At 58.8% G+C, this 55460-nt stretch carries 61 protein-coding genes (2 of these 61 only partly in view); 26 read left to right on the forward strand and 35 right to left on the reverse strand.

What is annotated here, in order from left to right; translation table 11 throughout:
- Positions 1–219, reverse strand: the 5' portion of a protein-coding gene (locus DHN55_RS15765; RefSeq protein ID WP_108882414.1) for a TetR family transcriptional regulator. 360 nt of this gene lie to the left of the window's left edge; 219 of the gene's 579 nt are visible here — the first part of the coding sequence; the start codon lies at positions 217–219; its stop codon lies beyond the left edge, outside the window.
- A 166-nt stretch (positions 220–385) separates the two neighbouring features.
- Between DHN55_RS15765 and DHN55_RS15770 the strand changes: the two genes are divergently transcribed.
- The gene (locus tag DHN55_RS15770; protein ID WP_108882415.1) at positions 386–754 is read left to right on the forward strand and encodes an SPW repeat domain-containing protein; all 369 of its coding nucleotides are present in this window, start codon (positions 386–388) and stop codon (positions 752–754) included.
- A gap of 90 nt (positions 755–844) precedes the next feature.
- Here the strand turns inward: DHN55_RS15770 and DHN55_RS15775 are convergent, their stop codons facing one another.
- A complete protein-coding gene (locus tag DHN55_RS15775; RefSeq protein WP_337660389.1) occupies positions 845–1738 on the reverse strand; it encodes a LysR family transcriptional regulator in 894 nt (297 codons plus the stop codon).
- A 104-nt stretch (positions 1739–1842) separates the two neighbouring features.
- On the opposite strand from DHN55_RS15775, the gene DHN55_RS15780 reads away from it, so the two are divergent.
- Positions 1843–2763 carry a DMT family transporter gene (locus DHN55_RS15780; protein WP_337660390.1) on the forward strand — a complete coding sequence of 307 codons (921 nt, stop codon included), beginning with the start codon at positions 1843–1845 and terminating at the stop codon, positions 2761–2763.
- Here DHN55_RS15780 and DHN55_RS15785 read toward each other — a convergent pair.
- Positions 2760–3383: an FCD domain-containing protein gene (locus tag DHN55_RS15785; RefSeq protein ID WP_108882418.1), complete on the reverse strand. Its 624-nt coding sequence runs from the start codon at positions 3381–3383 to the stop codon at positions 2760–2762. The two genes, DHN55_RS15780 and DHN55_RS15785, sit on opposite strands and share 4 nt — an antisense overlap.
- Positions 3384–3454: 71 nt before the next feature.
- On the opposite strand from DHN55_RS15785, the gene DHN55_RS15790 reads away from it, so the two are divergent.
- A complete protein-coding gene (locus DHN55_RS15790) occupies positions 3455–3949 on the forward strand; it encodes an OsmC family protein (protein WP_108882559.1) in 495 nt (164 codons plus the stop codon).
- Here DHN55_RS15790 and DHN55_RS15795 read toward each other — a convergent pair.
- From DHN55_RS15795 to DHN55_RS15825, 7 genes are all read right to left on the reverse strand, one after another.
- Entirely contained in the window at positions 3942–4856 is a 915-nt protein-coding gene (locus tag DHN55_RS15795; RefSeq protein ID WP_337660391.1) for an HAD-IIA family hydrolase, read from the reverse strand. The two genes, DHN55_RS15790 and DHN55_RS15795, sit on opposite strands and share 8 nt — an antisense overlap.
- A gap of 18 nt (positions 4857–4874) precedes the next feature.
- Positions 4875–5738, reverse strand: coding sequence for an endonuclease/exonuclease/phosphatase family protein (locus DHN55_RS15800; RefSeq protein WP_108882420.1), 864 nt, complete (start codon positions 5736–5738; stop codon positions 4875–4877).
- The gene (locus tag DHN55_RS15805; RefSeq protein WP_337660392.1) at positions 5735–6565 is read right to left on the reverse strand and encodes a carbohydrate ABC transporter permease; all 831 of its coding nucleotides are present in this window, start codon (positions 6563–6565) and stop codon (positions 5735–5737) included. The genes DHN55_RS15800 and DHN55_RS15805 overlap by 4 nt, the downstream gene beginning before the upstream one ends.
- Positions 6562–7425 (reverse strand): ABC transporter permease subunit, encoded by an 864-nt coding sequence (locus DHN55_RS15810; protein WP_108882422.1) that lies wholly within the window; start codon positions 7423–7425, stop codon positions 6562–6564. The genes DHN55_RS15805 and DHN55_RS15810 overlap by 4 nt, the downstream gene beginning before the upstream one ends.
- A 99-nt stretch (positions 7426–7524) precedes the next feature.
- Positions 7525–8817, reverse strand: a complete 1293-nt coding sequence (locus DHN55_RS15815) for an extracellular solute-binding protein (protein ID WP_108882423.1) — start codon at positions 8815–8817, stop codon at positions 7525–7527.
- A gap of 102 nt (positions 8818–8919) precedes the next feature.
- Positions 8920–9957, reverse strand: a complete 1038-nt coding sequence (locus DHN55_RS15820) for an ATP-binding cassette domain-containing protein (protein WP_108882424.1) — start codon at positions 9955–9957, stop codon at positions 8920–8922.
- Positions 9954–10739 (reverse strand): DeoR/GlpR family DNA-binding transcription regulator, encoded by a 786-nt coding sequence (locus DHN55_RS15825; protein WP_337660393.1) that lies wholly within the window; start codon positions 10737–10739, stop codon positions 9954–9956. The genes DHN55_RS15820 and DHN55_RS15825 overlap by 4 nt, the downstream gene beginning before the upstream one ends.
- 343 nt (positions 10740–11082) lie before the next feature.
- Here DHN55_RS15825 and DHN55_RS15830 point away from each other — a divergent pair, with 343 nt between their 5' ends.
- The 4 genes from DHN55_RS15830 to DHN55_RS15845 all read left to right on the forward strand — a co-directional run bounded on the left by DHN55_RS15830 (position 11083) and on the right by DHN55_RS15845 (position 15219).
- The gene (locus DHN55_RS15830) at positions 11083–12375 is read left to right on the forward strand and encodes an acyclic terpene utilization AtuA family protein (RefSeq protein WP_108882425.1); all 1293 of its coding nucleotides are present in this window, start codon (positions 11083–11085) and stop codon (positions 12373–12375) included.
- Positions 12372–12743, forward strand: coding sequence for an AtuA-related protein (locus DHN55_RS15835; protein ID WP_337660394.1), 372 nt, complete (start codon positions 12372–12374; stop codon positions 12741–12743). Before DHN55_RS15830 ends, DHN55_RS15835 begins: the two co-directional genes overlap by 4 nt.
- 222 nt (positions 12744–12965) lie before the next feature.
- Complete coding sequence (locus tag DHN55_RS15840; protein ID WP_337660420.1) at positions 12966–13259, forward strand: DUF4915 domain-containing protein; 294 nt, start codon at positions 12966–12968, stop codon at positions 13257–13259.
- A 127-nt stretch (positions 13260–13386) separates the two neighbouring features.
- The gene (locus DHN55_RS15845) at positions 13387–15219 is read left to right on the forward strand and encodes an adenylate/guanylate cyclase domain-containing protein (RefSeq protein WP_337660395.1); all 1833 of its coding nucleotides are present in this window, start codon (positions 13387–13389) and stop codon (positions 15217–15219) included.
- Positions 15220–15492: 273 nt separating this feature from the next.
- Here the strand turns inward: DHN55_RS15845 and DHN55_RS15850 are convergent, their stop codons facing one another.
- Positions 15493–16137, reverse strand: coding sequence for a hypothetical protein (locus tag DHN55_RS15850; RefSeq protein WP_108882428.1), 645 nt, complete (start codon positions 16135–16137; stop codon positions 15493–15495).
- Between the two features lie 229 nt (positions 16138–16366).
- Between DHN55_RS15850 and DHN55_RS15855 the strand changes: the two genes are divergently transcribed.
- Both DHN55_RS15855 and DHN55_RS15860 read left to right on the forward strand, forming a co-directional pair.
- The gene (locus tag DHN55_RS15855) at positions 16367–17194 is read left to right on the forward strand and encodes a LytTR family transcriptional regulator DNA-binding domain-containing protein (RefSeq protein WP_108882429.1); all 828 of its coding nucleotides are present in this window, start codon (positions 16367–16369) and stop codon (positions 17192–17194) included.
- Between the two features lie 94 nt (positions 17195–17288).
- On the forward strand, positions 17289–17663 hold the full coding sequence (locus tag DHN55_RS15860) for a hypothetical protein (RefSeq protein WP_108882430.1): 375 nt from the start codon (positions 17289–17291) through the stop codon (positions 17661–17663).
- Between the two features lie 262 nt (positions 17664–17925).
- Here the strand turns inward: DHN55_RS15860 and DHN55_RS15865 are convergent, their stop codons facing one another.
- From DHN55_RS15865 to DHN55_RS15895, 7 genes are all read right to left on the reverse strand, one after another.
- The gene (locus DHN55_RS15865; RefSeq protein ID WP_108882431.1) at positions 17926–18711 is read right to left on the reverse strand and encodes a MerR family transcriptional regulator; all 786 of its coding nucleotides are present in this window, start codon (positions 18709–18711) and stop codon (positions 17926–17928) included.
- 168 nt (positions 18712–18879) lie between these two features.
- On the reverse strand, positions 18880–20082 hold the full coding sequence (locus tag DHN55_RS15870; RefSeq protein WP_108882432.1) for a hypothetical protein: 1203 nt from the start codon (positions 20080–20082) through the stop codon (positions 18880–18882).
- 50 nt (positions 20083–20132) lie between these two features.
- The gene (locus DHN55_RS15875) at positions 20133–21137 is read right to left on the reverse strand and encodes an NAD-dependent epimerase/dehydratase family protein (RefSeq protein WP_337660396.1); all 1005 of its coding nucleotides are present in this window, start codon (positions 21135–21137) and stop codon (positions 20133–20135) included.
- Positions 21138–21366: 229 nt separating this feature from the next.
- Positions 21367–21894, reverse strand: coding sequence for a peptide-methionine (R)-S-oxide reductase MsrB (msrB, locus tag DHN55_RS15880; protein ID WP_443111129.1), 528 nt, complete (start codon positions 21892–21894; stop codon positions 21367–21369).
- A 91-nt stretch (positions 21895–21985) separates the two neighbouring features.
- Positions 21986–22546, reverse strand: coding sequence for a fasciclin domain-containing protein (locus DHN55_RS15885; protein WP_108882434.1), 561 nt, complete (start codon positions 22544–22546; stop codon positions 21986–21988).
- 110 nt (positions 22547–22656) lie between these two features.
- The gene (locus DHN55_RS15890; protein ID WP_337660397.1) at positions 22657–23370 is read right to left on the reverse strand and encodes an anti-sigma factor; all 714 of its coding nucleotides are present in this window, start codon (positions 23368–23370) and stop codon (positions 22657–22659) included.
- Positions 23367–23909: a sigma-70 family RNA polymerase sigma factor gene (locus DHN55_RS15895; RefSeq protein WP_108882563.1), complete on the reverse strand. Its 543-nt coding sequence runs from the start codon at positions 23907–23909 to the stop codon at positions 23367–23369. The genes DHN55_RS15890 and DHN55_RS15895 overlap by 4 nt, the downstream gene beginning before the upstream one ends.
- Positions 23910–24160: 251 nt before the next feature.
- On the opposite strand from DHN55_RS15895, the gene DHN55_RS15900 reads away from it, so the two are divergent.
- Genes DHN55_RS15900 through DHN55_RS15915 form a run of 4 tightly spaced genes read left to right on the forward strand, consistent with a single transcriptional unit; the run spans position 24161 to position 26855 of the window.
- Positions 24161–24610, forward strand: a complete 450-nt coding sequence (locus tag DHN55_RS15900) for a GNAT family N-acetyltransferase (RefSeq protein WP_108882436.1) — start codon at positions 24161–24163, stop codon at positions 24608–24610.
- A 10-nt stretch (positions 24611–24620) separates the two neighbouring features.
- Positions 24621–25970 (forward strand): selenium-binding protein SBP56-related protein, encoded by a 1350-nt coding sequence (locus tag DHN55_RS15905; protein ID WP_108882437.1) that lies wholly within the window; start codon positions 24621–24623, stop codon positions 25968–25970.
- 28 nt (positions 25971–25998) lie between these two features.
- A complete protein-coding gene (locus DHN55_RS15910) occupies positions 25999–26382 on the forward strand; it encodes a 2Fe-2S iron-sulfur cluster-binding protein (RefSeq protein WP_337660398.1) in 384 nt (127 codons plus the stop codon).
- Positions 26379–26855 carry a CoA-binding protein gene (locus DHN55_RS15915; RefSeq protein ID WP_108882439.1) on the forward strand — a complete coding sequence of 159 codons (477 nt, stop codon included), beginning with the start codon at positions 26379–26381 and terminating at the stop codon, positions 26853–26855. The genes DHN55_RS15910 and DHN55_RS15915 overlap by 4 nt, the downstream gene beginning before the upstream one ends.
- A gap of 37 nt (positions 26856–26892) precedes the next feature.
- Here DHN55_RS15915 and DHN55_RS15920 read toward each other — a convergent pair whose 3' ends face one another.
- From DHN55_RS15920 to DHN55_RS15955, 8 genes are all read right to left on the reverse strand, one after another.
- Positions 26893–27837, reverse strand: coding sequence for a 3-hydroxyacyl-CoA dehydrogenase NAD-binding domain-containing protein (locus tag DHN55_RS15920; RefSeq protein WP_108882440.1), 945 nt, complete (start codon positions 27835–27837; stop codon positions 26893–26895).
- A gap of 2 nt (positions 27838–27839) precedes the next feature.
- A complete protein-coding gene (locus DHN55_RS15925) occupies positions 27840–28598 on the reverse strand; it encodes a glucose 1-dehydrogenase (protein ID WP_108882441.1) in 759 nt (252 codons plus the stop codon).
- Positions 28595–30016, reverse strand: coding sequence for an aminobutyraldehyde dehydrogenase (locus DHN55_RS15930; protein WP_108882442.1), 1422 nt, complete (start codon positions 30014–30016; stop codon positions 28595–28597). Before DHN55_RS15930 ends, DHN55_RS15925 begins: the two co-directional genes overlap by 4 nt.
- A gap of 11 nt (positions 30017–30027) precedes the next feature.
- Entirely contained in the window at positions 30028–30957 is a 930-nt protein-coding gene (locus DHN55_RS15935; protein WP_108882443.1) for a 3-keto-5-aminohexanoate cleavage protein, read from the reverse strand.
- Between the two features lie 4 nt (positions 30958–30961).
- Positions 30962–31756 carry an SDR family oxidoreductase gene (locus tag DHN55_RS15940; RefSeq protein ID WP_108882444.1) on the reverse strand — a complete coding sequence of 265 codons (795 nt, stop codon included), beginning with the start codon at positions 31754–31756 and terminating at the stop codon, positions 30962–30964.
- 1 nt (position 31757) lies between these two features.
- Positions 31758–33293 (reverse strand): choline-sulfatase, encoded by a 1536-nt coding sequence (betC, locus tag DHN55_RS15945; protein ID WP_337660399.1) that lies wholly within the window; start codon positions 33291–33293, stop codon positions 31758–31760.
- The gene (locus tag DHN55_RS15950; RefSeq protein ID WP_108882445.1) at positions 33290–34429 is read right to left on the reverse strand and encodes an SRPBCC family protein; all 1140 of its coding nucleotides are present in this window, start codon (positions 34427–34429) and stop codon (positions 33290–33292) included. Before DHN55_RS15950 ends, betC begins: the two co-directional genes overlap by 4 nt.
- A 158-nt stretch (positions 34430–34587) precedes the next feature.
- Positions 34588–35577, reverse strand: coding sequence for a helix-turn-helix domain-containing protein (locus DHN55_RS15955; RefSeq protein WP_108882446.1), 990 nt, complete (start codon positions 35575–35577; stop codon positions 34588–34590).
- Positions 35578–35706: 129 nt separating this feature from the next.
- Between DHN55_RS15955 and DHN55_RS15960 the strand changes: the two genes are divergently transcribed.
- The 4 genes from DHN55_RS15960 (at position 35707) to DHN55_RS15975 (ending at position 39091) form a co-directional block, all read left to right on the forward strand.
- A complete protein-coding gene (locus DHN55_RS15960) occupies positions 35707–35913 on the forward strand; it encodes a hypothetical protein (protein ID WP_108882447.1) in 207 nt (68 codons plus the stop codon).
- A 194-nt stretch (positions 35914–36107) separates the two neighbouring features.
- On the forward strand, positions 36108–37958 hold the full coding sequence (locus DHN55_RS15965; RefSeq protein ID WP_108882448.1) for a dihydroxy-acid dehydratase domain-containing protein: 1851 nt from the start codon (positions 36108–36110) through the stop codon (positions 37956–37958).
- A gap of 18 nt (positions 37959–37976) precedes the next feature.
- Complete coding sequence (locus DHN55_RS22420) at positions 37977–38456, forward strand: hypothetical protein (protein ID WP_337660400.1); 480 nt, start codon at positions 37977–37979, stop codon at positions 38454–38456.
- A 122-nt stretch (positions 38457–38578) separates the two neighbouring features.
- Positions 38579–39091, forward strand: coding sequence for a nuclear transport factor 2 family protein (locus DHN55_RS15975; RefSeq protein ID WP_108882449.1), 513 nt, complete (start codon positions 38579–38581; stop codon positions 39089–39091).
- A 68-nt stretch (positions 39092–39159) separates the two neighbouring features.
- Here DHN55_RS15975 and DHN55_RS15980 read toward each other — a convergent pair whose 3' ends face one another.
- The 4 genes from DHN55_RS15980 to DHN55_RS15995 all read right to left on the reverse strand — a co-directional run bounded on the left by DHN55_RS15980 (position 39160) and on the right by DHN55_RS15995 (position 42570).
- A complete protein-coding gene (locus tag DHN55_RS15980) occupies positions 39160–39378 on the reverse strand; it encodes a hypothetical protein (RefSeq protein WP_337660401.1) in 219 nt (72 codons plus the stop codon).
- Positions 39379–39572: 194 nt separating this feature from the next.
- Positions 39573–40715 (reverse strand): FAD-dependent oxidoreductase, encoded by a 1143-nt coding sequence (locus tag DHN55_RS15985; RefSeq protein ID WP_108882451.1) that lies wholly within the window; start codon positions 40713–40715, stop codon positions 39573–39575.
- 127 nt (positions 40716–40842) lie between these two features.
- Positions 40843–41454: a LysE family transporter gene (locus DHN55_RS15990; protein WP_108882452.1), complete on the reverse strand. Its 612-nt coding sequence runs from the start codon at positions 41452–41454 to the stop codon at positions 40843–40845.
- Between the two features lie 177 nt (positions 41455–41631).
- Positions 41632–42570, reverse strand: coding sequence for a hypothetical protein (locus DHN55_RS15995; protein ID WP_337660402.1), 939 nt, complete (start codon positions 42568–42570; stop codon positions 41632–41634).
- A 296-nt stretch (positions 42571–42866) separates the two neighbouring features.
- Between DHN55_RS15995 and DHN55_RS16000 the strand changes: the two genes are divergently transcribed.
- From DHN55_RS16000 to DHN55_RS16010, 3 genes are all read left to right on the forward strand, one after another.
- Positions 42867–43697, forward strand: a complete 831-nt coding sequence (locus DHN55_RS16000; RefSeq protein ID WP_108882454.1) for a methyltransferase domain-containing protein — start codon at positions 42867–42869, stop codon at positions 43695–43697.
- Positions 43698–43831: 134 nt separating this feature from the next.
- Complete coding sequence (locus tag DHN55_RS16005; protein ID WP_108882455.1) at positions 43832–44806, forward strand: hypothetical protein; 975 nt, start codon at positions 43832–43834, stop codon at positions 44804–44806.
- 163 nt (positions 44807–44969) lie between these two features.
- A complete protein-coding gene (locus DHN55_RS16010) occupies positions 44970–45584 on the forward strand; it encodes a pyridoxamine 5'-phosphate oxidase family protein (RefSeq protein ID WP_108882456.1) in 615 nt (204 codons plus the stop codon).
- A gap of 12 nt (positions 45585–45596) precedes the next feature.
- Here DHN55_RS16010 and DHN55_RS16015 read toward each other — a convergent pair whose 3' ends face one another.
- Positions 45597–46304, reverse strand: coding sequence for an SDR family oxidoreductase (locus DHN55_RS16015; protein WP_108882457.1), 708 nt, complete (start codon positions 46302–46304; stop codon positions 45597–45599).
- Positions 46305–46426: 122 nt separating this feature from the next.
- Here DHN55_RS16015 and DHN55_RS16020 point away from each other — a divergent pair, with 122 nt between their 5' ends.
- Positions 46427–47335, forward strand: a complete 909-nt coding sequence (locus DHN55_RS16020; RefSeq protein ID WP_108882458.1) for a LysR substrate-binding domain-containing protein — start codon at positions 46427–46429, stop codon at positions 47333–47335.
- A gap of 29 nt (positions 47336–47364) precedes the next feature.
- Here DHN55_RS16020 and DHN55_RS16025 read toward each other — a convergent pair whose 3' ends face one another.
- Both DHN55_RS16025 and DHN55_RS16030 read right to left on the reverse strand, forming a co-directional pair.
- A complete protein-coding gene (locus tag DHN55_RS16025) occupies positions 47365–49542 on the reverse strand; it encodes a hemopexin repeat-containing protein (RefSeq protein ID WP_108882459.1) in 2178 nt (725 codons plus the stop codon).
- A 39-nt stretch (positions 49543–49581) separates the two neighbouring features.
- A complete protein-coding gene (locus DHN55_RS16030; protein WP_337660403.1) occupies positions 49582–50295 on the reverse strand; it encodes a hypothetical protein in 714 nt (237 codons plus the stop codon).
- Between the two features lie 164 nt (positions 50296–50459).
- On the opposite strand from DHN55_RS16030, the gene DHN55_RS16035 reads away from it, so the two are divergent.
- Positions 50460–51197, forward strand: a complete 738-nt coding sequence (locus DHN55_RS16035) for a helix-turn-helix transcriptional regulator (protein ID WP_337660404.1) — start codon at positions 50460–50462, stop codon at positions 51195–51197.
- Between the two features lie 39 nt (positions 51198–51236).
- Positions 51237–51644, forward strand: coding sequence for a DUF3592 domain-containing protein (locus DHN55_RS16040; protein ID WP_108882462.1), 408 nt, complete (start codon positions 51237–51239; stop codon positions 51642–51644).
- 52 nt (positions 51645–51696) lie between these two features.
- Here DHN55_RS16040 and DHN55_RS16045 read toward each other — a convergent pair whose 3' ends face one another.
- Positions 51697–52656, reverse strand: coding sequence for a catalase family peroxidase (locus DHN55_RS16045; protein WP_337660405.1), 960 nt, complete (start codon positions 52654–52656; stop codon positions 51697–51699).
- 241 nt (positions 52657–52897) lie between these two features.
- On the opposite strand from DHN55_RS16045, the gene DHN55_RS16050 reads away from it, so the two are divergent.
- A complete protein-coding gene (locus DHN55_RS16050) occupies positions 52898–53497 on the forward strand; it encodes an ArsR family transcriptional regulator (RefSeq protein ID WP_108882464.1) in 600 nt (199 codons plus the stop codon).
- Positions 53498–53553: 56 nt separating this feature from the next.
- On the opposite strand, the gene DHN55_RS16055 is transcribed toward DHN55_RS16050, so the two are convergent.
- Entirely contained in the window at positions 53554–53892 is a 339-nt protein-coding gene (locus DHN55_RS16055) for a winged helix-turn-helix transcriptional regulator (RefSeq protein ID WP_108882465.1), read from the reverse strand.
- A 33-nt stretch (positions 53893–53925) separates the two neighbouring features.
- Between DHN55_RS16055 and DHN55_RS16060 the strand changes: the two genes are divergently transcribed.
- A complete protein-coding gene (locus tag DHN55_RS16060) occupies positions 53926–54885 on the forward strand; it encodes an SMP-30/gluconolactonase/LRE family protein (protein ID WP_108882466.1) in 960 nt (319 codons plus the stop codon).
- A gap of 120 nt (positions 54886–55005) precedes the next feature.
- A protein-coding gene (locus DHN55_RS16065) for a transglutaminase domain-containing protein (RefSeq protein WP_108882467.1) crosses the window boundary here: on the forward strand, positions 55006–55460 show its 5' portion. The gene runs 418 nt beyond the window's last position; only the first 455 of its 873 coding nucleotides appear in the window; its start codon is at positions 55006–55008; its stop codon lies beyond the right edge, outside the window.

Below are 55460 nucleotides of genomic sequence, written 5' to 3' on the forward strand. Positions count from 1 at the left end.
CAGTCCCACGGCGGGAATGACATAGTCCTTTTCATAGCGCTCCAGCACCACCAGGTAGAGCGACTTCTTGTCGGTAAAAGCCTTGTACAGGCTGCCGCGGCTCAACCCCATGCCGGACAACAGGTCAGGCAGCGAAGCGCCCTCATAGCCGTGCTCCCAGAACACGTCCATGGCACCGCCAACGGCGTCTTCAACTTTAAATTCACGTGGCCGTGCCATCAGGTCGCCTTTTGTCTTTCAGTGCTTATCATCTAGTTATAAACCAAATGGTACACAATTCACGCATTCGTGTTTCAGTGTGTTTTGTACCAATTGGTTCCAAACTATAAAACTATCTCCAGATCACCGGGCAAAGCCGGTGCAACCCAACACAGGAGAGCCAACCATGTTACCCCGATTCATCACAAAGACCATTCATGCCTATCTCGATTATCCCGTCGCCATCAGCCTTGTCGCCATGCCGTTCATTCTCGGCCTCGGCAGCGTAAATCCGCTTGCCTTCTGGCTGTCGGTGGCAACCGGTATCGCCGCCTTCGTGCTGACCGTCCTGACCGACCATCACCTGGGCATCATCCGCGTCCTGCCCTACAAACTGCACCTGACCGTGGATTTCCTCGTCGGCCTGGTGTTTGTCGCCGCCCCGTTTGCGCTCGGACTTGCCGGGCTGGAAGCTGCCTATTACTGGGTTCTCGGCGGCACCGTGCTGGCCGTTGTCAGCCTGCACAAGCAAGAAGACACCCTGCAGACTGCCTGAGGCAGCCTGTTCGGGAAATACAACACCTGCCTCCAGGATGCCGCCGGCCTTGCGCCGGCGGCATTATCTATGGCGCTTCCCGCAATACATTCAGCGCTTCCGCCGTGCGTCCAGGAAATCGATGAACAGGCGCAACAGGTCGAGGTGGCGGTTGTGCTCGGGGTAATACAGGAAGAACGGCGGGTGCTCGAGGGCGAAGGCGTCCAGCACCGTCTGCAGCGTGCCTGCAGCCAGGTCAGGCTCGATAACCGCGCGCAGCGACCAGCCTATACCGTGGCCTTCGCGGGCTGCCTGCACAACCGACTGGAAACTGTCGAACACCAGGTTGGCGGCGGGATCGACGGTGAACACCTGACCGTCTTCGCGGAATTGCCAGTCGGCAACCTGGTTGGCGCTGATGAACCGGTAGCGAATACACTTGTGGACCAAAAGCTCGCGCGGACGCTCCGGGCGGCCATGACGGTCCAGATAGGCTGGCGAGGCTGACAGCGCTGCCATCAGCGGCGGTGTCAATCGTGTCGCCACCATGCCGTCGGCCAGCCGGTCGCCCAGCCGGATACCGGCATGAAATCCATTGCCGACAATATCGACCAGGGCCTCATCAAACGACAGCTCCAGCCGGACATCCGGGTGTTGGGCCTGAAATTCGGCCAGTACCGGCTCGATGGCAATACGGTAGGCGCTCCACGGCAGCGTCAGCCGCAATGTGCCGGTCTTCGCCCTGCCCGCCTCGCGGGCTTCGGCGATCGCCTCGTCGATCTGGGCAAAGGCCGGACCGGCCCGGTTCAAAAGGGCGCGTCCGGCGTCCGTCAATTCAATGGAGCGCGTGGTGCGGACCAGCAGGTTGACATCCAGTTCGCGTTCCAGCGCCTTGAGCCGGTAACTGACCGCAGGTGCGCCCATGCCCAGCAATTTGGCGGCCGAGCGCAGCGAACCCTGCCGGACGATGGCCAGGAATATTTCGATACCGTTGAAAGGTTTCATGCTCATTGTTCGAAAAATGACAATAGTGAGTTGCAAATGCAATGTCTAATTGAATAGTTATGCCTTACCTATGGTGGCCTCAAAACAACTGTCGAGGACATCTCATGACCACCTCATCTGTCACCTCCCGCCCCGACAATCCGGTCACGGGCGCCTGCCTGATTGTTTTCGCCGTGTTCCTGATGGCGCTGCAGGATGCCGTCATCAAGTATGCCAGCTCCGACCTGACACTCTGGCAACTCTATGTGCTGCGCTCCTTGCTGGCCCTGCCGGTGCTGGCGGTCATTGCCGGGTTGAAACGAACTACACCGGCCGTTCTGGCATCGGCTGCAGCGCGCTGGGTGACGCTGAGATCCTGCCTGCTGGTATTGATGTATGTTTCGCTTTACGCAGCCATTCCGGTGTTGCCGCTATCCACACTGGCGGCGGGGTTTTACACCGGACCACTGTTCATCGCGATACTGTCAGCAGTGCTGATCGGTGAGCCGGTGAGCACGCGGGGCTGGCTGGCGGTGGCCACCGGGTTTTCAGGTGTGCTGCTGATCATCAGGCCGGGTACCGATGAGTTTTCGCTGCTGGTCCTGCTGCCGGTCCTGTCCGGTTTGTTCTATGCCCTGGCCGCCATCCTGACCCGCGACCGTTGCCAGCACGATACACCCGTGGCGCTGGCGATTTCGCTGAACCTGGTTTTGCTCATCACCGGCGCGGCAGTCAGTGTTGTGCTGTTCGCCTGGCAACCGTCGGGCACAGTTCTTCCACCGTTCCTGTCGGGCCCGTGGGCCGCCATGACGCTGCGCGAATGGGGCCTCGTCATGGTGCTGGCGGTGCTGATTGTCGGCATAGGCGTCGGACTTGCTGCGGCCTATCAGGCTGCGCGCCCTGTGATCGTCGCCACGTTCGACTACAGCTACCTGATATTCTCCACGATGTTTGGGTTCTTGCTGTTCGCGGAGACCCCCGACCTGGCAACCGTCACCGGCATGGGCCTGATTGCCGGGGCCGGCCTGATTGTAGTGCGCAGCTAACTGCCGGACATGGCCTGAAGCAGTACATCCCTAGTCGCCGACAAATGCCTGCGCAGTGCCTTTTCACACGCAGTTGCATGCCCGGCGGCAAATTCCGCCGCGATTGCCTCGTGATCTTCCAGCCAGCGCGGCGTATGGGCCTTGAGGCTGTCGTACCCCTTGGCGTGGATCCGGCACAGATTGCGCAGTTCGCCGATCAGGCGGACATGGCGCGGCTTTGCGGCCGGCTGGTAAAGGGCTTCGTGGAAATCCCGGTCCCCTTTGCTCCAACCCGCCCTGCCCGCTTCCAGCGATGAGCGGCGCAACTGGTAGCGCACCTCGTCAACCTGCTCGGGAGACGCGGCTGCCGCAGCAGCCCGTACGCAATTGCATTCCAGCATGAGGCGCAGTTCGAACACTTCGCCGATTTCCGCTGGCGACAGGCTGACCACCCAGGCACCGCGATTGGGCCGGATCGTCACCAGCCGCTCTCCGGCCAGCGAGGCCAGCGCATCCCTGACCGGTATACGGCTGGCGCCGAAGCGCTCCGCGATACCAGCCTGGTGCAGTTCGGCCCCGGGCGGCAGCTCACCGCTCAGGATGTCGGCGCGCAGTGCGTCCACAATGGTGTTGTCAGTCACATTTTTCGCCTTGAAAACAGTCCATCAATCCATTAGCAAATATGTATACATGTATACATATGGAGTCAATCATGGCCAACAACCACACCTATACAAGCCGCGTCGAGTGGACCGGCAATACCGGCGAAGGCACCCGCACCTACAAGGGTTACGAAAGGACGTGGGATATTGCAGTGCCGGGAAAACCGGTCATCCATTGCTCGAACGACCCGCTGCTGGGCGGTGATCCAACGCTGATGAACCCGGAAGACCTGCTGATTTCGGCGCTGTCGGCATGTCACATGCTGTGGTACCTGCACCTGGCCAGCGTCGACAAGATTACCGTCCTGAGCTACCGCGACGATCCGGTGGCGCAAGGTGAAAACATGCCCGACGGATCGGGACGTTTCCTGAATGCAACCTTGCGTCCGCACATCACGGTCGAAGCCGGTTGTGACCTTGTCCGGGCCCACGACATTCACCACGATATCCACAAATACTGTTTCATCGCCCGCTCGGTGAACTTCCCGGTGAGCTGTGAACCGGTCATGACCGCCCAGCAGGGATTGAATGCAGACCCTAGATAGACGGGATGATGAAGTCCGGCACGATGCCCGAAGACTGCATCAGGGCATCGACGTCGAGATCCTTTACAAGACCGTGATCGGTCACCAGCACGGTGCGCCAGCCGGCGGCGGCACCGCCCAGGATGTCGGTGTGAAAACTGTCGCCGATCATGGCGATCCGGTGCGGGTCGACCGCCGGTTCAAAACGGCGCGCCACTTCTGAAAAGGCATTGCCGAACGGCTTGCCGTAAAACACCGGTTCAATCCCCAAAGCATCGGCAATCTCATGTGCGCAGGCACCGGGTTCAAGTGAAAGGCCACCTTCTCGAGGCGCAACTATGTCGGGATTGCCGACCAGTAGCGGACGTGGCCGCATTGCCACTGCTTCAGCAAGCAGGGACTGCAATTCAGGGGTCCAGTCCTGGCTGGAGAGCAGAATGAAACCGTCGCTGTAGTCAAATCCGGCCTTGTCGGTGAGGCGGTGACAACGACCCGGCAGCTCATCGATGTTGGATTGAAGCGGTGCCGCAACACCCCACCTCATTTCGCCGTCGTACGCCTTCAACCCACGTGTGAGCACTTCCCGGCTGCTGACGATTTCCGCCGCCTCGAACTGAAACCCGAGCTGCGAATACTTGTGCACAAGCCGGCCCAGCGGAACCGTCGCAGCATTGGTCAGGATGAGCAGTTGCTTGTTGGCCGCGCGCAACGCGTCAATGCGCGCGCGGGCACCGGCAATGGGTTCGTCGCCAACGTTCAGGACGCCAAACGAGTCGAACACGAATGCATCAAACTCATCCCTGAGATCATCAAGACTGGCGGCGCAGACCGGCTGTTCGGGGCACACTGCTCCGGGCAGCCTGGAGCGGACGTCCTCATAACGCTCAATCGCCCAGGAAGCAGACACGGTGTTTTCGGCAGCAAGCAAGATGGCAGCAATCTCCTGTCAGGGCGTACCGGCAATGCTCAGCATCAGCGGCTGGTGGTCGGAAGCATCGGTTTCGGTATCGACGCAAACGCCCTCAACCGCGCTCGCTGCGGCACCGGCAACAAAGAAGAAGTCACGGCAGTGCGGCCCTTGCGGCCATTGCACGGTGTCATGCACACCGCAGGTCGGGTCATGCGGGCGGTCGGCATGGGCAATCTGCCAGGCGTCGCGGAAGCAGACCGCGGCGCCATCGGCGGGGGACAGCATGGCAGCATATTCCGGTGATCCCGTCTCGATATTGAAGTCCCCGCACAGGACACAACTCTCCGGCCGGTCGAGAAAGCTGTAACTGCCGGCGTCATCATAATCAGGTCGACTGTGCGCAACAGCCGCCGCCTGCAGGTGCAGTTCACGCAGCCTTGCAATCTGTGCCAGCCGCTGTTCAAGCGAATGATACTCCAGATGCGTGTTCATCACCCGCAGCGAAGTGTTGCCGGTTGCAACCGTCACCTCGCTGACCTGGCGCGGCATCTGGCGCACGCCGGCATGGGGCGGCTGCGGCAAGGCGTGGTGAAACACGGAGACAACCGGCAAGCGGCTCAGCGTGGCATTGCCGTACTGCCACCGCGGTGCGCCCGGCGCGCGCCCCGCTTCTATGGCAACGCCGAAGATCACCTCATAGCCTGGAAACAGGTCAGCCAGCTCGGCGATCTGGTCAACGGCAAATCCGGCTCCTGACACCGGCAGATGCCGCGACACTTCCTGCAGGCAGATAACATCAGGCTCGCCCATGCGCGAGATCACCTCGGCGATACGCGGCAGGGACACAACGCCGTCCGCGCCCTTGCCGTTCTGGATGTTCCACGAGGCGACCGTGGTCATTTGATGCCCGCATACATGAACGACTGGACGAACTGGCGCTGGAACAGCAGGAAGGCAATCAGCAACGGTGCCACCGACAACAGGGTGGCGGCCGAAACGATGGACCAGTCGACGCCGGATTCCGGCGCGCCGAAAATACCCAGGCCCACGGTCAAGGGCCGGGTCTCGACCGAGTTGGTGATAACCAGCGGCCACAGGAAATTGTTCCAGTGGTGGCTGATGGACACCAGCCCGAAGGCCAGGTAGGTCGGCCGGGCCAGCGGCACATAGACCCGCATCAGGATGCCGAACAGGCCGCAGCCTTCCAGCCGGGCGGCGTCTTCAAGTTCCTTCGGCGTCGACTTGAATGCCTGGCGGAGCAGGAAGATGCCGAAAGCACTGGCCATGTAAGGCAGGCCGATACCGGTAATGGTGTCAACGAAGCCCAGTTTTGCCAGCGTGGAGTAGTTTTCGACGATCAGGATTTCCGGCGTGATCATCAGCTGAACCAGAACCAGTCCGAACGCGACATTGCTGCCGAAGAACTGGAACCGCGCAAAGGCGTAGGCTGCAAGTGTTCCCACAACCATCTGTGCGGCCAGCAACATGGTCACCAGCAGGAACGTGTTGATGCCGTAGCGCAGGAACGGCGCCTGCGACAGCGCTTCGCGGAAATTGTCCAGCGTCAGCGGCGCCAGCAACTCGAAATTCGTCGAGTATTCGCTGGGATGGAAGGCCGCCCAGAACGCATACAGCAACGGCGATATCCACAACACGGCGAGCACCCAGGCCCCGACAATCTCGAGGATTTCCGTATAATTGCGGCTTTTCATCTGCGATTTGCTCATCGGTAGTGTATCCGCCGGTCGAGCACGAAGAACTGTACCAGCGCCATGACCGCCAGCAGGCCCAGCAACACCACGGTCAGCGTGGCGGCATAGTTGGTGTCGAAATAGGAAAACGCATTTTCGAAAATGTAATAGAGCAGCAGGTTGCTGGCATTGTCCGGACCGCCCTTGGTCAGCACGAACAGATGGTCGACCAGCTTGAACGAGTTGAGCACCGCATTGATCAGCACAAACAGCGTGGTCGGCATGAGCAGCGGAAACACCACCCGGCGAAAATAGTACCAGCGCGATGCGCCTTCCAGCTTTGCCGCCTCGCCCAGTTCCGGCGGAATGTGCTGCAGCGCGGCCAGGTAGAAAATCATGAAGAAGCCGGCTTCTTTCCAGACCGTCATGACGATGATGGACGACAGGACCGTGTCGGGATCACCGAGCCAGTTGTGCCCGGAAAACCCGAACCAGCCGGTGATCTGGTCGATCAGGCCGATGTCGGGCGAATAGAAGAACAGCCAGATGTTGGCAACGGCAATCATCGGCAGGATGGTCGGGGTGAAGTACGCCATGCGCACGAATGAACGCCCCGGCATGGCGCGGTTGACCGCCAGCGCCATGATGATGGCGAGCCCGATGGAGGTCGGAATGGTGCCCAGCGCAAACCACATATTGTTGACCAGCACTTTCCAGAAGATCGGGTCCTGGGTCATGGCCTCGTAATTGCCCATCCCGATGAACCGTGACGGGCGCACGGAATTGCCTTTCGAGAAGAAACTGTTGATGAGGGTTGCAATGGTCGGATAGTGGGTGAACGACACCAGCAGGATGGCGGCCGGCGTCAACAGAAGCCAACCGTGCACATGTCTCATTGTGTCTCGCGACAGATGCATTCAACTCTTTCCGGTCCAGGGTCAGTGCGAGGGACACAGGGCGCGGGTGAATGCGCCCTGTGTCCGGTTTGTCAGATATCAGCGGTAAGGCTTGAGCAGGCGATCTGCAGTTGCCTGGGCTTCCTTCAGTGCGTCTTCGGGAGACTTGCTGCCGGTCAGCGCCGCCTGGATGGCATCGTCCAGTGACTTGCGCACACGGCCTGTCTCATAGGTCGACAGTTCGGCGGTTGCATAGTTCAGCTGGTCGCGGGCCACTGCCGCATACGGGAAACCCTTGACGTAGTCCTGCAGTTCGCTGGTGTCGTAGGCTGCCTGGCTGATGCCCATATAGCCGGTCTGCATGGACCAGTTGGCCGACTGGGCCGGACTGGTCATGAACTTGATCAGCTTCATGGACGCTGAGCGTTCTTCAGGAGACGTCTTCTTGAAGATGTAGAAGTTACCACCGCCGGTCGGTGTGCCGCGGCGCTTGTTGGCCGGCAGCATGGCGACACCGAAGTCAAATCCGGCCTTCTTCTTGACCGTGGTCAGATTGCCGGTGGAGTGCCACATGATGGCGGTCTTGCCTTCAAGGAAGTTCTTGCGCAGCGTTCCCCACTCGATGGTGCCTTCCGGCATCACCTTGTGCTTGCCGCCCAGGTCTTTCCAGAACTGCAGGGCTTCCACGGTCGCAGGCGCGGCAAAGTTGGTCTCGTTACCAGCGCCGTTCATCAGCACCTGGTCGTTCTGCATGGCAAGCGCGCCGAACATCCAGTACGGGTAGCCGGTCGACGGGATCATCATGCCCCATTGCGAGCCGTCCGCCTTGGTGAGCTTCTTGCCGGCGGCAACCAGCTCGTCCCAGCTTGCCGGTGCGTTCTCAGGGTCCAGCCCTGCGGCCTTGAAGGCATCCTTGTTGTAATACATCACGATGGTCGAACGCTGGAACGGAATACCCCAGGTCTTGCCGCTGGTGGTGCCGTTTTCCATCAGCGTCGGGTAGAAGGATTTCAGCCAGGCTTTTTCCTCGTCCGTCTGGACCACATCATCAAAGGCGACGATGGCGTCCTGTTCGATGAGTTCGTAAAGATCGATCGAGAACATGACCGACAGCTGGGCCGGCTGGCCGCTCTTGAGCGCGGCCAGCGCCTTGATGCGGGCATCGTTGTAGTTGCCGGCATAGATGGCGTTCACCTCGATGTCCGGGTTCTGCTTCATGAAGTCGGCGACCATGCCGTCGACGATCTTGGTCAGTGGCCCGCCGACTGCGACGGGATAGTACATTGTCAGTTTGGTCTTGGCGTACGCTGCGCCCGACAGGCCTGCTGCCAGTACTGACAGGCAAGCGGCAGCGACGACGCCGGCGATTGTCCTGGTGATGGATTTAAACATTAGTCACGACTCCTCTCCGTTTCTTTTTCTAATCAGCGGACCAGCGGTGCTGGTCCAGTTGCAGTTGCCGGCGCAACATTTCCATTGCGCCGGTGGTGACACCTAAGTGTCCGGGCTTCCCCGCCTGGTCCCCGTTTCGTCAAACACATGAACTTCATCTGCCGCCCAGGCGATGTTCAGCCTGTCGCCGGCGATCACTTGCGGACGGCCATGGATGCGCGCCATCACGACCTCGTCGGCATGACGTAGGCGCAATACCGTTTCGGCCCCCATATAGTCGGTTGACGCGACCTCGACCGGCAGTCCCTTGTCGGCAATCCGGATGTGCTCCGGGCGAATGCCCAGCATGCAGCCCGGTTCGGCCTTTGGCACGGCCCCTTTCGGCATCCCGGCGCCTGAAAGCTGATCCATGCGCAGCACGTTCATCGGCGGCATGCCCAGGAAACCGGCGGCAAATGTGGTGTCCGGCATTTCATAAAGCTCGCTGGGCGTCCCGGTCTGCTCGACCTGCCCGTCTTTTAGCAGCACCACTTGGTCGGCCATCGACATGGCCTCGATCTGGTCGTGGGTCACATACACCATGGTCAGCGCCAGCTTGCGCTGCAGAGCGCAAATCTCGTCGCGCATTTCAGCCCGCAGCTTGGCATCCAGGTTAGACAGCGGTTCGTCCATCAGGCACACCGGCTGGTTGGCCACGATGGTACGCGACAGGGCGACGCGCTGGCGCTGGCCACCGGACAGGTTTGCCGGCTTGCGGTCCAGCAGGTCGCCAAGCCCAACCATGTGGGCGGCTTCGGCCAGCCGCTTTTCCTGTTCAGCGGCGGGAACACGGCGAACCTTCAACCCGAACAGGATGTTTTCCCTGACGCTCAGGTGCGGGAACAGGGCGTAGGACTGGAACACCATCGACACGCCGCGCCTGGACGGGTCCTCGCGGGTCACATCACGCCCATCGATGAGAATTTCGCCGGCGCTGGCGTCCTCCAGCCCGGCAATCATGCGCAGGATGGTCGACTTGCCGCATCCCGACGGACCCAGCAGAACCGTCAGGCGGCCCTGGGGCACGTCGAACGACACGTCATCGACGGCCCGGACGTCGTCCCATTGCTTGACAAGATTGCTGATGCGAATGCCGGTCATGCCACCGCCTCTTCGCCACATACGATCAGCTCGGTGCCGGACGCCGCCAGGATCTTGAGGATGTTTTCCGGCGGGCGGGCATTGCAGAACACCTTGGTGGCCTCGCCGACACTGCCGCCACGGACATGGGCAGCCCGTTCGAACTTGGTATGGTCTAGCACCAGGAAGGTTTCGCGGCTGTTTTCGCGAATGAGATTGCGGGCCCGGACCTCTTCTTCGTAGAAGTCGAGCAGCGTGCCGTCTTCGGCGACGCCTGCGACACCAAAGATGCCGATATCGACCATGTAGGACGACAGGAAGCTTTCCATTCCCTTGCCGAGAATGTCGCGATCGGTATTGCGCAGCCGCCCGCCGGCAATATTGACCTCGAATGACAGGTTGCTGCAACACAGCATGGCAATGTTGAGATTGTTGGTGAACACCCGCAGGCTGTCATGCTTCAGAAGGGCTTCGGCGACAACCTGCGGCGTGGTGCCGATGCTGAACGCCAGCGACGACCCGTTGGCGATATGGCGGGCCACTTCCTGGCCGATGGCCTGCTTGGCGCGCCGTGCCAGTATCTGGCGGGATTCATAGGCGATATTCTCCGACCGGGTCGAACTCTCGATGCCGCCGTGACGCCGGCGGGCCAGGTTGTGGTCACACACCGCATTCAGGTCGCGCCTGATGGTCTGTGTCGTCAGGCCGAAATGCCCGGCCAGCTTCTCCACGGTCAAAAACCCGTGCTCACGCACCAGCTCCGCGATCTCGACCTGCCGCTCGGACAATTGCATGTCATGCATTTGTACGTCTCCCTCGAGCTTGATCGTGACACAGAATTTTCATGCGCGCATCAGAAATTTTCAAATGAACATTTTTTGACGGATTTTGCTTTCACTTGAATTTGACGTTTTTCAAACGACATACGCAATCGTTGGTGTTGAAAACGCTGACATTTCCGGAAAGTTCTGCCCGCCTCGTAAAACCGTACCTGCCGGGGATTTGTTACAGTGATATGACGTGCTTGTGCGTACGTGCATTTTCAATTCCATAACCGATGCAGAATCCCTGTATCATATGAACCTGTCACTGATGGCGAGACGGCGCGGCTGATACGGCCAGGCGCAACCGGGCGGGATTTGAACTGTGGGCGACGTACATATAGCGGCTGGGGCCGGGTTTTCGAACGACCGGCGTGAACTGGGTGAAATCGCCGCCCAGTCGCTGACCCTGTTCGAAGGCCACCGCTACCTGATTTTCGAATGCCTGGCCGAACGCACGCTGGCTCTGGCGCAAAGCGATGACGGCCAGCGCCGTCAAATTGAACGGGCCATCGGCTATCTGGAAGCCTGCATCAACACCTGCATCCTCAACAATATCAAGATCATCAGCAATTTTGGCGGCAGTGCGCCGAAACAGGTGGCCGAAGCCATTGCCGGTTTCCTCAAACAGCACAACCTGCGCCGCCAGGTCGGCTATGTGCTCGGCGATGAACTGCCGGTCAGCGACACCGAACATGACGGCCGCGCCATATCCCGCAATGCCTATATCGGTGCCAACGGCATTGTGGAGGCGCTGGATGCCGGGGCCGACATCGTGGTCACCGGGCGGGTTGCAGACCCGTCGCTGGTGGTCGGGGCGGTGGCGTTTGAGCACGAGCTGAAATGGATCGACTGGAACCGGCTGGCGCAGGCCACCCTGGCCGGCCACCTGATCGAGTGCGGCACCCAGGTCTGCGGAGGGTATTTTGCCGACACCGGCGCCAAGCAGGTGCCCGGCCTGACCCGGCTCGGTGCCCCGGTCGCCAGCGTTGCACGCGGACATGACCGTCTGACAATCAGCAAACCACTGGGCGGCGGCCTGCTTACGACGGCCACGGTGACGGAACAGATGCTGTATGAAATTCACGACCCGGCCCGCTACCTGACGCCGGACGTGGTCATGGATATCTCGGGCGTCGCCATGCAACTGACCGGCAACAACGAGGTGACGCTGACCGGTTGTGTCGGTCATGCCAGGCCGGACTGGCTGAAGACCCTGACCTGTGTCGATGAAGGCTGGATCGGCGAAGGCGAGATTTCCTATATGGGTGACACCTGCCTCGACCGGGCACAGATGGCGCGCACCATTCTCACGCAGCGGCTTGAAACAATCGCGCCTTCGGCAGCGCCGCATTTCGACATTATCGGCGCGATGTATGACGAGGCGAAAAACAACGCCGGACGCCCGCGCGACGTGCGCCTCAGAATGGCCGTCGCATCGCATGACCGGGCGCAGGTGCGCGCCCTGCTCGATGAAGTAGAGGCGCTTTACCTGAACGGCCCGGCCGGCGGCGGCGGCATCCGCCTCAATATCTCCGCCCGCACTGCAACCGTGGCGGGTGCGGTGCGCCAGAACGAGGCTGTCTCGCGCGGCTACCTGCTGGAGGATACGCCATGACGGACCTTGCGAAGGCCGGTGAGATGATCGCGGTCCGGCACCTGGCGCACGGGCGCGCCGGAGACAAGGGCAACCGGCTGAACATTTCAGTGATCGCGTTCGACCCGCAGCATTTCGATCACCTGAAAACCCATGTGACCGAAGAGCTGTGCGGGCGAGCTTTTGCGTTCAGCCCGCCTTCCGGCATCACACGATATGTGCTGCCGAACTTAGGCGCGATGAACTTTGTGCTGGAGGACGTGCTGGACGGCGGCGTCAATGTAAATCTGAGGCTGGACCGGCACGGCAAGACACTGTGCTACGCGCTGCTCGACATGCTGATCCCGGCACCGCCGGGCTGGGGCGACCAGGACCAGGGCAAAATGTGACCTCCACAACCATCACGGCTGGCACACCTACCCGCCAGTAATCAGCATAGTGATCGCGGAAGAACCCACTTTTGCGACGTACACGTCCTGCCAGGATTAGAATGTGGGGATTTCATGAGTCAAATCCTGACCTTAAGGGCGGAATCCAGCACTTTAGCTTAAGGGACAGCTACAACTTTTGGCTTCATCCGCTTTGAAGGACGTGTCGGCGTCGATGCCCACATCAATGTCGGCGTTACCAGCGACAATGAAGTCGTGTTCATCAACACAGCCTACAACTGCATCGCCAGGGTCTCGCCCGTTCACAGTTTCGAAACCGTGTGGAAGCCGGACTTCATCTCGTCAATCGTGGCCGAGGACCGTTGCCACCTGAACGGCATGGCCAGGCAGGGCGGCAAGATCGGCGAACTCTACGACGTCGCCGTCGTGCCGGACATGGCGTGTCCGAGATCCTACGGATTCCTCACCAATGATGTGCTGGGCATAATCACCAGGGACAACGACCAGACAGCCTGACAGGCTTGCGAGCCAGGGAATTTCTGCAGTGTTGAAAACCACTTGCGACCTGCCATATAAGTCAGAATTTCGCGAATAGCCCCGCATGTCCTATCGTGGGCCGCATGAGAATCGAGAGTGGTCGGAAATGTTCGGGATAACGCGGGCACTGCGTAAACGTGGCGGGGTGTCCCTCACGTTCACCCTGGCGACCAGTATAAGCGCCCTGCTGCTGGTCGCCGTGTTGAGCGTGCTGTTCATCGGCCTGTGGAGCGGCGCCAAGAACACCCAGGAGCTGCTGCAGCAGCAGGCCTACATGATCCTGGCCACAACATCGGAAAAGGTTGAGACACATCTCGACCCGGCCAGCAACCAGGTCGCCCTGCTCGGCCAGCTTATTGCATCCGGAGAGCTCGACCCGACCCAGCGCGACAGGCTGATCGATACCTTCAAGGGTGGCCTGTCGGCCGCGCCGCAACTGGATTCAGTGCTGTATTTCGACCATGCCTACCAGGGCACCGGTGTGGCCCGGTCCGATACCGGTTTTATCGAGATCAAACGTGATTATTCATCCGACCAGAAGGTCCTGGATGGTGTTGCCAAAGCGGTTCGTGATGGCAAGGGATCGTGGGGCGATCCGATCTGGCTGCCGCTGCTCAAGAAGACACTGCTGAACTACCGCGCACCGGTGACCTATCCGGACGGCAAACCGGGCCTGCTGGTTGCATCGGTCACGGTCAGCGAGCTGTCTTCCTATCTCGGCAACTTCGACCCGGACATCGGCAGCAATGTCTATATCCTGCACGACAGGGACACGGTCCTGGCCCACCCCAACCTGGCCAGCCTGCGTGGCGGCAACCGCAACGAAGACGCCCCGCTGCCCAGTCTTGCCGAAACCGGCGACCCGGTGCTGGCAGCCTTCTGGCAGACCGAAGGCAGGTTCCCGCTTGAAATTGCCACCGACAGTGACCTTCAGGGCCATGTACTCAGGCTGTTTGACGATGAGTACGTGTTCATCTATCGCGACCTGCCGGGCTTTGCCAGCAAACCCTGGAAAGTAGGCACCTATTTTCGCAGTTCCGAGGTGGACGCCGAGTTTCGGCGGCTGCTGTGGGCCGCACTCGCCGGTCTTGCCACCCTGCTGGTCGCGCTGGCGGGTGCCATATGGCTCGGTCGCAGAATTGCGCAGCCGGTCGTCGACACCGCTTATGCCGCTTCGCGTATCGGTCAGCTTGATATCTCGGACACGCCGAAGCTGAAAGGCAGCGCATTCCGTGAACTCAATGATCAGGCCATTGCCTTCAACACCATGCTGGAGGGCCTGAAATGGTTTGAAACCTACGTGCCGAAAAAACTGGTGCGGCGCCTGATCAGCCAGGATGCGGACAAGTTCCCAACCTCGGTTGAGCGCGATGTCACCGTCATGTTCACTGATATCGTCGGCTATAGCGGACTTTCCGAAGGCATTGCTGCGGAACAGGTTGCCAGGCTGCTCAACCGGCATTTTGAACTGTTGTCGCGATGCATAGAAGCCGAAGACGGAACCGTCGACAAATTCATCGGGGACAGCGTCATGGCGTTCTGGGGCGCGCCCGACCATTATGCCGACCATGCCGACCGGGCGGTGCGCGCCGCACAGGCGATTGAACGCGCCCTGGACGAAGACAACAAGGCCCGCATTGCGGCAGGCGAACCTGAAATCAAGATCCGCATCGGCCTGCACAGCGGGCCGGTCACCGTCGGCAATATCGGTGCACCGGGACGGATCAACTACACCATCATCGGCGATAACGTGAACCTCGCCCAGCGCCTTGAACAGCTCGGCAAGCAGTTCACCGACGATCCGTCACTGAAACGCTCAGTGACAACGCTGCTCACCGTGACAACGGCCGAGCAGCTGACATCGAAACATGACCTGGATGATCTGGGCGAGCAGACAGTGCGCGGCAGAAACAGCAAGATCCGGGTGTACCGGCTTTAATTGGTCCTCGCTGCGCGCGGGTTTTTTGTGGTCGAACAGCTTTCTTCGCTTCGCTCAGGCCGTTCTCCGACCCTGAACAACCGTAGTGATGAATTCCAACCAGGCCCGACAGGCCTCGGGCCGGTCAGGCCCGCCCCCGCGGAGCGCAGCCGCTAGGCTGCTTGCGTGAGCGATATAAACCCCGGCACGAAGTGCCGAGATGAGCAGAATAAGACAAACCGGGCAACCCTTGTAACGGGGTCACCCGGCCGTACGCCTTACAATTGATATTTCCTAGTCAGCGGCAAAGCACATGAACAAGCCGGCACCGCCGGTCTTGGCAAGATCGTCCTGGGAACAGCCGCGCGAATTATGGGCTGCTGTCCACGACGTGTTGCCGCCACCGTGCCGGTCATGGTGGCCGACTGTGGCAGTGCCCTCGCCCGAACTCGTCCAGTTGCTGCAGGTGCGGTCTTCCTTCACGCGCGGAAAATAAGCCGTGCCGTCTGCCATGGTGCCCGTCAGGATATCGTGCTTGTTGGGCTTGTCGCCGCGCCCATTGATCAGGTTGCCGTTTTCATCCAGCCCTGTCGACTTGACCAGGTTTGGCGCCAGATGCAATTGATCCAGATCGGATGCGATCAGCACGCCCTTTGCATTGTGCCAGGGGCCCTTACCGATGCGGTCACGGGCGGAGACGCCGCGCTTGCCTTCTTCCTGGGTGCTCAGATAGGCCTTCCAGGTGCGCCCGGTTGATCCTGCCGCTTCAGCAAGTTTCGCACAGTGCGCATCAGCGCCTGCAAGGCCACCGAGATTACCGCCGTTACCGGAGCCGACGCTGGTGATAAAGAAACCCATGGATTTATCCTGAGCCATGGCTGGAGCAAGGGCGATTGCGAAAAACGGCAAGGCCGCAATGGCAAGTCTGGACAATTTCATGGATGGCACTCCTGATGCTGTTGCAATTCGAACGGCGCAGGTACGGGCCGCACGCTGCCATTAACCGTCGAGCAGCGGCCGTTTGCAATCGGGTGCCGAGCCTCAATTCTCAAATGCCGTCCACGCATCGGAGCTGCCTGGCGAGCACGGCAAAACCACTTTAACTTCCAGCAACATAGGTACATAGTTCCGTTCAAGAAGCACGAATGAATGCATCAACGGAGTGCCAATGCAGAACCGCGAAGAGCTATTCATGGCGCTGACGGCCCTGCTGGCTGCATTGCTGATCGCGTCGAGCCAGGTGGCACAGAGCATTCCGGTATCTTTGCCGGGAACCTATCTGTACTGGATTGTCCGCATCGCCATCGAAGCCCTGCTGTTCTTCACCGCCCGCCAGGTGCTCGAGAGATACCTGACCGAAACAGTTTCCTTTGCCTGGGTGACCGGGATCGCAATCGTGGTCAGCCATGTGCTGTTTGTCCTGTCGGTCACGGCGATGGACATCGTGCTGGGTTATCCGGAACTGGGCATCGGAACCGCCGGCACCGACACGCAATCCAGGGTCCAGGCATTCGCGCTGGAACTGCTTTACCTGTCCGACAACCATATTGCGCTCTGCCTGCTGCTGTCACTGCCAAGGCTGGCGCTGGGAGCTTTTGGAAGTGCTGTAGCACAGTCGGCGGCCCAGCGGTTGCCCGGCGATCATGAGAGCGTGGGTGAATTGGCGCCAACGCTGCTGTCGGCCATCGAGCCACCCCTGGACGGGCAAGTCATCTGGGCCGAGGCCCAGGAGCATTATGTCCGGATTACCACCGGCAACGAGGTGCGCATGGTGTTGTGCCGGTTCTCCGACATCGTACGCGAATTGCCGGACGCGCGCGGCATGCAGGTCCACCGCTCCCACTGGGTCGCTTGCTCCGCAATTGCTGACGCGGTCAGGGACGGACAGAACATGAAACTTGTACTGCTTTCCGGTGACAGTGTTCCAGTCAGCCGATCTTTCAGGAGCGCGGTGGAAACCAGGCTGGCACAACTGCCGGCTTCGATCGGGGCATAAGGCCCCGCGGGCTCTTTACTAAGGCGACACGGCAATGCTTAAATGACCCGGCAAGGATGCGGCCATCTTTGAAGTCAGTTGAAAGGGTTCGCCCATGATATCCCGAACAAGCAAGATCAATCTGCGTGTCGTCATATTGGCTGGTCTGGCCATGTCGCTACCGGTGGCGCAGGCCCATGCTTATTCAGTCAAATATGCGCCGGGATATTCGTCAAAACGCTCGATCGACGTGGACTTCATATATCCTAAATATCCCAAGGGGTATGTGCCGGCTGTTGACACAGCCAGCGATGTTCCGGAAGACAACCGACCTGAAATCATCGAATATCATGTGACGACACACAAGTACGTGCACATAACGATAAACCATGTGCGGCGGTTCTATCGCCCGCACATCAGGGTGCACAGGGCTGCGTCATTCCTGCCTTCCCGTATCAGATTGCACCGGGCCGGCACTTTCGGATTCTGAAAAACCGCTTACTCCCAGTATGACAGGGATGATTTTTGGTTACATCAACCAGAGAGCATAAACCTGAACGATTCCAGAGCGTTAGATCTACTTATCCAGAGATTGAGTCAGCGCCCTGTAAAATGCATCCTGCAGTTCCCACTCGTCCGGCTTGTCCGCACGCGCAGCGCAACTGCCATCAGGCAACAGTCGGCAAAATAGGCTGGCATAGCATGGGATCACACCGGCCTTCGGCAAGGTCGGTGCACGGTGTTGGTTTGCATCAGCCCTGTCCGCGAAGACGAACTGCGTGGGCCCTCATGGCGGCGGGCAGCCAGCCTGAGAATTTCGGACTGAGCCGTTCGTAGCGGGCGACGAAATCGGGATGTGAGGTATACATGTCGGCCAGACCGGCAAATCCGTCGGCAGTGCAATCACGCCCCCACATGTCGGTCATCAGGGCCCTGTGCTGCTCGAGCATCGGATGGTTGTCATCCGCCTCCGGTGCCAGGCCGGCCTCATATGCCGCAACCAGCCGGATCTCGATGTTCTTCAACCTGTTCATCGCACCGGCCATGCCGTCGGGTAATTGCTCAACCGCCGCTTTCGACGTTGCGATGCTTGCCGCCATATCCGGTCCGTATTCATTGGTCAGCCATTCTTCATATTCGGCCTGCCGGTCATCTGAAAACGGTGTGTACAAGTCGTTCAATGCCAAGTCTCTTTCTCCTTTGAGATGAGCGATCGTGGCATTCAGCGTGTCGATGATCCGGGCTGTCCGCAGGCTGTCTTCCTGCAGCCGGTCGCGGTGCCGGATGAGGCGTTCCACAGCATCAGCCGGCCCATCGAGAAGGCGTCCCACCTCGTCGAGCGACAGCCCGACATCCCGATAGAACATGATTTCCTGCAGCCGCAGCATCTCGATGCGACCGTAAAGCCGGTACCCGTTGGCGCCCACATGCGCCGGTTTCAGCAGCCCGATGTCATCATAGTGATGCAGGGTCCTGACCGACACACCGGCGAGCCGGGCCAGCTGACCCACTGAATATTCCTCGATTCGCGTTTTCATGGCCCTCCCATCGGCCCTCACGCCGCGTGAGGGTCAAGACATAACTTCAACCGGCTGCCAGATGGCTGGCCTGGCAGGGGATATGAGACCGGATGAAGTCCGTGAACAGAAGGATGGACATCCCAACCTGCAACCTCAGACCGCATGGCCGTGGCCGGCTTGATCCGATTATGAAGCAGACGCGTTGAGCCGCTTGAACAACGCATTCTGCATCTGCTGTTTCCGAAACACCTTTGCCAGTTCCAGGGCGTTGTCTGCAAACCCGGCATAGTTCATCGCAATATCATGCAGGGCTTCGGCCATCTGCCGGTCGCCATTGGCGGCAATGCCGTTGCCGTTTCTGATGTACTCCTCGAGCGTGCTGTTGCCGGCAACAACCAGCGGTCGCGCATGTGCAACAGCGTCGATTCCTATGCCTGATCCCCGCTCGACATAACGCCGGTGGTCATAGGGCATGATCACGGCATGGCAGCGCTGCAGACAAGTCCAGTGGCCGGCCAGGCCTGTGTCTTCACCTGCAAGCTCAAAGTTGATTCCCGCTTCTCCCAGGTCGTCCAGCATGGTGCGATAGAGTTTCCGGTTTTTTACAGCACCTGTCTGGATAAGAAGCTTCATCGGAGGCCCGCCCTGCCTTTCCACGATGGCACGGTAGGACCTGGCTATGGACACCAGTTGCCCATGGCCCTTTTCGGTGCGCACCGTTCCCAGCATGGCGACCTCAAACTCGGCTTCAGGGTCGGGGCGGCTGTTCAAAGGCCGGGAAATGTCGGAAAACTCAACCAATTCGATTTCGCGGCGATCATATCCCAGTGTTGCCAGTTTCGCCGCAAATGAATTGGTTTCTGCATACATGAACAATTTGCCCAGGCCCTGCATTCTTTGCAGCCTGCGATGCGCCGTGCGCTCATAGGACATGTTTTCGAGAGGCCGAAGTTGCCGGAAATGCAGGTCAGGCCAGTCAGCTTCTGAGACCCCGTCAAGTGCATCCATTATGGCATTGAGAACCACCGCAGACCCGGTGTGGACGATCAGGGCGTCATGTGCCGAAATGTCCATGGACCGGAATACGCGCAACAGTTCGACACCAAATCCTGTCTCATCCGACTGCGGGCCCGGTTTCCGCCTTAGCAGCTTTTGAAATTGTGTTCGGACCTTTCGCGACAACGAAGTTGACCTTTGATGGGCTTCATATGAATTGAACGGCAGAACAGGCCTGACCGTCGCGCCTTCAAGGATGAATTCCTCGGGTAACCCGGACGAACACACAATGTCCAAGGGCGCTTTTGTGTGGGCCGCGATGACTTCGTTGGCTGTGATGTTGTGACCACCAAGTTGTTCAAAATCCGGATCAATGATCACAACTCTCTGCATCAAATTCGTACTGCCCCTCAACAGTCCCTGCCGGTCGGTGTCAACAGATGTTACGCGGATTGCCGTGACTCGATAGAGCTCCGGACCTGATCGGATATCCAGGCGTAGGTTTTTTCGAGGCCGTCCTGCAGGGGTTGTGTCGGGCGCCAGCCCAGTTGCAGCTCGATGAGATCATTGTCGGAACTGCGGGCGCGCACGCCTTGCGGACCGGACACCGTCTTGATGGTCAGGCGTTTGTTTGAAAGGCTGATGACCATTTCGGCAAGTTCACGGATGCTGACCGGAAAATCCGATCCGATATTCAGCGGTCGCTCACAATCTGAACGCATCAGGCGCAATATGCCGTCCAGGCATTCATCAACATACAGGAACGAGCGCACCTGCTTGCCGTCACCCCACACTTCGATTTCACCGCCATCAACGGCTTCGGCGACCTTTCTGCAAATCGCAGCCGGCGCCTTTTCCCGTCCGCAACACCAGGAACCCTGCGGGCCGAAAATATTGTGGAGCCGGCCTATTCTGGTCGGCACATGGTTGTTGCGAGAGACAGCCTGGAACAGCCGTTCAGAAAACAGCTTTTCCCAACCATAATCGCTGTCGGGATTGGCAGGGTATGCAGTGCTCTCCTTGCAGGTGTATTTTTCGGTATCGCTCTGCGTGGCCTGATTGTAGACGCAGGCTGAGGATGTGTAGAACAGCCGCCCGACACTGCCGCGGGATGCCGACCGGGCAACATTCAGATTTATCATTGCAGAACTCGACATGATGTCGAAATCATTCTCGCCGGTGAATATGTAACCCGCACCGCCCATTTCGGCAGCGAGCTGGAAAACTTCATCGACATCCCTGTCGAAACAGGCATCGACCTGCTCTGGCAGCCTGAGATCAGCGATCACAAACTCATCTGCTGTCGTGGGGTTGAACTCGGGGTACTTTCGATCGATGCCGCGAACCCAAAATCCTTCCTCTTTCAGACGGGTTACCAAATGGTGTCCGATGAACCCGCCTGCCCCCATAACCAGTGCCGTCTTCATACTCACAACTTTCTGAGTCACGTCGATCTATCCTGAAACTGAGAATAGGTGACATGACGGATAGAGGCGAGAGGTTTGTTCAGCAAACACACGGCAAACCCGTCCAGATTCCGGCACCCGGGAACAAGGGCAAGACACTAAGTTGCGGCGAACAATTCGCATGGCGGGCAAACGGGGACAGTGGATGTCGATCCACCGTCCCTTCTTGAAATCCGCACGAATATGGCCTGCCGGCGATTCGTGACGATCCCTAACTCGCCGACGGTTCGAATGTCAGGGCAAGGCCATTGAGGCAGTGGCGTTTACCGGTAGGGGCCGGACCATCATCGAAAATATGACCGAAGTGTCCGCCGCAGCGGCGACAGTGCACCTCGGTGCGCGTCGAGAAGAAGGTGTTGTCAGGCCGGGTCCCGACAGCGTTCTCCAGCGCATCCCAGAAACTGGGCCAGCCGGTCTTGCTGTCGTATTTTGTCTCGGCGCTGTACACCGCCAGATTACATCCGGCACAATGATAATTGCCGGCGCGCTTTTCTTTCAGAAGCGGACTGGAATATCGCTTCTCGGTCGCCTCTTCGCGCAGGACGGCAAACTGTTCCTTGGTGAGCAGCTGCTTCCATTCCTGCGGGGTGCGCACGATTTCAAACTGCTGTGCCCCGGTGTTTGCGCGGGCGACCCGCGTCACGCCACTGACCATGACAAGGCCGGCAGTCGCCACCGTCCATGCAAATACACTTTCTTGCAGGAAATGGCGGCGGTTGATGGAGGTTTTGTCTTTCATTTTGTTATACCTTTGAATCAGGAACTGGCCCTTAAGTGCTTGAAATACGGGCCTACCTTGGTCGGCAGGCCCGTACTTCGCTCATCCCGGATTAACGAGGAACCAGAACATGGTCGACCACGTGAATGACGCCGTTTGACTGGTTTACATCCGCAATAGTGATCTTCGACGCGCCGCCGCTTTCATCAAACAGGTACAGGGCCTTGCCCTTGATAACGGCGGTGAGCGCATCACCGCTTACGGCCTGCATGTTGTACCGGCCGCCATTGGCCTTCGCCTTGCGCACCAGGTCCGAGGCAGACATCTTTCCGGCCACCACATGGGCCGTCAGGACCTTGGTCAGCTGGTCCTTGTTTTCCGGCTTGAGCAATGTGTCGACCGTGCCCGCAGGCAGTTTTTCAAAACCCATATTCACCGGCGCGAAAACCGTGAACGGACCGGGGCTGGCCAGGGTTTCCACGAGACCTGCCGCCTTAACAGCGGCCACCAGGGTCGTGTGATCCTTCGAGTTGACCGCGTTCTCGACGATGTTCTTGCTTTCGAACATCGGCGCGCCGCCAACTTCGGGATTGGCAAGCGAGATGCTTGCTGACATGGCCAGCCCGGTTGCAAGGGCAGCGACGGAGGAGAGGATTTTCGTAGGTTTAGACATTGGAGGGTATCCTTGTTGTTAATGCTTGTCCCTTTGGACACGAGCAGTAACGAGGAGGCTCCGGAATAAGTTTCAAACCATAGAAAAAAAGAATCGCACCTGCTGAATTTCTATAGCGGTTGCAGCTTGCCAGTGGCGATAACCGGGCCTGTCGGCGCCCCGGTCGGTGATCCGCCGGCCGGTTCCAGGCTGACGGCAAGGGTGATGCCGTCACCCAGCACAGACCGGTTCTGCTTGCTGACCGCCAGGTTTCCCGATCCGGCCTGTGCCAGCAGGCCAAGCGATCTCGGCACGCCATCGTCGGGTATCAGCCAAAGTTCCGGCACCCGGTTGTCTGCCCCATCACCGGCAGACGTGCGCACAAACAAGGCGCCGGTCTCAGGATCAAACCGTGCAATGAAGGCAGGCGCCTCACCCTTCGCGGTGAGCGTGGCAATGAGCGGCTTGCCTTCCTCCTGCGGGCTGGTGAATATGCCGATGCCCGGCAGGAACAGCAAGGCAGCCAAAGCAGCGGTTGCCAGTCCGGCACTCACGCCGGACAGGCCGCGCCAGAAAGCCAGGCTGTCCCACAAGCTGTTTGTCTGTCCTGCTGTTTCACCGGAAGTCCGGGTTTCAATTTTTTCCCAGACGGCGGCGGGTGGAGCAACAGGCGCCACGTCTTTCAGCATCGGCGTCAGTTGTTGCTGCCAGTCCTCAACCGCCTTGCGGAACACAGGATCACCATCAACACGCTGCTCTGCCAGGCGCAGGTCGTCATGTTCAAGCACGCCGAGCGCATACTCGGCGGCCAGCCATTTGTCTTTGTCGTTCAGTTCCTGTGTCATCGGTTCATACAATCTCTCAAGGACAGCAAGCCGCGCCGGATCCATGTCCTGACCGTGTTGAGCGGCGCCTGAAGTTCATCTGCGGCTTCCTGGTAGGACCAGCCGGACAGATAGGTTCGCCTGATCGCCGCAGCGTGCTTTGCATCCAGTTCATCAAGGCAGTTGTTTATCCGGTGCGTTTCGTCCTTTGCCAGCATGGCGTTTTCCGGAGATGGGGCATCATCTGCAATATCCGGTATTTCATCGGTGTTATCACTTGCCGGCCGGCGGCTGCGATATCGGTCAATTGCCTGATTTCGGGCGATGGATGCCAGCCACGCAATCGCACTGGCCTGCCCGGTTGAAAACCTGTCTGCCTTGTTCCAGATCTTTACATATACCTCCTGCAACACGTCTTCTGCATCTGCTCGATCCTTCAAGATACGAAGACAGATCCCAAAAAGTTTCGCTGAAGTAAGGTCATAGAGCAGTCTGAACGCATCACGATCCTTCAAGACAACGCGAGCGATCAGCTTATCAATGTCTGCAGATGTGCTCATATGGCGATGCTCAAACCACTCGTCCAACCCTGTTCCACCAGCATGTATCGCGCCGCGCCATTGGTCAATCAATGCGAACCAGTCCGACACTCATTGCAAACAATCCTGCGTCCTGCTGTGCCGGCATTAAGGAACAGCTCGCCTTCCGGTGCCAGAAAATCAATCCGCGGACATTGACAGTGTTGCACTGGTGAAAGACGTTTGCTGGAAGAGATCAATTCACCTGACAATCTCCAACCCAGGAGGCGTTAATGACCGTTTCGATACGGCGACTTGAGGAAGCAGACCGCAGCAGATGGCAGGCACTGTTCCAGGGCTATTTTGAATTTTATCAGGTCGACGTGCCGGAAAACGGATTTGACCGGGTCTGGAACTGGATATTCGATCCACACAACGACTTCTGGTGCGACCTGGCGATCAGGGGAGACGGCAGGACCATCGGCTTCGTCCATTATCAGCTCTGGCACAGCACACTGACCGCAGGCATGGCATGTTACATGGCGGACCTGTTCGTCGAGCCGGCGGAGCGAGGCTCCGGTGCAGGGCGCCTGCTGGTTGACAACGTTGTGGCTTTCGCACGAGACAAGGGCCTGTCGTCTGTGGACTGGCTGACACAGGACAGCAATTATGCCGGCCGGCACCTGTACGACACATACCAGCCAAAATCGGACTTCGTCTTCTACACAGTGGCAACCGGATAGGAATTCACCCATGAAATGTTGCGGCCCCGGCTATGCCTCACCAGCCGAAGCGATGCAGGCACCCCGAGAAAACCTGCTCTATACCATCGCAATCTATACTGGCACCGGCATTCAGAAGCCCGACTATCTGTGCACCATTGACGCCGATCCCGACAGCGACACATACAGCCAGGTGATCTCGCGGCTGGAAATGCCGGGCATTGGCGATGAACTGCATCACATGGGCTGGAACGCGTGCTCGTCATGCCATGGCGATGCAGGCATGGAACGCAAGTACATGATTGTGCCGGGCGTGCGCTCCTCCAACCTGCATATCGTCGACTGCGCCACAGACCCGCGCAATCCGGCACTGTTCAAGGTCATCGAGGGATCTGAGATCAAGGCGAAGACCAATCTTTCAGCCCCGCACACGATCCATTGCCTGGGTTCTGAAATCATCATCTCCATGTTGGGCGATGCGCAAGGCAATGCACCGGGCGGCTACCTGCATCTGGACAAGGAGTTCAACATTCTCGGGCGCTGGGAAAACTCCATGGGCGACATCAAGTTCGGCTATGACTTCTGGTATCAACCGCGCCACAATGTGATGGTGTCCTCGGAATGGGCGGCACCCAACACTTTCATGCCGGGTTTCGATCTGGAAGAAGTCGGGCACCTGAAGTACGGGCGCGAGATCCACTTCTGGGATTTCGAGAAAAAGACACCAAAGCAGACCATGTACCTGGGCGAAGACGGGTTGATCCCGCTGGAGGTGCGCTTTCACCACGATCCGGCCTCGTCGCACGGGTTCGTCGGCGCGGCCCTGTCGGCCAACATCATTCACTGGTGGAAAGATACAGCCGGTGAATGGCAGTGGGAAAAAATCATCGACGTGGAAAACGAGCCGCATCCGGAATGGCCGATCCCGGTGCCGGGTGTAATCTCGGTCATCCTGTTGTCCATGGACGACCGCTTTCTGTATTTCTGCAACTGGCTGCACGGCGATATCCGCCAGTACGACATATCCGACCCGCACAACCCGAAGCTCACCGGCCGGGTCTGGATGGGTGGACTGCTGGGGCGTGCACCACAAGTCAACGGCGTGAACGTCACCGGCGGACCGCAGATGATCCAGCTGTCACTGGACGGCAAGCGGCTTTACGTGACCACCTCTTTGTTTTCCACCTGGGACAATCAGTTCTATCCCGACATCCGGACAAATGGCGGCTGCATGCTGATGGTGAATTGCGACACCGAAACCGGCGGCATGGAGATTGACCCCGACTTCGTGGTTGATTTCGGCAAGGAACCCAACGGTCCCAGCCGCTGCCATGAAACCCGCTATCCCGGCGGCGACTGCACCAGCGATATATGGCTTTAAGACCAGGACCCAGGAGCACATTGCAAAAGTGACCACCCACACGATCACCATCGCCAACCGTAACGGCGCGACCTACGAGGTCGATGCGAGGAAGCCCCTGCTCGACAGCCTGCGCGCCCAGGGCGTCGACCTGCCCTATGGCTGCAAGTATGGCGGCTGCATCACCTGTGCCGCCAGACTGATCGAGGGCGAGGTCAGCCAGAGCGCACAGGTCGCCCTCAACAACCGGCAAATCGCCGACGGCTATGTCATCTTGTGCGTGGCGCGCGCCAAAAGCGACTGCACGTTCGACATCGGGGTGGAAAGTCATGACAAGCTCTATCGCAACCCCTTCCTGGACCCGCTCAAGCCGCACGAACTGAAGGCGGATATCGCAACACCGTTAAAACAAGCTCGCAAGGACACCTTATGACCAGCCTTGATGGCTTAAGCCATACCGACCACGACCAGCCTTACAGCGACGACTATCTGCAGACGATCCTGAAGTCGGTGAAGACCATCGCCATGGTCGGTGCCAGTCCCGACAAGACCAAGTTCAGCTATGGGGTGCTGCGCGTGCTGCACGAAACCGGTTATGACATGATTCCGGTCAATCCGCGGCCGGGCCTGACCGAAATCCGCGGCATTAAAGTCTACCCCGACCTGGATTCGATCGACCGGCCGGTGGACATGGTCGAGGTTTTCCGCCGGGCAGAGGACCTGCCGGAGATCGCCAGGCAGGCCGTCGCCATCAATGCCAGGGTGCTGTGGGGCCAGATCGGTGTCACGCACCCTGAAGCCGCAAAAATTGCCGAAGCGGCCGGCATGAAAGTCGTCATGGACCGGTGCCCGAAAATCGAACTGTTCCGGCCGTTCTGGAAACCGAAGCTGCATCTTGGAATTTGAGCGCACCGTCAGCGGCCAACGCTGCATCTTTGCCGGTTCAAGTCTCAGGCGGTTTCCGGCGCAGACCTGTCAGTGCCTTCTGCATGGCAACAATCATGGCATCGCGCTCATTTGACAGCTGGTCGACGCTCGCCTGCCCTGCTTCAGCAGCAACACCGCTTACCAGTTGCCCGGCCAGGTCTTCGTTGAGATGCAGAACACCCAGGTCATCCCACCAGCGGTTGAAGCTGTCGGTATAACGTTCGCAGAACGATGACAGGCCCCCTTCTCCCGCCCCCAGATGGAACAACATGGTCGGCCCCATCGCCGCCCAGCGCAAACCCGGACCCGCCCACATGGCGGTATCCACATCCTCCACGCTGGCAACCCCTTCCTTGATGAGATGAAGCGCCTCGCGCCACACGGCAGCCTGAAGCCGGTTTGCCACATGACCGGGCACTTCCTTGTTGACCCGAATGGTCACCTTGCCGACGCTGGCATAGAAGCGCTCTGCCGCTTCGACAACATCATCAGCGGTTCTGGCATTGCCCATCACCTCCACAAGCGGGATGAGATGCGGTGGATTGAACGGGTGGCCAAGCACAAACCGCGACGGGTCTTTCCAACCCTGCTGCATTTCCGACAGGGTCAGCCCGGATGCGGATGTGGCAACCACCGCCCCGGTCTCCAGCGCGAGCTCGATCTCGCCGTAAAGGTCATGCTTCACCGGCAACCGTTCCGGCACACTTTCCTGCACGAACCCAGCACCGGCAACCGCATCAGCTGCCGAAACATGAAATGTAATGGCGTCCGGATCGCCACCTTTGACGAGACCCAGCCCGTCAAGCATCGGCCACGCCGTATCGATGTATTCCCGGACTGCCTTTTCTGCATCTGCAGACGGGTCATAAACGGCAACGTTTCTGCCTGACGCAAGGAACAACGCGGCCCAGCTTGCACCGATAACGCCCGCGCCAAGAACGGCGGTATGTTTGAATTCCATGGTCAAAACAGTCCCGGTTGGAGTGGTGAGGCGGCCGTCATGCCGCCATCGACGGTAAAGCACTGCCCGGACACATAGGCAGCCTCGTCAGATGCCAGCCAGCTGACCATGTTTGCAATGTCTTCAGGCTGGCCAAACCGGCCGACCGGATGACGGGCAAGCGCGTCGGCCATCGCGGCCTCAGGATCATCGGCGAGCGCAAATCCGTCTTCGGCCATTGCGGTCATGATCCATCCCGGCAGGATGGCGTTGCAGCGAACCGCAGGCCCATGGTCGACGGCAATGGAGCGGGTCAGTGAATGCACAAACGCCTTCGATGCGTTGTAGAGAGCCATTGTCGGATCGGAAACCACGCCGGAAATGGAGCCGATGTTGATGATATTGCCGCCGCCGTCCTGCATCTGTGGCAGAACTGCCCGGCACATGTTGAACACGCCGCGGCAGTTGACACCGATAACCAGGTCCCAGTCGTCATCGCTGCTGTCGGCAGCGGTCTTTTCCACCTGAACACCGGCATTGTTCACCAGCAGTGTGGCAGGCCCAAACCGGCTGATGGTCTCGGTTACTATTCGGGCAACATCATCGGGACACGACACATCGGCCTGCATCCAGCCTGCCGCGTCAGGAAACCCGTCCGGTTCTGCGCCTCGGCCACAGGCCATGACCTTCATGCCATCGTTCAACAACCGGTCGACGATTGCCCTGCCGATACCACGACCGCCGCCGGTTACAATCGCCACCTTGTCCACAAGCTTTGTCATGCGTGCGCAATCATGACATGGCGAACGGACGTATAGGCATCCAGCGCATAAACCGACATGTCGCAACCGGTTCCCGAACCCTTCATCGCCGCCCATGGCATCTCAGGCGTGCCGACACCGTGTGTGTTGACCCATGTAAAGCCGTAGCGAAGCCGGCTGCTGACCGCCATCGACCGGCCTGCATCCCTGGTCCAGACCGAAGAGGCAAGGCCATATCTTCCCCTGTTGGCAATTGCCACGGCTTCGTCCGCATCGGAAAACCGCGATATGGTGACAACCGGGCCAAACACTTCGTTGCAGGCAATTTCAGCATCATTGCCCACATTTGCCACAACGGTAGGCTGGTAGAAGTAGCCGGCTCCGTCCAGGGGCTTGCCGCCGGCAACGATCTCGCAATCGGCATCTGCCTGATCGACGAACGCGGCAACACGGTCGCGCTGAGCGGCTGAAACCAGCGGCCCCATCTCGGTGCCGTCCGCTCTTTGCGCGCCAACCTTGATGGAGGAAACGGCAGTGCCAAGTTCTGCAACCAGTTTGTCGTAAATCCTTGTCTGGGCCATGATCCTGCAGGGCTGGGCACAGTCCTGGCCTGCGTTGAAGTAAGACCCGGCGCGGATAGTGTCGACAACCGCTTCGAGATCGGCGTCGTCAAACACGATCACCGGCGCCTTGCCGCCAAGCTCCAAATGCACATGGCGTATCTGGTTCGACGCTGCTCTCATCGCGGCCATGCCGGTGGCGGGAGATCCCGTGACGGTAATGGCTTCTGTTTCCGGCGCATTGATCAGCCGGTCGCCAATCGTCGGCCCGCGCCCGTGGATGACATTCAACACGCCTTTCGGCAAAATGCCTGCCATCAATTCCGCCGCCCGCAAAGTGGACAGCGGCGTCAGTTCAGACGGCTTCAAGACAATTGTGCATCCAGCAGCAATGGGTGCTGCCAGCTTCCATGCCGCCATCATCAAGGGATAGTTCCACGGCGCTATTGCAGCGACGGGACCAACCGGGTCACGGCGGATCATGCTGGTGTGACCTTCGACATATTCGCCTGCCGCAGAACCTGTCATGGTGCGTGCCGCTCCGGCAAAGAACCTGAACGTGTCTATGGTCAACGGCATCTCGTCTTCAAGCGCCGATGGCCATGGTTTTCCCACATCCATGCTTTCCAGTCCGGCAAGCTCTTCGGCATTTTGCTCAAGAACATCGGCAATCTGCAGCAACAGCGCCGATCTTGCTGCAGGCGTGCTGCGCGAAAAATTTTCAAACGCTTCACAAGATGAGCGCACGGCCGCATCCACCTGCTCGGCACTGGCCTCCGGCACATTTGTGATTTCGTCGCCGGTTGCCGGATCGACAACGGATATGGCGTCGCCGTCGCCAGCCACCATTTCACCATTGATCAGAAGCCTGGTCTGCATGCTCGCCTCCTCTAGAACTTCACCTGATCTCCGCCCTTGAGCGCCAGGCGTTGCCTGGCTTGAGCAGGTGTTGCGACCGTCAAGCCGAGATTTTCGACAATGCCCCTTATCTTGCGAACCTGGTCGGCATTGGATTTAGCCAGTTCACCGGGGCCGATATAGAGGCTGTCTTCAAGTCCAACCCGCAGATTGCCGCCCAGCATGGCCGATTGCGTGCCGAATGCCATTTGATGGCGCCCTGCAGCCAGCACCGACCATTCGTACCTGTCACCGAACAGCTTGTCCGCGATGGTGTGCATGTGCATCAGATTGTCGAGATCAGCCCCCACACCGCCAAGGATGCCAAACACCATCTGAATGAAGAACGGCGGTTTGATAATGCCTTTGTCGACAAACCAGGCCACATTGTACAAATGGCCCAGGTCATAGCACTCGAACTCGAACCGCGTGCCATGACCGTCACCCAGTGTTTTGATGGCGTACTCAATGGTCTTGAATGTATTGGGGAAGATGAAGTCCCTGGTCATTTCCAGGAAAGCCGGCTCCCAGTCATGCTGCCAGTCTGAATATTTCTCCAGCATCGGGAAAATACCGAAATTCATTGACCCCATATTGAGGGACGCCATTTCCGGGCTGGCATGGGTCGCAGCGGCCAGGCGCTCGTCCATGGACATGCCGAGGCCACCACCCGTCGATATATTGATGACCGCATCGGTCGATTGCTTGATGACCGGCAGAAACTGCATGAAGGTCTCGGGCCGCGGATCAGGCTTGCCGGTTTCAGGATCGCGGGCATGCAGATGAATGATCGATGCACCGGCCTCTGCCGCGTCGATGGCGGCAGTCGCGATCTGGGCGGGCGTGATCGGCAGATGCGGCGACATGGTGGGCGTATGAATGCCACCGGTCGGCGCGCAGGTGATGATGACAGGGTTCGCCATGTCTCTAGAGCCTCATCTGCTGGACTTGCGCGGACAGACCGCCATCGAGCACCCAGAGTTGGCCGGATGCGTAACGCGCCTCGTCAGACGCCAGCCAGTTAACCAGATTGGCAATATCTTCAGGCGTGCCGCAGGTCCGTGTCGGGTGCACAGCCTTGACCGCATCCAGCACCGTATCCAGTGACCCCCCGCCTGCGCCGGAGCCTTCACCTGAAAAGAAACTGCGCAGCATTGGCGTGTCCACATAACCGGGACACACGGCATTGACGCGAATGCCCTCAGGTCCGTGATCGCAGGCCATGGCCCTGGTCAGGGCATGCACCGCACCCTTGGAGGCGCAATAGGCGGCAAGACCGGGATCGGCGATGAAACCGTCATAGGATCCGAAATTGATGATCGAGGCTCCAGTTCCCGAAGCTGCCGCCTGCCGCATCAGCGGCAAGGCGTGTTTCGATGTCAGGAAGGTGCCGGTCACGTTGATTGCAAAAATACGGTTCCAGTCATCAAGTGATGTCTGCTCGATCGTGTGCTCGATCTCGATACCGGCCGCGTTGACCAGCACATCAAGCCTGCCGCACTCGGCGTCGACCTTCGCCATGGCCGCCTTGGCATCTGCTTCGGATGTCACATCCAGCTTCACGAAGCGGCTGTCGTCAGTTGCGGCATCTTCCAGTGATCCGTGTTCGCTCAGGTCAGCCGCGAAAACTGTCGCGCCTTCCTTGAGGAAGCGGGCACAGATTGCCCGGCCAATGCCGCCGCGGCCGCCTGTGACGAGCGCCACCTTGTCCTTCAGTTGCATCCTAGTCACCTTTGCCTGCAGGGGGAAAACGATAGCGCGTTGCCGCCTCGGTCCAGTCCATGTGGTTGCGGACATACTGCCGGCTTGCATCCGATGGCGGATTGTAATCCCAGTGTTCACCGGCACCGGCCTGCATGGCCGCATGCAAGGCGTGCCGGGATTTCTGGGTGGCAATCACATTTTTCCGCAACTCCTCGCTGTCCCAGCGTTGCGAGACTTCGGCGGCAAAATCTGCAGCAACGTTTGCGTAGGCGGGATCAGTGGCAAGGTTGACCCTTTCAAGCGGGTCTTTCTCCAGGTCGTAGAGCTGGGCCGGGTCAGGATCACAATGAATGTACTTGTAAGGTCCGCGCCTGATCATGAACACCGGATAAGGTGTCATCTCGGCGCAGTATTCCGCGATGGCTTCGTCCACGGCGTCGGTTTTTCCGCGGGCCAGGGGCATCAGGCTGCGGCCATCTACAGGCTCACCCAGTATGGCGGCATCACCGCCTGCGATCTCAAGTAAAGTCGGCAGGACATCCACCAGGGAACAGGCATTTGGTGCAGTCCCGTGCGCGACACCCGGCCCGGCCATCACCAGCGGCACGCGGGCTGAATGCTCGAAGAAATTCATCTTGTACCAGAGGCCGCGTTCACCGAGCATGTCGCCGTGATCTGCGGTCACAATAACAATTGTATTGTCGAGCTCTCCGATCTCTTCCAGCGTCTTCACCATCTGGCCGATCTTGCTGTCGAAATAGCTGACATTGGCGAGGTAGGCCCGTCGTGCCCGGCGCACTTCTTCACCTGACAACGGTACGTAGCTGGCTTCAATGCCGTCCATCAGGCGGCGTGAAAACGCGTCCTGGTCCTCAAGCGCCGGCAAGTATTCCGGCATGTCAATGTCATCGTCGGAATACAGGTCCCACCATTCCGGGCGTGTGACATAAGGATCATGTGGATGGATGAAACTGGCGACAAGGGCAAATGGCGCGGCATTGCCGTGGGCCTTGTCGCGAGCGAAATCAAACAGCCAGCGCCGGGCGGCGAAGCCCACCTCGTCATCATAATCGATCTGGAATGTGGCCTGTGCAACACCGCTTTCCTTGACGGTCTGCATGTTGTGGTACCATTTGTCGATGCGCTCATCATGCGCTTCCCAATCGGGCGTCCAGGCGAAATCGGCTGGGTAGATGTCCGTCGTCACCCGGTCTTCGAAACCATGTTTCTGATCGGGGCCGACAAAGTGCATTTTTCCGGACAGGCAGGTGCGGTAGCCAAGTGCCTTGAGGTAGTGGGCAAAAGTCGGCACCGACGCCCTGAACTCCGACGCGTTGTCATAGGCCGCGATGCGGCTGATCAACTGGCCGGACATGAAGGAAAAGCGCGATGGCGCACACAAGGGCGAGTTGCAGTAAGCCGCATCAAACCGCATACCGCGTGCCGCAACCGCATCCAGGTGGGGTGTCTTGGCGGCACGGTGACCGTACGCTCCGGTGAAATGCGGCGCCAGCTGGTCGGCCATGATCACGACGATATTTGACTGCGGCTTCACTTCGCGATCCTGGCATAGGCATCCAGCACCAGGCCATGGAAGTGGTGCAATGCATGTTCCGACTTGCCGGAACCTTCCGGGTCATTGACAATCCGCCCCTGGTCGAAGGCGGGCGTGTTCATGCCGCGCTGTACGCTTTCCACTAGGCCAATGTCCTCAACCTGAAGCACCTCGTCCAGATAGCGGATCGCCTCTTTTTCCATGTCATCGGCGTCCGGTGTTTCCAGGAAAAAATCGTAGGTCTCCAGGGTCCGGTCCGGGCCGGCGGGAATGATGTTCAGAACGATCATCGAGCTTCGGCCCGGATAACGCATCAGGCAGGTATTGGGCCACAGCCACCAGACCGCGTGCGTGCGCACCGTGGCATTGGAAACATCATAAGCACTGTTGCTGCCGCTGCCCGCATCGGCCATGTGGCTGGAATAAATGCCGTGCGTGGTCACCTTGTAGGTGTCCATGTCAACCAGCGAACAGAAGTCCTTGTGAGCGGTTGGGCAGTGATAACATTCCAGGAAATTGTCGACGACGTTTTTCCAGTTGGATTTGATGTCGTAGGTCAACCGATGGCCGAACGTGAGCTGGTCGACATCCGGCGCCCAATGGCGAATTTCAGTTTCCAGGTCACCGGACTGAGAAGCCAGAGACGGCGCTTCAGGGTCCAGGTTTACGAAGACAAACCCGCAAAACTCCCCGACCTGAATCTGGTCCAGACAGATCGACTGGGTATCAAAGTCCTTGAGTGCTTCGGTATGCGGTGCCCGCACTAGCTGACCATCCAGCCTGTAGGTCCAGGCATGATAGGGACACATGATCTTGTTGGTGGTACCTTCACCCGACAGCAACGCATGGGCGCGATGCTTGCAGACATTGTAGAAGGCCCGCAATGTGCCGTCACTGTCTCGCACGACCGCCAGCGGAGTGCCTGCAATGTCCGCAGTCACATACGATCCCGGATCGCGAAGCTTTTCGATGTGACAAACCCATTGCCAGGACCTGGAAATGATCGCTTTCAGATCGGCCTGATGCCACTCCGGCCTGGTGTACGCTTCCGCCCGTAATGAAAGTGACCGTGAGGCATCGGCATCATAACCGGCACTGATTGCGGAAAACTCTTCTGTCGACGGTAATTGTGTCATGGCAAGCTTCCCATGCAAGAGCCGGCCGGTAGCCGGAGTGCTTGATTTTCACGGTAAAAGCATCGCCGGAACGCGCGATCAACAATATACATGATTAGACGTTAATTTGTCTTTTTTCGCCCTCGATCTCCACGTCCCGGCATTAGGGCCTCAGGGATTTACGACGTTTTCCGATGCATCGGCCATGCCCGGTATTCAAACGGAACCCTGCCCTCGATCCTGTCACGTCTGGGTGGCAGGCCGAACCTGTCACGGTAGGCCCGGCTGAACTGAGGCTGGCCGGAGAAGCCCGATGCAACCGCAACTTCAACCAGCGGCATATCAGTTTGAGTTACCAGGCCGCGCGCGCGATCGAGCCTGATATCGCGATAGTACAGCACCGGCGTCTTTTTGACATACGCCTTGAACAACCTGTCAAGCTGGCGTTGGGATATCTCTATCGTGCTGCAAATTTCGGGAATTGACACCGGCTCTTCGAGGTTTTTCTCCATCATTTCAATGGCGCTTTTTACAGCGGAAGGAGCCGTGTTCCCGAGCGGCTCCACAGGCTCGGGGTTTTGCGGCGTGGCCAGCGCTCGCAGGCTTTGGTGAAACACATAACGCGCTGCCGCATTGGCCAGCGCATCGCCGTGTGTGCCGCGAATGATATGCAGGGCAAAGTCAACCGACGCGCTGCCCCCGCAGCAGGTAATCGTGTTGCCGTCAAACACAAACAGGTCTTCAGAAATCTCAACGCCCGGATACAGTTCGCTCATTGCATCAATGTGCTCATAGTGCACTGTTGCCCTTTTGCCATCCAGGAGACCGGCTCTCGCCAGAATGAAGGCGCCGGTGTCCAGCGCACCGATCGTGCTGCCCTGCCGGGCCCAACGGCGCAACGCGGTCTGAATGGGTCCATGCCAGTACTTCTCCGGCGACCAACTGGCCGACACAATCACCACGGAGGCTGGGTTATCCTGGACGTCGGCCAATGCTTCGGTATGCAGCAACATGCCGTTGCTGGCACGGCAAAGCCCACCGGTCGCAGATGCGACAGTCCAGTGAAAATGCGATTTACCGTCCAGATAGTTCGCTGCCCGGAACGGATCCAGGAATCCGGTCGTCGCGGACATGTTGAAATCCGGCGTGACAAATACAAGAAGCTCCATAACCCGAGTTCACCCAAAAACAGACAACCAGACCCGCCAAGCATGCGTCCGCCTGCAGCGGAATACAACAACGCGTCACCCGGTCTGCGCCTTAGCGGAGCTTTAACGACCATCTGACATGATTGCGCCATGGCGCATTATCTGAAGTTTTCCATATCGCTGGTTTTCGCCCTGCTGGGCGTGTGGGCGTTTGTTGCCCTGCCGTTGTGGCAAGGTGTAATCAGCTTTTTCGTCATTGGCTGCTTCGGTTCATGGCTGGCCAGCAGGGTGTTCAAGCGCTACGCGACGCTGGATGAGATCAAGGAAGACCTTCAGGCCAGGCTGGACAGCGACTGAACCAGCCCAACTGGTTTGCGGTTGAAAAGGGTCGGACCGATGCCTGTTCGCTGAAATTCAGCCTTCATTGCCATTTGTAAACTTGCACAGGCAGATCTGTTCTGGTCACATGGCCGTCAATCATTTAATGAACTGCTCTGATTACGCATTACGGTTTATTGTGATGCCGACTTACGCTTGAGGAGATTTGTAAATTGCCAAAATCCAGGACCGTCATCATCGACAAACACCCCGGTCGCAGCGCCCAGGCCTTCGGCATCGCGCGGGAACTTGGAACCGACCCTGACCTGATCCACCAGCCATCCGTGGGAGTGATCGGGAACAAGGGCGACAGCCAGTGTTACATCGGGGTCCAGGACAAGGTACAGGCGATCCACGACAACCTGCTCGCCCGCATCGGCAGCGAGGCTGACCAGATGCCCATGCGCCTGGTTCAGCCGGAATACACCGTTGCCACTTCAGACGGCATCCGCAACGGCACCCGCGAAATGCGTTATTCGCTGATCGGGCGCGAGGTCACTCATGACTCGGTGTGCGAACACCTGAGCGCCAGCGGCCTGGCCGGCACCATCGCCGTGGTGGCCTGCGACAAGCCACCGGTCGGCACGCTTGCCGCATTGCTTGAGCACAACCGGCCCGCGATCATGATGTCAGACGGCTCCATCCATCCCGGCGTTGATCCCAAGTCCAACACCCCGGTTGACCTGGTCACCGCCTACCAGGCGGCCGGCAACAAGGACGAAGCTGAGCGCATGCATATTTCGTGTGTCGCCTGCCCAGGGTTTGGCAGTTGCGGCGGCATGTTCACCTACAACACCATGCAGACCTTCATCGGGGTTGCCGGCATGCAGCCACTGCACATGGTGGCGCCGGCGTCTGACGACCCGCGCCGCCTGGAGCAGTTCCCGGCAGAGCTGGTCGGCTATCTCAAGAACCTGATCGAAACAGATACCACGCCGAGGGACATTGTCGGGCGCGACTCCATCCGCAATGCGCTGATCGTTGCCATGGCGGTCGGCGGGTCCACCAATGTCGTGCTGCATGCGCCGGAAATCGCGCGCGCTGCCGGGTTTGCGAATTTCTGGAAGGACATCATCACGCCGGAAGAATTCAACCACATCTCACAGAATGTCGTGCCGGTGCTCACCGATGCGCGGCCCTATGGCCGCTACTCGATGGTGGATATCGACAAAGTCGGCGGCGTTCAGGTGATCGTCAGGGAACTGCTGGAGGCAGGGCTTTTGAACGGCGATGCGCCGACGTGCACAGGGGAAACGCTGGCCGAACAGGTAGCACGGCTCGACACGCCGGCAGCCGACGGCCGGGTTGTCTATCCGGTGGCCAATCCTTACAAGCCGACCGGCGGCCTGCGGGTGCTTGGCGGCAACCTGTCGCCTGAGTTCAGCGCCGTCCTGAAACTGGCCGGCGTCGAGGGCGGCCTTGACGACAACATGTTCCGTGGCACCGCACGCGTATTCGACGGTGAACAGGGCCTGCTCGATGCCCTCGATCATGATCCCGACAGCTTCAAGGATCATGACATGATCATCATGCGTTATGAGGGCCCAAGCGGCGGGCCGGGTATGCCGGAAATGCTGGATTCAACTTCGCGCATTACAACCTTGTGCCGTGAGCGCGGCATTGTCGTGGCCCTGATGACCGACGCACGCTTTTCCGGCGGTTCGGTCGGGTTGGTGATCGGGCATGTCGGGCCGGAAGCAGCGCTCGGCGGACCAATTGCCTTCATCGAGGACGGCGATGAAATCATCGCGGACCTGAACAGCAACGAACTCAACTGTACCCAGTTGAATGACCCGGCCACACTGGCTGCGCGCAAGGCGGCCTGGACCAGAACCGTCGAGGCAAACGGCGGCCTGCATCCGGCCTGCGGCGATGCCGATACCCGCCTGCTCAACCGCATGCGCCGGTCTGCCGTTCCCGCCATTCAGGGCGCAGGCATGCATCCGGACCGGCAATTGTGGGTCAACGAGCCGCGAGATCCTGTCGTGTCATCGTTCACGCCGAGCAACAAGTATCATGCCTGAGCAGGCCGGTTGCACGTCTTGACTTCAAGCCAGACAGCGAGCCCGGGCGTCTACCAGCCGCGCGCTGTGTCCCGTCTCGGTGTCTGGCAAATCGGTCATCTGCGCCTGAAGGTCTATGGGATTACTGCTGACGGGCAAAAACTTACCGACGAAATCGTCAATAAGGCGCATGGCTTTGCGCAGCGCGACCTGCCGGCGCTGGTGGCTGCCGAAGGTGAGGATGACGGGCTCGGATTTGTCGTCATACACCCGGGCGAACTCGGCGTGTCGGTGCTACTGCACTGGTGGATACAAGGCTCCGTGCTGTGCCAGCACATCGAACGTACGTTATGGGGAAACGACAAGCCCATGGATACTGCCGCAAGGCCGGTCATCGCCTGTGTCTGGGAACTGGGCCTGATCGACGCGGAACAGCGCATCTGGCGCGACACCATGATGGCGCCGGCGCCGGACGCCGGCGCCTATCTGAAAACGCACGCGTCCATCACTGAAGTCTAGAGCCAGGCCTCCTCCGCAGGACGCTGATGGTCTCGCGTGTGCCCAGGGCGAACAAAGGCGTGATTGGAGTGCCGGGACATCATGCTGCTAAAATGTTCCTGTAAAAGAGAAGGCCGGACACCATGATCCGGTATTTTCATGCTCTGGTGACGGCTCGAAAAAAACAGGCGGAAACTGTTATGTTGTCGGTCGCGAAAAAGCAGGGTCTTCATCTCCTCGCTCTGTTCATCCTGTTTATGGCTGTTCAAGTGCCTGGCGCTGCGGCGCAGTCCAGCACAGACCGCGAAGCGGTTCTTGCCGTCAACACCGAGTTCTACCGGGCGTTTCGGGAAAGCGACACTGCGGCCATGGCAAATGTATGGAGCGAGCGGGAGCCGGTTGCCGTGCAGCACCCGTCAACCGGGCGGATTGACGGACGCGAGGCAGTGTTGCAGAGCTGGGCGCAGATGATGCGCCGGCCGCCCGACATAAGCTGCGAGGTCGAAGCTGTCCGGTTTTCCACGGGCGGCTGGGCGGTGACCTGCCTGGAGAAACTCAATCCGGGAAGCGTGCGGATGATCAACATCTTTCGCAAGGACGCCGGGGACTGGAAGATGATTTACCACGGCCCGGCGCCGGAGGCCGAAAGCGTGTAGCAAACCGCTGGAGCGGCCCGGACTGGCCTCGCATGAGCGAACGTCAATCCGGGTGCGCACGCTTGATGCTAGTTTTTCATGCTGGCGAATTCATCCGCCGTCAGCGAACCATCCGCGTTGGCATCTGCCGAAATGAAGGCATCTTCAGTCAGGTCCGGCATCATGGACACGGCCTCATCCAGCGAGACGGAACCGTCGGCATCGGTATCCACATCGGCAAAATCCGCAGCCTGTGCAGCACTGACAGCCAGCACCGAAACAGCAAGAACAGCAAAAAGTCTTTTCATCGCACCCTCCAAAGTTAGACACCCCGTCAGCTTGACGGGCAGATTCATGTCAGGTGACATTCGTTGTCTGAACGGCTCACCCGGATACGCATATGATCTTGCCCGCAGGTTTTTTATTGGGCCGAAAACGGTTGAATTGTGAGGTTTTTGCGTCAAAATTCGAGTCTGGCTTAGGTCCAGCCAGTCGCGAGGCGTCAGCGCTGTGTCTGTATCGCATCCGCAATCCGCCCGGCAGTTTCGGCGGCAGCATGAAAGTATCCCTGGAATACCGGCCGGTAGCCGGTGAACCAGAGGCCATTGTTGGCAGGGTCGGTCTCGCCGGCGGGATGCAGCGGAACGCCATGGTCGTCCAGCACTGCCAGATGGCCGAGCAAGGATTCCAGGCCGGTGTGATAGCCGGTTGCGCAGATCACCGTATCCGCGCAGAAAGTCTGCCCATTTTCAAACACAACCTCGCCATGGCGGAATTCAGCTACAGTGCCGGCCACCTTGAAACGGCCATCCTTTACGGCGGCGACAAAGCCGTCATCCATGGCAAATGCAATGCCATCTCTCAACAACCGTGTGCCACCGCCATCCGGATGACTTGTGAGCCCGTAGCGGGCAAGGTTGCCGAAAAACAGCCATTGCATCAGCCGGAATGCCGGGTCGAGCATGGCAACCGGCAGCGCGGCAAACAGGTTTGCCGCGCGGTGCAGCGGAAACCCGAACACCCGGGTCGGCACGATTGCCGGGCCGTGGCGAACGGATATCAACACTTCCGCCGGATCATGTTGCGCCAGATGGTTCAGAACGTCCCCGCCAGAATTTCCCGCACCGATGACCAGCACACGTTTGCCGTCCAGCCGGGCAACGTCACCCAGATCGGCAGCGTGGACCAGTTCTCCCTTGAACCCATCCCGCCCCTTCCAACCGGGTATGTGCGGGATCCGGTCACGCCCGGTAGCAAAAATCACATGGCTGCATTCCAAGGTCCGGTCTTCGGTTGCCAGGCGCCAGACAGACCCTGCCCGCTCAATACCGGTCACCTTGACGCCGAACCGGACCGGCACATCAAGGTCGGTTGCATATCCTTCAAGATAGTCCACGACCGTGTCGCGGCGAAGGAAGGTGCCGTCCTTATCCGGCATCGGCCGCCCCGGCAGGCTGGCAAAATGCCGGTGAATGTTGAGGCGCAATTGCGGATGTCGAGCACGCCAGGGGTCAGCAACCCGGTCGCGAGCCTCCAGAACGGTGACAGGTATGCCTCGTTGCGCGAGTTCGCGCGCTGTGGTGAGGCCGGAAAGCCCTGCACCAATGACAATGACTGATGTGGCTGGTGAATGGTATTTGGTCATGGCTGCTTGATCGCAGGCGGCCCGGCAAGAGGCAAGTGCAGTTCCTCACACTGCAGCACGGTTTTGATGAAACGGAACCGATTGTCAGGCCGGCGACTTGGGGCCGGCCTGCGCTTTGGAGCCGTACCTACCGCTCAGACAGGGCAAGCCTCAGGCCCAGAAACCCGAATGTACCGGCGAAACTCCGCTTGAGCCACGTCATGACGACGGGGCGCGAAATTACATAATCACGGGCCATGGCCGCGCAGGCGCCGTAGCCGACAAAAATGATGAAGGTGAGCGCCATGAAAACGCCCGCCAGCAGCACCAGGCTTGCCGTTGCGCCTTGCGCATCAAGCGGCACGAACTGCGGCAGGAAGGCCATGAAGAACAAGGACAGCTTGGGGTTCAGCACATTGAGCAGCATGCCGTTCAGGATCGTCCTGCCGGCCGGAACCGGCGCCGTGTCTTCGGTGACATCCAGCGTGCCGCCGTCCTTCATGATGCTCCAGGCCATGTAGAACAGATAGGCGACGCCGAGGTACTTTACGATCTGGAAGGCCAGCGCACTGGTGTGCAGAATGGCGGCCAGCCCGACGATACTGGCAATCGCTGCCGGCAGAATGCCCAGTGTGCAGCCGAACGCAGCCGCAATGCTGGGCCGGAACCCGCGCCCCAGCCCAATGGCCAGCGTGTACAGCACACCGGTTCCCGGCAACAGAACGACGACAATTGACGTCAGCAGGAATTCAACACTCATCCGGGACCCCCTTGCGAATTAAGCTGACATCATGGCTCGAAATCCTGCAGCAATCCATCTTTTCCGATCGAACAGCGTTCTTCGCCTTGCTCTGGCCGCGCGCACAAACAGCTGCGCGGCGAGATGTGCCCGCCGCGCGCCATGTTGATGTCTGCCTGCAATGACTAACCGGGAAGTCTAGTCCAGTATCTCGCCGGACTGGGCCCAGCGCACGATATCAGGCGAATCCAGTGCTACACCGAAGCGGTCGTGCTCCTGACGCGAACTTCCGCCGAACGACCAGTGAGCTCCCACCATAAAGGTGTGATCGTCAAATTCTTCGGAAACGCCGCCATCTGTATTTTCAAAATAGTTGCCGCGATAGCGCGCGAACAAGGTGGTGTCGCCAACCACCGGCAAACCGGCGACCACGGTATCGTACCTTGCACCCCATTCAAAAAGCTCAGCATCATCTTCGTCTTCGTCTGACACCCCATTTGCGTAAGAAGCCTCAAATTGAATACGGCTGTCGGGTGTGAGATACCAGCGGGCAACGCCGCGGCCAAACACCGCCTTGCGCATCGTCTCCGCAGCAGAGGCCTCGTCTTCATCCGAATAAAAATACCCGGCCTGTCCCTGGAGTGTCCAATCGCCCAGATAATACTGGAATTCACCGCCAACGAACCAGGCAGACATTTCGTCATTGTCGGAGTAACCGCCGCCAAAGCCGCCGAAAACCCCCAACAAACCCGTGGACGGATCCCTCAGGAAGGAAAAGTGCGTCGTGGCCTGAAATTGATAGCCGAAATAGTCATCAACTCCCGTCGCGGAGTCGGTGTTAAACAACTGCTCACTGTTGAGTTCGTACTTCAGATCCTGCTGTATCGACAGTGTTTCGCCGAGGGGGAAACTCAATCGTGCCTCGCCGCCAGACATGAAATGAACGTCGTTATCAGGAGTGGCGCCTCCGTTGGTATCGAAGCCGCCGATGACCGAAACCCCGGTCCAGCTCTCATAGCTGCCCGAAATGATCAGCCCCAATGCCCGCTCGGTTTCCAGGTCGGCGGCGTGCGACGCCGTAGCACCAAGTGTCGCGAAAAAACCTGCTGCTGCAATTCCGGCGATAGTGCGTTTCATGACATGTCCCTGCCTGATTTTGTTCTGTATTGCCTCGATACGGTCCGTAATCTGCCCGAATTCAGAATTCACCACAATACGTGAGCTGTGTGGATACGCATTTTCTTAGAATGTGTGACATAATTACAACAGTGGCTTGGTTTGCCGCTCGTGCAGTGTTGCACGCCAATTCTTCTGCTGCGCAACTGTCAGGTACTGTCGGCACATGCCCGTTGGCGGCCAGTTGCCGTGCAAGTAGACTGGACCGGAACACGTTGCCAGATATCAAGAATTTCAGAAGCGAAAGGCAGATTGTCATGGCTGGGTCACGCGAGGTTGCCAAGCATTATACCCACGGTTCGCTGCTTGATGCGATCAGGGACGGGATCGGCGGGATCGGAAAGACACCTGAAACCGTCACCATCGATGACCTTGCTCCCATTGACGAATTCCATATCGGCGGACGCGTGGCATCAGTTGAATTCCTCGACCAGCTGTCGCTGACCAACCAGTCCCATGTGCTCGATGTCGGCTGCGGGCTGGGTGGGCCGGCACGGTTTGCGGCCAGCCACTATGGCGCAACCGTCACCGGCATCGACCTGACGGCAGAATTCGTGCAGGCCGGACAGGTGCTGTGCCGGTGGGTTGGTCTGGAAAACACCATAACGCTTGTCGAAGGCAGCGCGCTTGCCATGCCGTTCGGCAATTCAGGCTTCGATGCGGCCTACATGATGCATGTGGGCATGAACATTGCCGACAAGGAAACCCTGTTTGGTGAGGTTGCCCGGGTGTTGAAGCCCGGCGCCACGTTCGGCATCTATGACGTGATGCAGACAGGCGACACCGGGATCAGCTTTCCGGTGCCGTGGGCGGAAACCGCTGCAACCAGCGCACTGGCGTCACCCGGTCAATACAAATCAGCGCTTGAAACGGCAGGCTTCGAAATCACCGCGCAGCGAAACCGGCGCCACTTCGCCCTGGCGTTCTTTGCGGAACTGGCCGCGCTAACCAAGGCCGCCGGAGGCCCGCCACCGCTTGGCATACATATCCTGATGGGTGAAAGCCGGGCCATAAAAGTGAAGAACATGGCCGACAACATCGCAGCCGGACGCATTGCCCCGGTGGAACTGATCGCGCGGCTGTACTGATTTGACTGTGACAAATAAGACACAGTTTCCAAAAAACAGCCGTTTTGCCAGTAAAGTCCATTGTACGCTGACGTTCTGGCAGCTATCGTTTGTCAAAGCTCGGGGCGGGCCAGGAAACTGAGGGGATTGCGGAGATGAAAGCAGTTGTTGCGTCGTCGGTTGTAGCGCTGGCACTTGCCGTATCGGCGAATGCGGCCAAGGCAGCGGACTATGAAACCGACCGGGCCATACAGGACCTGGTTGTGTCCGGCGTGGTTGAAAGCTGGACCGGTGTTACTTTCATTTCAAATCCGGAAGGTAACGTGGAGCCGGACCAGGACGAATTCCTCGCATCCGGCCTGTCCGGCCGCCTGAGCCTGCCGCTCGGGGAAAACCTGTCGATACAAAGCGATGTTGATTTTGAGTACGGCTCGACGGCGTTTAGCGGCGAGTTCTCATCCGATACCTTTGAATACGCTCTGCAGTTCGGCGCGCATCTTTCGTGGCGCGACCCAAGCCGTGGCCTGTTCGGCGCATTCGGCGGTTTTGGCGCCGGCAGGGGCGATGACAACACCGACGGCGGTCAGGAAGACCCGAACACCCAGAATACCCAGTTCTGGTTTGTCGGCGGCGAAGGCCAGTACTACACCGAGGATCTGACCTTTTACCTGCAGGCCGGGTTCATGGACTCAGAAGATGACGAATTTCCGGGCGATGGTAATGATGCATTTCGGGATGCCGCCTTTGTACGCGGCGTTGGACGCTGGTTCATCAGCCCGAACACCCGCCTGCAACTGGAAGCCGCCTTTGCGGATGGTAAAACAGACAACGAAAACTCCAACGATGCCCAGATAATAGAGTGGGGCGTCCGGTTTGACACCGTGCTGGAGGGCTTGCCCGTCATCGGAGACACGGCAGTGTTTGTCGGCTATCGCGGTAATCACTACAGACGCGACCTTCAAGCCGACGACGATGAAGAAGAAGATACAAAGTACACCGACCACACCATCATGGTCGGCACCAGCTATCATTTCGGCGGCACAACCCGCAAGGAATTCGAACGCACCGGCGCCGGTCTCGACCTGCCCAACTTTGGCCGCTGGTCCGCAGCCGGCGAGAACATCGACTAATCTGGTTTTTGCATCGGGAATTCAAAGAGGCGTCGCTCACCGCGGCGCCTTTTTTGTTGGCGTCAGGGTGAAGGACAATTTATGCAGGCATGAATTCACCCTTGACCAGCAGGTTGCGCAGCACTTGGCCAAAATCCACCTGATTACCTGAAAACGGACAGCCGTGACCACACACCCGCCAGCCTTCAAACCGGTCGCCGGAAACACCGGCCTCGAACAGGTTCTCGCAACCGTCTGGGCCTGCCTGCGCGAAGGAGCGGCACCGGGACGTTCGCCCTACAGCATTGCGCAACTGGCAACCGTCAGCACGGACGGGTCGGCTAAAGTGCGCTATGTCGTGCTGCGCCGGGTGTCCGAGGACGTCCGCGAAATTACCTTTCACACCGATGTGCGCTCGAGCAAGATTGCCGAGATCAATGCCAACCCGGATGTGGCGCTGGTGGCGGCCGATCTTGAGAAAAACCTCCAGATCAGGCTGGAAGGCCGGGCTCACGTCATCACAGACGGCCGTGTCAAACGCACAGCCTGGGATGCCAGCCGGGACCATTCCCTGGTGCTGTTTCGCAATCCGCTGGTGCCGGGCACACCCATAGACAGCCCATCCGACGGCCAGCCCACGAACCAGACGGTGACCCGTGACGACGGCTATGAGAACTTCTGCATGGTGGTCATGTCAGTGACCAGCGTGGATTGGCTCGACCTTTCACCTGATGGTCACGAACGAGCGATCCTTGTGCGCAACGGCTTAGACTGGCACGGCAGCTGGGTGGCGCCATAGAGCGTCACCCGGTTACACGGACCGAGTGATCCCGCCATCCACGCGGATGTTCTGGCCGGTGATGTAGGCCGCGCCGCCAGACGCCAGGAAGGCGACGACGGATGCGATCTCGCCCAGCGAGTCTCCGTAGCGCTGCATCGGAATCTGCTCGAGAAACTCCTGCTTTTCCGGCAGGCTGTTGATGAAGCCCGGCAGCACATTGTTCATCCTGATGTTGTCAGTCGCATACTTGTCGGAGAACAGTTTGGTAAAGGCGGCAAGGCCGGCCCGGAACACGCCCGAAGTAGGAAACACCGGGTTGGGTTCAAACGCGGCAAAGGTCGAGATGTTGATGATAGTGCCGGATTTCTGGGCCTGCATGATGGGTGTTACGAGGCGGGTCGGGCGCACGACGTTGAGGAAATAGACATCCATGCCGGTGTGCCAGTCTTCATCGCTCAGGTCGAGAACCGGCGCACGCGGCCCGTGACCGGCACTGTTTACAAGAACGTCTACCCGCCCCCATTTTTCCATGGTCGCATCGACGAGGCGCTGCAGATCGTCAACCGATTGGTTGGACCCGGTGACACCGATGCCGCCAAGCTCGTTAGCCAGCGCTTCGCCCTTGCCGGACGATGACAGGATGGCCACGTGAAAACCGTCAGCCGCCAGCTTGCGGGCTGAGTCTGCGCCCATGCCGCTGCCGCCAGCTGTTATGATTGCTACTTTTTGCTCGGACATGTCAGACCTCTTGTGCTGATGTGATTAAGATATTGCGATTGCCGGCAAAACTAGGGATCGGGCGCGCGGTTGACCAACCATAAAAACACTCTTTAGACTATAGAAAAACTACTGCGTAACGGATGGAACCTGTGCCCCGACTGCCTCCCCTGAATGCGCTGAAAGCGTTTGAAGCCTCCGGCCGCCACCTGAATTTCCGGCTGGCGGCTGAAGAAATTGGCGTCACCCAGGGTGCCGTTGCCCAGCACGTACGCGCACTGGAGGCCGACTTCCAGGTCAAACTGTTTGAACGGCTCGCCAGAGGGCTGGCGCTGACCGATGAAGGCCGCAAATACCATGCCCCGATACAGCGGGCCTTTGAACTGATACGCGATGCGAGCGATGAGCTGCGCCCGCAGCAAGGCGTGGTGACGATCTCCGTCACGCCGTCTTTCGCGACGAAATGGCTGGTGCCGCGGTTGGCGCAGTTCACCGCCTCCAATCCTGACCTGAATGTGCAGATCGTGGCGTCGGCTGACCTGGCCAATTTCCAGGACGACGGCATTGACCTTGCCGTGCGACAGGGCCGCGCGCCGAGCCTGTCCGGCCTGGTGTCGGCGGCATTGTTCCCGGCGGAAATCTATGCTGTCTGCAGCCCGGCCCTGCTGCAAGGCGACCATCCCCTGCTGATGCCGGAAGACCTTGAACATCACACCCTGCTGCTCGACGGCCATGGTCTCTGGCCGCTTTATATCGAGGAATTCGTTCCCGGCAGACCGGCGCGCGAGTTTCGCAGCATCAGGTTCAACCAGACCGCCCATGCAGTCGATGCAGCTCTTTCCGGTCAGGGAGTGGCGCTTGCCGGTGACCTGTTCGTCGCCGATGAACTGGCTTCTGGCCGGCTGGTCCGGCCGTTTCAGCAAACTGTGCAGAAGGACCTCGGGTTTTTCATCGTGGCGCCGCGCAAATCAAAGAACGCAACCCCGGTCAAACGCATGTGGGACTGGCTGATAGAGCAGAGCCGGACCGAACCGTCCGACATTATCGACTAGACGGAGTCACTGCGCCTTACAGGCGGCTATCAATAGCACCATTTCTGGACGCCCTTTACGTTGTAGTTCACCAGGTTCCTCTGGCCGTTACAGTGCTTTGGCGGATCCATGCGACCCATGTAGTCCTTTATCTGATCGGCATACCACCAGCTGGTTTTGCACTTCTCGTTAGTCTTGCGAACACCCACCCCGGTTACGGCATCCCAGACAATGCCGTTGCTCCGCGACTGTTCGGAAAACACCACGCCCTCATAACCCTTTTTATCTGCACTGAACGGCGACCAGGTGGCCAACAACTGAAAATTGTATTTGAGCTTAAGTCCGGAGTAAAACAAGTCCCAGTCTGATCCCGGCTGACCGCTGGTGGAGCGACGGTGATCGTAATTGGACTGGTATTCGCGCATGTAATACGCACTCATGCCGAATTTGTTATTGAGCCAGTGATCGGAAATCGGTTGCCCGGGAACATTCGCGGACATCACCTTGTCGGCGGCATTCTTGGGACCGTAGGAGGGTTTCAGCACGATCGGCAGTGTCAGGCCTTCAGCGGGAACGTATTCCGGGAACGGTATCAGTGTCAGTCCCCAGACCTTGTTGCGGTCATGCAATGCCAGTTGTGGCCGGTTGCGCATATTAAGCTGTGCCATCAGGCCATAGACCACAGGCTTTATGTCCTTGCGCCGTTTGATGGTGACATAGGCATGCGCCGGATGCGGCGAGTAGGCCCTCACCCAATAACCCCAGGATTCGGGGTTTTCAGGATTGTATTCAGCAGACGGCACCAGCGAATTGAGTTCCTTGGACAGGACTTTCTTGGCCGCCTTGAAGGCCTTTTCATAAACCTGCTCCTTGATCAGGCCATGCACGGCTTCACCGGCCACCTTGTCGGCATTGCTCAGGGCAATCGAAACTGCTTCCGAAGCCAGGTAGTTGATGCCCTGCTCGCGCAGCATTTTCAGGTCGGGAATCTCCGGTGGCAGGCCAAGCGCGACCAGGCCTGCGTTCAATCCGGCAGTGATGGCAGCCTTCATGGTGCTGCGGCAGGAATTGCTGTTATCAATAACCGAACAGATTTCACCAGCTACCGTGGACGCCACTGCCGATTTGGCCGATTTCAGCGCTCCGCCCCACTGGGTAAGAATGGCCTGACCAAGTTCAAGCCCTTCCTCCCACAATGTCTGGTTGTCGCGGATGCGATTTCTGTACTCCTGGCTGTCGAAGCGACAGCCGGCCCGCACTCCATATTTGGGCACATCGCGCGATGCCACCAGGCCGGCATAAATCGACGGGCTACCCTCCCCGCCCAGCGTCAGAAATCTCGGTGGTACATAGCTGCGCAGCTGAACATCATACAGGCTGGTGACCAGCCGAGGGCAAAAATCCAGATTGGGACATACATGCGGCAACCAGGACATCTGAGCCGGCAGTATGCCCTTGCTCAGATCATACGGGCTTTTGCCCCCGGTGCCACCGTCTTTCGGTTTGGGCTTTTTGTTGGCGAAATTACCGCTCAATCCCTTCCATACACTCAGGGCGCGCGGATAACCCTTGTTCAGCTTTGTGTCGGTCAGGCGGATATAGCGATCGCCCTTGAACACATAGTATTTTTTGTTCTTGCCGGACTGGAAGGCTGCATCCAGCTTATTGCGGAACCCGCCCGGAAAGCCCCAACCGCCGGGCAGTTTCTTCGGATACCCCTTGTCCATGCGCGTGCCGGTGAAACGGACATATTCGCCACCCTTGAAAAAGTAGGTGTGGCCCTTGCGATACACGGCGGCATCAAGATTTGCATGGAAGCGGGCCGGCATGCCCTTCCAGGCTTTGGCAATGGTGTTGGGATAACCCTTGTCCATCCTGCTGCCGGTAATGCGCACATACTGGTTGCCCCTGAAGAAATAGATCTTCTTGCGCTCGGGAAAATAAAGTGCCGCATCCAGCCCGCTTAGAAACTTGTCCGGCAACCCTTTCCACTGCCGCATGAGCTTGGGATATCCGGGCTCGACCTTGCTGCCGTTCAACCGGTAATAGCCGATGTCCTTGAAAAAATAGGTTTTGCCATTGGCAAACATGGCCGCATCGATGGAAGGTTCCGCACCGGCCGTGGTGCTTGCAACACCAAGTGCTGCCATGCCGAAAAAGAGCCCTGCAGCCAAGGCATGCGGTACACTTGTTCTCCGATTGGTCGCATCAGATACGCCGTTATGCATTTCAACCTCCTCTGGTCGCCACCTCGCTGGAGTTTTCCGCTATTTGCAGATCTTCTTCAGCTTGCGCCGCAGTTCCTCAATGCGTTCAAACGAGATTTCCCGCCAGCGTGTCGGACAATCGCCATATTGCGCCTGCCGGACGGCAGCCACCGTATTGACGTTCGGTCGGCTGCCGCAGGCCCGGAACTTGATTTTCAGCTCCAGGTCCACCTTGGCGCGGCCATACCAACTGCAGAACTCGGAGTTCCCCCGCGGATTGCTCTCGGCGCAGTCATCCGTGGCTCCAACCTGTTTATACAACCTGCCGAACAGTGCACCGGCTTCCACACACCGGTTTACGAAATCCTTGAGAGTTGTGATGTTGGCCAGTGGTCCCTTGTAGCCGCATTTCATGTCGCGGTTTTCCTTGAGACGATACAGTCCGTACCTGGCCATGCGGATGCAATCTTCTCGTTCGCCACTGTGAGGTTTGCAGGCTTTCAGTGCATTTTCACGAGATATGCGGTTATTGCCGGCCGCTACCTCACTGGCTCCGGTGCAGTAGTAGGCATGCACGAAGAAATTATCACTCCACAAGCTGCCGGTCAGACCGCATCGATTGTTGATGTTGCGTTTTTGCTGGGCGAGCGCCTGCTTCACGTACTTCTCGCAGTACCTCTTTGATGCCGCGTGCGCCGATGGTTGCGCGGCAATCAGTATCAGGCAGCCCGCAATTGCGGGAATTGCAAAAGTCGCGGTCCCGGACGTGGTCATCAATTCGAGCCCTTAGACAGGATTCTCGAGGAATCACAGCACCTCTCAAGGCTCAAGCAGACGAAAACCACACACCTGCCGCAATATGGCAGAATCGATATATTGTTTCTGCAACCATTGAGTGTGAACATCGTTTTTCGCAACCTCTGTACGGGAGCGCATGCATGGATTCACGTTTTGGCGGGTTTGTCGATGAACTGACCACACTGCCGGATGCTGTTTCCATCTGGCGACACACAGCTGATTACGCTGCGAATGCCGGTTATTCCGGCTGTTCCCTGGTGCTTGGCGAAATGTCGGACGGGCACATTCGCCGTCCACGCATAATTTCCAGTTTCAGCGCAGATTTCCGGCAAGCTTATGCCCAGGAAGGCCTCGGGGAGATAGATCCGTTCCTGCTGTTCAGCTGCACCAGCTTGAGCGCCAAGAAAATCGTCACCAGGGACCTCTCCAGCTTTCCCGGCGCGTGTCCGCAACACAAGATGTTTCTCGAACATGCTGCCGAAAACGGGGCGGTCAACAATCTCGGCATTCCGGTTCGCACGCCGGATAACGACGTGTTTGGCGGTTGGATATTTTCCAACAGCGAAACAGACGAGCACTTTGAGAAACTGCATTGCGATCACTCGACGCAAATGCACCTGGCAGCGGTACTGGCCTATGAAAGGATGGTGGCGCTGGGATTAGGCAGCATGGGCAAAGAGCAACTGCTCAGCGACCGTGAACGCGAATGCCTGATATGGCTTTGTGCAGGATTGCGGGTGTCGATGATCGCGCAACGGCTGTCGCTCAGCGAGTCGGCGGTTCGCCTTTACATCACCAATGCCCGGCGCAAGTTCGGCGCGCGCACCCGCGAACAGGCCATTGCCCGGGCCATATTCAGTGGCGAGATAAACCTGTGATGGCGTTCGGCATCGGCCAGCACAACCAGAGCTGAAACCATGAACCTTGTTGCCGCGATTGTATTTATCTCAGGTGGCGGATTGTTCGTCCTGTTCAGCCTCGGGATTTTCCTGCGCCAGCGCAGCTTCAACAAGACCCGGACACCGGTAAAGCTGGTTGTCGTCGACAGCCATGCCAGGGCCGGGAAGGAGGGCAGTTACATCCACCTTGAGTACAGGATCACCGACGGACCGCATTCGGGACTGCAAAAGACAAGCGAGGCCGGCACATTCCCGCCACTGCATGCCGTGGGTGATCATGTTGACGGCTATTTTGATGCTGCGACAGGCGACATTCTGAGCAAAAAGGAAGACAGGCTGACCAATTGGTCCATACTCGGCTTCGCGGGCCTGGGCAGCGTCATGCTGATGCTGGGCATTCTGGCTGTTTCAAGGTTTGTTTCATAACCCATCTTGCCGGCGTACCATCAATTTCAGAGCACGCCGGCTGGCAAACAGGTTACTGTGACCGGCGGTTCAGCGAGATGCCGTAGGCCGGGCTGCGGATGGCGAGGATCGGATCGTCCGTTGCCTCGATGCCGCTGGGCAGGTTGTTCGGATCGAAGACCAGGCCGGTGCAATCGTTCTGCGTACCTTTTTCGATGATCTGGTCGATCACCAGCTTGCCGGCAGCGACCCTGCGGCGGGTATCAGGCCAGACGGCAGTTGGATCGTCGATCGCGTCACCGGCTTCTGCAATTTGCAGAAAGACGTCCCATTGCGCTGCGGTGCCGGTGAGGCGTCCGCGCAGGTCCGCCTCGAGGAAGCTGTCCGGAAAACTCTCCTCCTCCTGTTTCGTCAGGCCCTGGAAACCACCGGCAGGCTCGAAAATCCAGCGTGCGGCACGCTGCTTGTTTGCTGTGCCGTCAAACAGGAAAGCATGGGTCGAGAAGTAAGGAGTGGTGGCATAGCTCGCCGGCGGCGGCGTTTCCGCCAGGTAGTTCACGTGCGCCATAACATTGGGGTTGGCCTCGTTGAACGCCTTGATCTTCGCCGGGTCTTTCTGGCCTGTAGCGGGGTCTGCCGTGCGGGCTTTCAGGAACTCGACAAACTGGGACGGGGTTGCAGCAAAAAACACCGGCGCTGAAATCATCACCAGATCCAGTTCCTCATCATCTGAAATGTGAAAACGAAGCCCGAGGCCGCGCACGGAGCGGCTCTTGTCGGAGGCTTTCGGATTGCCGCCGCCGATGGAAAACCGCGCCGTCACGTTCGTCCTTGCAGCCTTGAACAACGGGCCTTTCACAAAACCATCTTCCTGTTCGGCGGCGATGAAGTGGCCTGCCGCGCAAAATCCCTTGGCATGTGAGGTGCGCTCCCCGGCGTGACGGCCGAAGACACCGTTCAGGGCATTGATCGTGTCTTCGGCCGTGGTTTCTGTTTCGGCTGATACGGCCTGGCCGGCGGTGAGAAGTGTCATGGCAATTATTCCTGCTGCAAATGGTTTGAATCGAAATTCGGCAACTGACCGAGCCGGCTTCGAGGCGAGCGACCGGGCATTCAGTGATGTCCACATGATGTGTCCTTCCTGGTTGGTGTCACCGGTGGCAATATCACATAAAATCAATAATAACAATTAAAACTGCTATTATTATCTTTTTAATTGAAAACCACGGGAATTCCTGCTAAATATCTGTAGAAACAAGGAAATAGTCGACCCCATGTCCACCAGAGATGATATTCTTTCACTTCTAAGACGCGACGCCATGACGATTCCGGAGCTGTTGGAGCGGCTGAACGTCACCCGCAATGCGGTCATCGTTCCGCTCAAGCAGCTTGAAGCCGATGGCCTCGTGGAAGGCGAAACCCAGCGCGGCAAGGGAGTTGGCAAACCGGCCGTCAGGTACAGTGTCGTGTCCGGCCGCGAAGACATAACATCACAGGCCTATCCGACGTTTGCCGAGCTGACCATGCAGACACTGGCTGAGCAGTTGCCACGGGATCAGGTCAGCCAGCTGATGCGCCAGGTCGGTGAGAAAATGGCCACACATCTGGACGTGAACGGGCAGTCGAGTCTCACCGGACGACTGCAAGCTGCCACTGACTTTCTTGACACTCTCGGGGCTGAGACAGTGGTGGACACACAGCAAGGCAACCCGGTGGTGCGCAGTTTCAGCTGCCCCCTGGGCCGGGCTGTGCGCCAGGAGCCTTGCGTCTGCTCGGTAGTTGCAGCCTTCTTGTCGGATGTCACCGGAACGACGGTGGACGAGCAATGCGATCGCGGTGAAAAACTGTTCTGCAAGTTTGTGGTCAAAGCATAGGCGGCACTGCTGCTGCACCGCCCCCTGCCCGCAGACCTTAAGGCCAGCGTTCCCCGTCACTCATCAGACAAGTGCCTGGCCCAGAGCTTTGCCGTACTGCCGAGCGGCACCAGATGCGAATAGATTTCCCTGCCGATCTCGGTCACTTCGTAGCCGGATGCAACCTTGTGCACGAGCCGTGCCGCCTGCAGTTCCTTGAGACGCTGGTTCAGAACAGCGGGCGATATGGTTTCACACTTGTCCTGCAGGTCACGGAAGGTGGCGGGGCCAATCTCGCTGAGTGTCCACAAGACGCCCATGGCCCAGCGCCTTCCGATCAGGTCGAACAGAGCCATGACCGGCGCCCCGCTGCGCGAGCCCCTGACAGGATGACCGGGTCTGGGTATTTTTACCATCTGCTATACTTTCCATAGCGTTTCGTTTCTGCTATGAAAAATATAGCATCTATTGGTAATCAGGGGAAAGTGGCAGTGAAGAACGACAATTACGAGATCAGGGATGACCGTTTCCGCCGCAGCATAAAGCTGGCTGAACCAATCGAGCGGATATGGACCGGCGGGCGCTGGACGGAGGGCCCGGTCTACTCGCCGGCCTTCAGGTGCCTGTTGTGGAGCGACATTCCAAACGACCGCCGCCTGAGATGGGATGAACTGAGCGGCAGCGTTGGCGACATTCGCAGCGGGCTTGGCTGTTATACAAACGGCAGCACACTGGACCGTGAAGGCCGGGTCATCGCATGCGAACACGGCACGCGCAGCGTCACCCGTGTGGAACATGACGGCTCCGTCACCACGCTTGCCGCCCGCTACCAAGGCAAACGTTTCAACAGCCCCAATGATGTCGTGGTGCGTTCAGACGGAACCATCTGGTTCACCGACCCTGCCTACGGAATAGAATCCGACTATGAGGGGTTTCAGGCCGAGCCCGAACTTGACGGCGAGCATGTCTACCGCCTCGACCCGGCCAGCGGCGATTGCGTGCGCGTAGCCGACGACTTTGCCTGCCCCAACGGCCTTGCCTTCTCGCTGGACGAGCAGACACTCTACATAGCCGATTCCGGAGCGACCCGGTATGCAAGCGGCGAGCATCATATTCGCGTATTCGCCGTGAAAGCCGACGGCAGTCTGTCCGGCGGCGAGGTTTTCGCGGAGTGCGAGCACGGTGTGTTCGACGGTTTCCGCTTTGACAATCAGGGACGCATCTGGACCAGCGCCGGAGACGGTGTGCACTGCTATCACGCGGACGGCACCCTGCTCGGCAAGGTTTTCATACCGGAGAAAGTGTCAAACCTGTGTTTCGGCGGACCCAAGCTGAACCGGCTGTTCGTCACCGCCTCCAGCAGCGTGTATTCGGTGCTGTTGGCAACCACGGGACAGCCAACTTTCTGACACCTGAAAACCAGTTTGCTCCGTCAACGGACATCCTATACGGTTGCTGATCATCTCCGTTGTTCCACCCGGGGACGATGATGACATGAAGCAGCGCACTGCAGGAAAGCATGGCCTGAGATGAGCTATTCACAACACACCGCCTGGTCTGACCCTGGACCGTTTGCCGGCAGCCTGAATGACCTGCCCGCAGATCCGGGTCAGTTGGCGAACTGTCTGGAAAATTTCCTGATCCACCATGCAGCAGCAAGGTCCCTGAATTTCGGCGTTCCCGACTATGCGGAATCCGATCGTAACCTGCGTACGGTTGAGCGGCTGCTTCAAACCGCGATGGACCGTGACAACCGACCGCTTACCGAGCACCGGAAACTGCCGGCATATCTGTATGGCAGTTGCCATGACTTTACATTGATCGCCGCCAGCAAGTTCCGCTCGCAGGGTATCGATGCCCGGCTTCGCGTTGGCTTCGTTGACTATTTCCGCAAAGACAGGTGGGAGGATCACTGGCTGTGCGAGTATCGCAAGGACGGCGAATGGCGGCTTCTGGATGCGCAGCTGGGCATGCGGGCACGGCA

Origin of the sequence: Anderseniella sp. Alg231-50 (assembly GCF_900149695.1) — a bacterium.
GTDB lineage: Bacteria > Pseudomonadota > Alphaproteobacteria > Rhizobiales > Aestuariivirgaceae > Anderseniella.

What these genes read in the sequence shown, in the direction of transcription:
- DHN55_RS15770 (WP_108882415.1), top strand. Translation starts at nt 386, where the DNA reads ATGTTACCCCGATTCATCACAAAGACCATTCATGCCTATCTCGATTAT.
- DHN55_RS15775 (WP_337660389.1), bottom strand. Translation starts at nt 1,738, where the DNA reads ATGAAACCTTTCAACGGTATCGAAATATTCCTGGCCATCGTCCGGCAG.
- DHN55_RS15780 (WP_337660390.1), top strand. Translation starts at nt 1,843, where the DNA reads ATGACCACCTCATCTGTCACCTCCCGCCCCGACAATCCGGTCACGGGC.
- DHN55_RS15790 (WP_108882559.1), top strand. Translation starts at nt 3,455, where the DNA reads ATGGCCAACAACCACACCTATACAAGCCGCGTCGAGTGGACCGGCAAT.
- DHN55_RS15800 (WP_108882420.1), bottom strand. Translation starts at nt 5,738, where the DNA reads ATGACCACGGTCGCCTCGTGGAACATCCAGAACGGCAAGGGCGCGGAC.
- DHN55_RS15805 (WP_337660392.1), bottom strand. Translation starts at nt 6,565, where the DNA reads ATGAGCAAATCGCAGATGAAAAGCCGCAATTATACGGAAATCCTCGAG.
- DHN55_RS15810 (WP_108882422.1), bottom strand. Translation starts at nt 7,425, where the DNA reads ATGAGACATGTGCACGGTTGGCTTCTGTTGACGCCGGCCGCCATCCTG.
- DHN55_RS15815 (WP_108882423.1), bottom strand. Translation starts at nt 8,817, where the DNA reads ATGTTTAAATCCATCACCAGGACAATCGCCGGCGTCGTCGCTGCCGCT.
- DHN55_RS15820 (WP_108882424.1), bottom strand. Translation starts at nt 9,957, where the DNA reads ATGACCGGCATTCGCATCAGCAATCTTGTCAAGCAATGGGACGACGTC.
- DHN55_RS15825 (WP_337660393.1), bottom strand. Translation starts at nt 10,739, where the DNA reads ATGCATGACATGCAATTGTCCGAGCGGCAGGTCGAGATCGCGGAGCTG.
- DHN55_RS15835 (WP_337660394.1), top strand. Translation starts at nt 12,372, where the DNA reads ATGACGGACCTTGCGAAGGCCGGTGAGATGATCGCGGTCCGGCACCTG.
- DHN55_RS15845 (WP_337660395.1), top strand. Translation starts at nt 13,387, where the DNA reads ATGTTCGGGATAACGCGGGCACTGCGTAAACGTGGCGGGGTGTCCCTC.
- DHN55_RS15850 (WP_108882428.1), bottom strand. Translation starts at nt 16,137, where the DNA reads ATGAAATTGTCCAGACTTGCCATTGCGGCCTTGCCGTTTTTCGCAATC.
- DHN55_RS15855 (WP_108882429.1), top strand. Translation starts at nt 16,367, where the DNA reads ATGCAGAACCGCGAAGAGCTATTCATGGCGCTGACGGCCCTGCTGGCT.
- DHN55_RS15860 (WP_108882430.1), top strand. Translation starts at nt 17,289, where the DNA reads ATGATATCCCGAACAAGCAAGATCAATCTGCGTGTCGTCATATTGGCT.
- DHN55_RS15865 (WP_108882431.1), bottom strand. Translation starts at nt 18,711, where the DNA reads ATGAAAACGCGAATCGAGGAATATTCAGTGGGTCAGCTGGCCCGGCTC.
- DHN55_RS15870 (WP_108882432.1), bottom strand. Translation starts at nt 20,082, where the DNA reads ATGCAGAGAGTTGTGATCATTGATCCGGATTTTGAACAACTTGGTGGT.
- msrB (WP_443111129.1), bottom strand. Translation starts at nt 21,894, where the DNA reads ATGAAAGACAAAACCTCCATCAACCGCCGCCATTTCCTGCAAGAAAGT.
- DHN55_RS15885 (WP_108882434.1), bottom strand. Translation starts at nt 22,546, where the DNA reads ATGTCTAAACCTACGAAAATCCTCTCCTCCGTCGCTGCCCTTGCAACC.
- DHN55_RS15890 (WP_337660397.1), bottom strand. Translation starts at nt 23,370, where the DNA reads ATGACACAGGAACTGAACGACAAAGACAAATGGCTGGCCGCCGAGTAT.
- DHN55_RS15895 (WP_108882563.1), bottom strand. Translation starts at nt 23,909, where the DNA reads ATGAGCACATCTGCAGACATTGATAAGCTGATCGCTCGCGTTGTCTTG.
- DHN55_RS15900 (WP_108882436.1), top strand. Translation starts at nt 24,161, where the DNA reads ATGACCGTTTCGATACGGCGACTTGAGGAAGCAGACCGCAGCAGATGG.
- DHN55_RS15905 (WP_108882437.1), top strand. Translation starts at nt 24,621, where the DNA reads ATGAAATGTTGCGGCCCCGGCTATGCCTCACCAGCCGAAGCGATGCAG.
- DHN55_RS15915 (WP_108882439.1), top strand. Translation starts at nt 26,379, where the DNA reads ATGACCAGCCTTGATGGCTTAAGCCATACCGACCACGACCAGCCTTAC.
- DHN55_RS15920 (WP_108882440.1), bottom strand. Translation starts at nt 27,837, where the DNA reads ATGGAATTCAAACATACCGCCGTTCTTGGCGCGGGCGTTATCGGTGCA.
- DHN55_RS15925 (WP_108882441.1), bottom strand. Translation starts at nt 28,598, where the DNA reads ATGACAAAGCTTGTGGACAAGGTGGCGATTGTAACCGGCGGCGGTCGT.
- DHN55_RS15930 (WP_108882442.1), bottom strand. Translation starts at nt 30,016, where the DNA reads ATGCAGACCAGGCTTCTGATCAATGGTGAAATGGTGGCTGGCGACGGC.
- DHN55_RS15935 (WP_108882443.1), bottom strand. Translation starts at nt 30,957, where the DNA reads ATGGCGAACCCTGTCATCATCACCTGCGCGCCGACCGGTGGCATTCAT.
- DHN55_RS15940 (WP_108882444.1), bottom strand. Translation starts at nt 31,756, where the DNA reads ATGCAACTGAAGGACAAGGTGGCGCTCGTCACAGGCGGCCGCGGCGGC.
- DHN55_RS15950 (WP_108882445.1), bottom strand. Translation starts at nt 34,429, where the DNA reads ATGACACAATTACCGTCGACAGAAGAGTTTTCCGCAATCAGTGCCGGT.
- DHN55_RS15955 (WP_108882446.1), bottom strand. Translation starts at nt 35,577, where the DNA reads ATGGAGCTTCTTGTATTTGTCACGCCGGATTTCAACATGTCCGCGACG.
- DHN55_RS15960 (WP_108882447.1), top strand. Translation starts at nt 35,707, where the DNA reads ATGGCGCATTATCTGAAGTTTTCCATATCGCTGGTTTTCGCCCTGCTG.
- DHN55_RS15975 (WP_108882449.1), top strand. Translation starts at nt 38,579, where the DNA reads ATGATCCGGTATTTTCATGCTCTGGTGACGGCTCGAAAAAAACAGGCG.
- DHN55_RS15980 (WP_337660401.1), bottom strand. Translation starts at nt 39,378, where the DNA reads ATGAAAAGACTTTTTGCTGTTCTTGCTGTTTCGGTGCTGGCTGTCAGT.
- DHN55_RS15985 (WP_108882451.1), bottom strand. Translation starts at nt 40,715, where the DNA reads ATGACCAAATACCATTCACCAGCCACATCAGTCATTGTCATTGGTGCA.
- DHN55_RS15990 (WP_108882452.1), bottom strand. Translation starts at nt 41,454, where the DNA reads ATGAGTGTTGAATTCCTGCTGACGTCAATTGTCGTCGTTCTGTTGCCG.
- DHN55_RS15995 (WP_337660402.1), bottom strand. Translation starts at nt 42,570, where the DNA reads ATGAAACGCACTATCGCCGGAATTGCAGCAGCAGGTTTTTTCGCGACA.
- DHN55_RS16000 (WP_108882454.1), top strand. Translation starts at nt 42,867, where the DNA reads ATGGCTGGGTCACGCGAGGTTGCCAAGCATTATACCCACGGTTCGCTG.
- DHN55_RS16005 (WP_108882455.1), top strand. Translation starts at nt 43,832, where the DNA reads ATGAAAGCAGTTGTTGCGTCGTCGGTTGTAGCGCTGGCACTTGCCGTA.
- DHN55_RS16015 (WP_108882457.1), bottom strand. Translation starts at nt 46,304, where the DNA reads ATGTCCGAGCAAAAAGTAGCAATCATAACAGCTGGCGGCAGCGGCATG.
- DHN55_RS16020 (WP_108882458.1), top strand. Translation starts at nt 46,427, where the DNA reads ATGGAACCTGTGCCCCGACTGCCTCCCCTGAATGCGCTGAAAGCGTTT.
- DHN55_RS16025 (WP_108882459.1), bottom strand. Translation starts at nt 49,542, where the DNA reads ATGCATAACGGCGTATCTGATGCGACCAATCGGAGAACAAGTGTACCG.
- DHN55_RS16030 (WP_337660403.1), bottom strand. Translation starts at nt 50,295, where the DNA reads ATGACCACGTCCGGGACCGCGACTTTTGCAATTCCCGCAATTGCGGGC.
- DHN55_RS16035 (WP_337660404.1), top strand. Translation starts at nt 50,460, where the DNA reads ATGGATTCACGTTTTGGCGGGTTTGTCGATGAACTGACCACACTGCCG.
- DHN55_RS16040 (WP_108882462.1), top strand. Translation starts at nt 51,237, where the DNA reads ATGAACCTTGTTGCCGCGATTGTATTTATCTCAGGTGGCGGATTGTTC.
- DHN55_RS16045 (WP_337660405.1), bottom strand. Translation starts at nt 52,656, where the DNA reads ATGACACTTCTCACCGCCGGCCAGGCCGTATCAGCCGAAACAGAAACC.
- DHN55_RS16050 (WP_108882464.1), top strand. Translation starts at nt 52,898, where the DNA reads ATGTCCACCAGAGATGATATTCTTTCACTTCTAAGACGCGACGCCATG.
- DHN55_RS16055 (WP_108882465.1), bottom strand. Translation starts at nt 53,892, where the DNA reads ATGGTAAAAATACCCAGACCCGGTCATCCTGTCAGGGGCTCGCGCAGC.
- DHN55_RS16060 (WP_108882466.1), top strand. Translation starts at nt 53,926, where the DNA reads ATGAAAAATATAGCATCTATTGGTAATCAGGGGAAAGTGGCAGTGAAG.